Source organism: Acinetobacter sp. 24-47-39, assembly GCF_056783825.1.
This window is the reverse complement of record NZ_JBWYIP010000004.1, coordinates 57,672-115,342: the sequence shown is the minus strand read 5'-3', so window position 1 is coordinate 115,342 and position 57,671 is coordinate 57,672. Positions and strand designations below refer to the sequence as shown.

Annotated in this window: 52 protein-coding genes, 1 tRNA gene, 3 pseudogenes and 1 riboswitch (1 of these 57 only partly in view); of the genes and pseudogenes, 34 read left to right on the top strand and 22 right to left on the bottom strand. The window is 39.7% G+C overall.

Annotated features, from left to right (window positions below):
• Nucleotides 1–220: 220 nt before the first annotated feature.
• The 5 genes from AC1M9C_RS05625 to AC1M9C_RS05605 all read left to right on the top strand — a co-directional run bounded on the left by AC1M9C_RS05625 (nucleotide 221) and on the right by AC1M9C_RS05605 (nucleotide 3,272).
• Nucleotides 221–535, top strand: a complete 315-nt coding sequence (locus AC1M9C_RS05625) for a DUF4179 domain-containing protein (RefSeq protein WP_481953355.1) — start codon at nucleotides 221–223, stop codon at nucleotides 533–535.
• A 127-nt stretch (nucleotides 536–662) separates the two neighbouring features.
• On the top strand, nucleotides 663–2,171 hold the full coding sequence (gene gltX / locus AC1M9C_RS05620) for a glutamate--tRNA ligase (RefSeq protein WP_481586726.1): 1,509 nt from the start codon (nucleotides 663–665) through the stop codon (nucleotides 2,169–2,171).
• Nucleotides 2,172–2,285: 114 nt separating this feature from the next.
• A tRNA-Glu gene (locus tag AC1M9C_RS05615) sits at nucleotides 2,286–2,361 on the top strand.
• A 105-nt stretch (nucleotides 2,362–2,466) separates the two neighbouring features.
• Nucleotides 2,467–2,808: a hypothetical protein gene (locus AC1M9C_RS05610; protein ID WP_481586725.1), complete on the top strand. Its 342-nt coding sequence runs from the start codon at nucleotides 2,467–2,469 to the stop codon at nucleotides 2,806–2,808.
• A gap of 158 nt (nucleotides 2,809–2,966) precedes the next feature.
• Nucleotides 2,967–3,272, top strand: a complete 306-nt coding sequence (locus tag AC1M9C_RS05605; RefSeq protein WP_051586493.1) for an SEL1-like repeat protein — start codon at nucleotides 2,967–2,969, stop codon at nucleotides 3,270–3,272.
• A gap of 52 nt (nucleotides 3,273–3,324) precedes the next feature.
• Here the strand turns inward: AC1M9C_RS05605 and ettA are convergent, their stop codons facing one another.
• Nucleotides 3,325–4,986: an energy-dependent translational throttle protein EttA gene (ettA, locus tag AC1M9C_RS05600; RefSeq protein ID WP_035263944.1), complete on the bottom strand. Its 1,662-nt coding sequence runs from the start codon at nucleotides 4,984–4,986 to the stop codon at nucleotides 3,325–3,327.
• Between the two features lie 298 nt (nucleotides 4,987–5,284).
• On the opposite strand from ettA, the gene AC1M9C_RS05595 reads away from it, so the two are divergent.
• The 4 genes from AC1M9C_RS05595 to AC1M9C_RS05580 all read left to right on the top strand — a co-directional run bounded on the left by AC1M9C_RS05595 (nucleotide 5,285) and on the right by AC1M9C_RS05580 (nucleotide 8,538).
• On the top strand, nucleotides 5,285–6,562 hold the full coding sequence (locus tag AC1M9C_RS05595; RefSeq protein ID WP_035263942.1) for an O-acetylhomoserine aminocarboxypropyltransferase/cysteine synthase family protein: 1,278 nt from the start codon (nucleotides 5,285–5,287) through the stop codon (nucleotides 6,560–6,562).
• Nucleotides 6,563–6,803: 241 nt separating this feature from the next.
• The gene (locus tag AC1M9C_RS05590) at nucleotides 6,804–7,691 is read left to right on the top strand and encodes an SDR family NAD(P)-dependent oxidoreductase (RefSeq protein ID WP_481953354.1); all 888 of its coding nucleotides are present in this window, start codon (nucleotides 6,804–6,806) and stop codon (nucleotides 7,689–7,691) included.
• 116 nt (nucleotides 7,692–7,807) lie between these two features.
• Nucleotides 7,808–8,107: a hypothetical protein gene (locus tag AC1M9C_RS05585; RefSeq protein ID WP_035263939.1), complete on the top strand. Its 300-nt coding sequence runs from the start codon at nucleotides 7,808–7,810 to the stop codon at nucleotides 8,105–8,107.
• A 113-nt stretch (nucleotides 8,108–8,220) separates the two neighbouring features.
• A complete protein-coding gene (locus AC1M9C_RS05580) occupies nucleotides 8,221–8,538 on the top strand; it encodes a hypothetical protein (protein WP_092767300.1) in 318 nt (105 codons plus the stop codon).
• Between the two features lie 58 nt (nucleotides 8,539–8,596).
• Here AC1M9C_RS05580 and AC1M9C_RS05575 read toward each other — a convergent pair whose 3' ends face one another.
• Together AC1M9C_RS05575 and AC1M9C_RS05570 are read right to left on the bottom strand one after the other, a co-directional pair.
• Entirely contained in the window at nucleotides 8,597–10,792 is a 2,196-nt protein-coding gene (locus AC1M9C_RS05575) for a bifunctional SulP family inorganic anion transporter/carbonic anhydrase (protein WP_481586724.1), read from the bottom strand.
• A 198-nt stretch (nucleotides 10,793–10,990) separates the two neighbouring features.
• A complete protein-coding gene (locus tag AC1M9C_RS05570; RefSeq protein WP_481586723.1) occupies nucleotides 10,991–13,357 on the bottom strand; it encodes a Tex family protein in 2,367 nt (788 codons plus the stop codon).
• A 482-nt stretch (nucleotides 13,358–13,839) separates the two neighbouring features.
• On the opposite strand from AC1M9C_RS05570, the gene ompR reads away from it, so the two are divergent.
• The 3 genes from ompR to AC1M9C_RS05555 all read left to right on the top strand — a co-directional run bounded on the left by ompR (nucleotide 13,840) and on the right by AC1M9C_RS05555 (nucleotide 17,897).
• Nucleotides 13,840–14,604 (top strand): osmolarity response regulator transcription factor OmpR, encoded by a 765-nt coding sequence (gene ompR / locus AC1M9C_RS05565; RefSeq protein ID WP_035263934.1) that lies wholly within the window; start codon nucleotides 13,840–13,842, stop codon nucleotides 14,602–14,604.
• A gap of 106 nt (nucleotides 14,605–14,710) precedes the next feature.
• The gene (locus tag AC1M9C_RS05560) at nucleotides 14,711–16,171 is read left to right on the top strand and encodes an ATP-binding protein (protein WP_481586722.1); all 1,461 of its coding nucleotides are present in this window, start codon (nucleotides 14,711–14,713) and stop codon (nucleotides 16,169–16,171) included.
• A 208-nt stretch (nucleotides 16,172–16,379) separates the two neighbouring features.
• Nucleotides 16,380–17,897: an acetyl-CoA hydrolase/transferase family protein gene (locus AC1M9C_RS05555; RefSeq protein ID WP_035263930.1), complete on the top strand. Its 1,518-nt coding sequence runs from the start codon at nucleotides 16,380–16,382 to the stop codon at nucleotides 17,895–17,897.
• Nucleotides 17,898–18,295: 398 nt separating this feature from the next.
• Here the strand turns inward: AC1M9C_RS05555 and phoU are convergent, their stop codons facing one another.
• Both phoU and abuO read right to left on the bottom strand, forming a co-directional pair.
• Nucleotides 18,296–19,021: a phosphate signaling complex protein PhoU gene (gene phoU / locus AC1M9C_RS05550; protein ID WP_035263928.1), complete on the bottom strand. Its 726-nt coding sequence runs from the start codon at nucleotides 19,019–19,021 to the stop codon at nucleotides 18,296–18,298.
• 96 nt (nucleotides 19,022–19,117) lie between these two features.
• Nucleotides 19,118–20,458, bottom strand: coding sequence for a multidrug efflux outer membrane protein AbuO (gene abuO / locus AC1M9C_RS05545; RefSeq protein ID WP_035263926.1), 1,341 nt, complete (start codon nucleotides 20,456–20,458; stop codon nucleotides 19,118–19,120).
• Between the two features lie 279 nt (nucleotides 20,459–20,737).
• Here abuO and AC1M9C_RS05540 point away from each other — a divergent pair, with 279 nt between their 5' ends.
• From AC1M9C_RS05540 to AC1M9C_RS05510, 7 genes are all read left to right on the top strand, one after another.
• On the top strand, nucleotides 20,738–21,790 hold the full coding sequence (locus AC1M9C_RS05540) for a hypothetical protein (protein ID WP_212771588.1): 1,053 nt from the start codon (nucleotides 20,738–20,740) through the stop codon (nucleotides 21,788–21,790).
• Nucleotides 21,791–21,830: 40 nt separating this feature from the next.
• A riboswitch (TPP riboswitch) is annotated at nucleotides 21,831–21,950 on the top strand.
• 87 nt (nucleotides 21,951–22,037) lie between these two features.
• The gene (gene thiC / locus AC1M9C_RS05535) at nucleotides 22,038–23,933 is read left to right on the top strand and encodes a phosphomethylpyrimidine synthase ThiC (protein ID WP_035263924.1); all 1,896 of its coding nucleotides are present in this window, start codon (nucleotides 22,038–22,040) and stop codon (nucleotides 23,931–23,933) included.
• A 73-nt stretch (nucleotides 23,934–24,006) separates the two neighbouring features.
• Entirely contained in the window at nucleotides 24,007–24,633 is a 627-nt protein-coding gene (locus AC1M9C_RS05530; RefSeq protein ID WP_035263922.1) for an NUDIX domain-containing protein, read from the top strand.
• Between the two features lie 3 nt (nucleotides 24,634–24,636).
• The gene (cpdA, locus tag AC1M9C_RS05525; RefSeq protein ID WP_035263920.1) at nucleotides 24,637–25,443 is read left to right on the top strand and encodes a 3',5'-cyclic-AMP phosphodiesterase; all 807 of its coding nucleotides are present in this window, start codon (nucleotides 24,637–24,639) and stop codon (nucleotides 25,441–25,443) included.
• A gap of 206 nt (nucleotides 25,444–25,649) precedes the next feature.
• Nucleotides 25,650–26,171, top strand: a complete 522-nt coding sequence (dksA, locus tag AC1M9C_RS05520) for an RNA polymerase-binding protein DksA (protein ID WP_035263919.1) — start codon at nucleotides 25,650–25,652, stop codon at nucleotides 26,169–26,171.
• Between the two features lie 59 nt (nucleotides 26,172–26,230).
• Nucleotides 26,231–27,094 (top strand): tRNA glutamyl-Q(34) synthetase GluQRS, encoded by an 864-nt coding sequence (gluQRS, locus tag AC1M9C_RS05515; protein WP_035263917.1) that lies wholly within the window; start codon nucleotides 26,231–26,233, stop codon nucleotides 27,092–27,094.
• Nucleotides 27,095–27,173: 79 nt separating this feature from the next.
• Nucleotides 27,174–27,428, top strand: coding sequence for a zinc-ribbon domain-containing protein (locus AC1M9C_RS05510; protein ID WP_035263916.1), 255 nt, complete (start codon nucleotides 27,174–27,176; stop codon nucleotides 27,426–27,428).
• Between the two features lie 16 nt (nucleotides 27,429–27,444).
• Here the strand turns inward: AC1M9C_RS05510 and ftsW are convergent, their stop codons facing one another.
• From ftsW to AC1M9C_RS05485, 5 genes are all read right to left on the bottom strand, one after another.
• Complete coding sequence (ftsW, locus tag AC1M9C_RS05505; protein WP_035263915.1) at nucleotides 27,445–28,641, bottom strand: putative lipid II flippase FtsW; 1,197 nt, start codon at nucleotides 28,639–28,641, stop codon at nucleotides 27,445–27,447.
• A gap of 10 nt (nucleotides 28,642–28,651) precedes the next feature.
• Nucleotides 28,652–30,007, bottom strand: coding sequence for a UDP-N-acetylmuramoyl-L-alanine--D-glutamate ligase (gene murD / locus AC1M9C_RS05500; protein ID WP_481591487.1), 1,356 nt, complete (start codon nucleotides 30,005–30,007; stop codon nucleotides 28,652–28,654).
• A gap of 150 nt (nucleotides 30,008–30,157) precedes the next feature.
• Nucleotides 30,158–30,406 (bottom strand): DUF6587 family protein, encoded by a 249-nt coding sequence (locus AC1M9C_RS05495; protein ID WP_035263913.1) that lies wholly within the window; start codon nucleotides 30,404–30,406, stop codon nucleotides 30,158–30,160.
• A 24-nt stretch (nucleotides 30,407–30,430) separates the two neighbouring features.
• Nucleotides 30,431–32,287 carry a ferrous iron transport protein B gene (gene feoB / locus AC1M9C_RS05490; protein ID WP_035263911.1) on the bottom strand — a complete coding sequence of 619 codons (1,857 nt, stop codon included), beginning with the start codon at nucleotides 32,285–32,287 and terminating at the stop codon, nucleotides 30,431–30,433.
• Nucleotides 32,284–32,535 (bottom strand): FeoA family protein, encoded by a 252-nt coding sequence (locus AC1M9C_RS05485; protein ID WP_092767423.1) that lies wholly within the window; start codon nucleotides 32,533–32,535, stop codon nucleotides 32,284–32,286. The genes feoB and AC1M9C_RS05485 overlap by 4 nt, the downstream gene beginning before the upstream one ends.
• Before the next feature lie 170 nt (nucleotides 32,536–32,705).
• Between AC1M9C_RS05485 and xerD the strand changes: the two genes are divergently transcribed.
• From xerD to thrC, 4 genes are all read left to right on the top strand, one after another.
• On the top strand, nucleotides 32,706–33,623 hold the full coding sequence (gene xerD / locus AC1M9C_RS05480) for a site-specific tyrosine recombinase XerD (protein ID WP_481953353.1): 918 nt from the start codon (nucleotides 32,706–32,708) through the stop codon (nucleotides 33,621–33,623).
• A gap of 109 nt (nucleotides 33,624–33,732) precedes the next feature.
• Nucleotides 33,733–34,548, top strand: a complete 816-nt coding sequence (locus tag AC1M9C_RS05475; RefSeq protein ID WP_035264087.1) for a DsbC family protein — start codon at nucleotides 33,733–33,735, stop codon at nucleotides 34,546–34,548.
• Nucleotides 34,549–34,672: 124 nt separating this feature from the next.
• Complete coding sequence (locus AC1M9C_RS05470; protein ID WP_035263907.1) at nucleotides 34,673–35,977, top strand: homoserine dehydrogenase; 1,305 nt, start codon at nucleotides 34,673–34,675, stop codon at nucleotides 35,975–35,977.
• 60 nt (nucleotides 35,978–36,037) lie between these two features.
• A complete protein-coding gene (gene thrC, locus AC1M9C_RS05465) occupies nucleotides 36,038–37,177 on the top strand; it encodes a threonine synthase (protein ID WP_035263904.1) in 1,140 nt (379 codons plus the stop codon).
• Nucleotides 37,178–37,225: 48 nt separating this feature from the next.
• Here thrC and AC1M9C_RS05460 read toward each other — a convergent pair whose 3' ends face one another.
• The gene (locus tag AC1M9C_RS05460) at nucleotides 37,226–38,287 is read right to left on the bottom strand and encodes a serine hydrolase (RefSeq protein ID WP_155756934.1); all 1,062 of its coding nucleotides are present in this window, start codon (nucleotides 38,285–38,287) and stop codon (nucleotides 37,226–37,228) included.
• Between the two features lie 217 nt (nucleotides 38,288–38,504).
• On the opposite strand from AC1M9C_RS05460, the gene gacA reads away from it, so the two are divergent.
• The 4 genes and pseudogenes from gacA to AC1M9C_RS05440 form a co-directional block, all read left to right on the top strand.
• Nucleotides 38,505–39,140, top strand: coding sequence for a response regulator transcription factor GacA (gacA, locus tag AC1M9C_RS05455; RefSeq protein WP_035263902.1), 636 nt, complete (start codon nucleotides 38,505–38,507; stop codon nucleotides 39,138–39,140).
• An 18-nt stretch (nucleotides 39,141–39,158) separates the two neighbouring features.
• A complete protein-coding gene (locus AC1M9C_RS05450; protein ID WP_481589176.1) occupies nucleotides 39,159–40,730 on the top strand; it encodes a sensor histidine kinase in 1,572 nt (523 codons plus the stop codon).
• Nucleotides 40,731–40,747: 17 nt separating this feature from the next.
• Nucleotides 40,748–41,876: pseudogene (locus AC1M9C_RS05445) on the top strand (sigma-54-dependent transcriptional regulator); the annotation flags it as partial.
• 107 nt (nucleotides 41,877–41,983) lie between these two features.
• Nucleotides 41,984–42,163 (top strand): annotated as a pseudogene (locus AC1M9C_RS05440) (helix-turn-helix domain-containing protein); the annotation flags it as partial.
• Nucleotides 42,164–42,191: 28 nt separating this feature from the next.
• Here the strand turns inward: AC1M9C_RS05440 and AC1M9C_RS05435 are convergent.
• The 4 genes from AC1M9C_RS05435 to lptF all read right to left on the bottom strand — a co-directional run bounded on the left by AC1M9C_RS05435 (nucleotide 42,192) and on the right by lptF (nucleotide 47,226).
• Nucleotides 42,192–43,367: a S41 family peptidase gene (locus AC1M9C_RS05435; RefSeq protein WP_481613087.1), complete on the bottom strand. Its 1,176-nt coding sequence runs from the start codon at nucleotides 43,365–43,367 to the stop codon at nucleotides 42,192–42,194.
• Between the two features lie 20 nt (nucleotides 43,368–43,387).
• On the bottom strand, nucleotides 43,388–44,932 hold the full coding sequence (gpmI, locus tag AC1M9C_RS05430) for a 2,3-bisphosphoglycerate-independent phosphoglycerate mutase (RefSeq protein WP_481953352.1): 1,545 nt from the start codon (nucleotides 44,930–44,932) through the stop codon (nucleotides 43,388–43,390).
• Nucleotides 44,933–45,055: 123 nt separating this feature from the next.
• Entirely contained in the window at nucleotides 45,056–46,126 is a 1,071-nt protein-coding gene (lptG, locus tag AC1M9C_RS05425) for an LPS export ABC transporter permease LptG (protein ID WP_481953351.1), read from the bottom strand.
• A complete protein-coding gene (lptF, locus tag AC1M9C_RS05420; protein ID WP_035263893.1) occupies nucleotides 46,126–47,226 on the bottom strand; it encodes an LPS export ABC transporter permease LptF in 1,101 nt (366 codons plus the stop codon). Before lptF ends, lptG begins: the two co-directional genes overlap by 1 nt.
• A gap of 143 nt (nucleotides 47,227–47,369) precedes the next feature.
• On the opposite strand from lptF, the gene AC1M9C_RS05415 reads away from it, so the two are divergent.
• The 4 genes from AC1M9C_RS05415 (at nucleotide 47,370) to AC1M9C_RS05400 (ending at nucleotide 50,183) form a co-directional block, all read left to right on the top strand.
• Complete coding sequence (locus tag AC1M9C_RS05415) at nucleotides 47,370–48,809, top strand: leucyl aminopeptidase (protein WP_481953350.1); 1,440 nt, start codon at nucleotides 47,370–47,372, stop codon at nucleotides 48,807–48,809.
• Nucleotides 48,809–49,216, top strand: coding sequence for a DNA polymerase III subunit chi (locus AC1M9C_RS05410; protein ID WP_035263890.1), 408 nt, complete (start codon nucleotides 48,809–48,811; stop codon nucleotides 49,214–49,216). The genes AC1M9C_RS05415 and AC1M9C_RS05410 overlap by 1 nt, the downstream gene beginning before the upstream one ends.
• 30 nt (nucleotides 49,217–49,246) lie before the next feature.
• On the top strand, nucleotides 49,247–49,855 hold the full coding sequence (gene blhA, locus AC1M9C_RS05405) for a cell division protein BlhA (protein WP_035263888.1): 609 nt from the start codon (nucleotides 49,247–49,249) through the stop codon (nucleotides 49,853–49,855).
• Between the two features lie 109 nt (nucleotides 49,856–49,964).
• A complete protein-coding gene (locus AC1M9C_RS05400; RefSeq protein ID WP_035263886.1) occupies nucleotides 49,965–50,183 on the top strand; it encodes a hypothetical protein in 219 nt (72 codons plus the stop codon).
• A 45-nt stretch (nucleotides 50,184–50,228) separates the two neighbouring features.
• Here the strand turns inward: AC1M9C_RS05400 and AC1M9C_RS05395 are convergent, their stop codons facing one another.
• The 7 genes from AC1M9C_RS05395 to glnK form a co-directional block, all read right to left on the bottom strand.
• Nucleotides 50,229–50,777: a VTT domain-containing protein gene (locus AC1M9C_RS05395; RefSeq protein WP_035263884.1), complete on the bottom strand. Its 549-nt coding sequence runs from the start codon at nucleotides 50,775–50,777 to the stop codon at nucleotides 50,229–50,231.
• A 111-nt stretch (nucleotides 50,778–50,888) separates the two neighbouring features.
• Nucleotides 50,889–51,548: a riboflavin synthase gene (locus AC1M9C_RS05390; RefSeq protein WP_481953349.1), complete on the bottom strand. Its 660-nt coding sequence runs from the start codon at nucleotides 51,546–51,548 to the stop codon at nucleotides 50,889–50,891.
• 28 nt (nucleotides 51,549–51,576) lie between these two features.
• Nucleotides 51,577–52,869, bottom strand: coding sequence for a DNA adenine methylase (locus AC1M9C_RS05385; protein WP_180028158.1), 1,293 nt, complete (start codon nucleotides 52,867–52,869; stop codon nucleotides 51,577–51,579).
• Complete coding sequence (ribD, locus tag AC1M9C_RS05380; RefSeq protein ID WP_481586712.1) at nucleotides 52,866–53,963, bottom strand: bifunctional diaminohydroxyphosphoribosylaminopyrimidine deaminase/5-amino-6-(5-phosphoribosylamino)uracil reductase RibD; 1,098 nt, start codon at nucleotides 53,961–53,963, stop codon at nucleotides 52,866–52,868. The genes AC1M9C_RS05385 and ribD overlap by 4 nt, the downstream gene beginning before the upstream one ends.
• Nucleotides 53,964–53,994: 31 nt before the next feature.
• On the bottom strand, nucleotides 53,995–54,459 hold the full coding sequence (gene nrdR / locus AC1M9C_RS05375) for a transcriptional regulator NrdR (RefSeq protein WP_035263879.1): 465 nt from the start codon (nucleotides 54,457–54,459) through the stop codon (nucleotides 53,995–53,997).
• Nucleotides 54,460–54,597: 138 nt separating this feature from the next.
• Entirely contained in the window at nucleotides 54,598–55,992 is a 1,395-nt protein-coding gene (locus tag AC1M9C_RS05370; RefSeq protein WP_035263878.1) for an ammonium transporter, read from the bottom strand.
• A 59-nt stretch (nucleotides 55,993–56,051) separates the two neighbouring features.
• A complete protein-coding gene (gene glnK / locus AC1M9C_RS05365) occupies nucleotides 56,052–56,390 on the bottom strand; it encodes a P-II family nitrogen regulator (RefSeq protein ID WP_004650081.1) in 339 nt (112 codons plus the stop codon).
• 272 nt (nucleotides 56,391–56,662) lie between these two features.
• Here glnK and AC1M9C_RS05360 point away from each other — a divergent pair, with 272 nt between their 5' ends.
• From AC1M9C_RS05360 to AC1M9C_RS05350, 3 genes and pseudogenes are all read left to right on the top strand, one after another.
• Nucleotides 56,663–56,890 (top strand): accessory factor UbiK family protein, encoded by a 228-nt coding sequence (locus AC1M9C_RS05360; protein ID WP_035264082.1) that lies wholly within the window; start codon nucleotides 56,663–56,665, stop codon nucleotides 56,888–56,890.
• Between the two features lie 89 nt (nucleotides 56,891–56,979).
• A pseudogene (locus AC1M9C_RS05355) lies at nucleotides 56,980–57,591 on the top strand (magnesium chelatase domain-containing protein); the annotation flags it as partial.
• A gap of 76 nt (nucleotides 57,592–57,667) precedes the next feature.
• Nucleotides 57,668–57,671, top strand: partial view of a hypothetical protein gene (locus AC1M9C_RS05350; RefSeq protein WP_481953348.1) — the beginning only. Its footprint extends 1,844 nt past the window's final position; only the first 4 of its 1,848 coding nucleotides appear in the window; it begins with the start codon at nucleotides 57,668–57,670; its stop codon lies off the right edge, out of view.

Here is a 57,671-nt window from a genome sequence, read left to right as displayed (position 1 = left end):
TCTCTTTAAAATTTACCGCATAACATCATATCTTCACCAAATCTCCATATTTTATTGATAAAAAGAGGCAAAATTTATTTCAGCTACAGGTTGAGTAACTTAAGGATTGTTGAATAACAAATTGTAAGAAAGTGTGATGCATTTGTACTTTTGTGAATTTTATGTTTAAAATGTAAACCTAATTACTCTTACAATAAATTCAAAATAGGGGAAAATTGAAATGAATTTGTTCTATTTACAAGCGTTAAGCTTAACTTTATGTGTTTTTGGTATGAGCCAGACACATGCAGCAGCGTTACAAAATCCTGCTAAATCACTACAAAACTCTAGTGTTGCTGAAAAGTCTTTAACACCTATCGAACGCGCATTGACTCAACAAAAACGTGAACGTGCTGAGAACAAACCTTCTTCAGAGATGGATCAGATTAAAGTGATCACCTCTATTAAGAATGCTCCAACGCAAAACTTCCTAGCATCGCAACACCAACAGTTTTCGCGTTTTTTACAAAGTTTATTTCCTCAGCACACATCTTAAGCACCATTTTTCTCAATCTCCCCAATTGAGCCAAATTTAGCCCAGTCCGATTTAATGAATTAATCATTAAGCCACTGGGCTTTTTGCTATAATAAAACTAATTTTTATTTGATAACTTTTTCTGGCTATGACAGTTCGTACTCGTATTGCACCATCTCCTACAGGTTTCCCCCATGTAGGTACTGCTTATATCGCATTATTTAACCTATGCTTTGCTCAACAGCATGGCGGTGAATTTATCTTACGTATTGAAGATACAGACCAACTCCGTTCAACACCTGAATCAGAAAAAATGATTCTCGATTCATTGCGCTGGTTAGGTTTAAATTGGTCAGAAGGTCCAGATGTGGGTGGTCCTCATGCGCCATATCGTCAATCTGAACGTATGGATATTTATAAAAAATATGCGTTAGAACTGGTTGAAAAAGGTCATGCATTCTATTGTTTTGCCACTGCTGAAGAATTAGATCAAATGCGTGCAGAACAACAAGCACGTGGTGAATCTCCTCGTTATGATGGTCGTGGTCTAAAACATACGCCAGAAGAAGTTGAAAGACGTTTAGCGGCTGGCGAACCACATGTTATTCGCATGAAAGTACCTGAAGAAGGGATTTGTAAATTTAATGACTTACTCCGTGGTGAAGTAGAAATTCCATGGGCACAAGTTGACATGCAAATTCTGTTGAAAACCGATGGCCTACCAACTTACCACTTAGCAAACGTTGTTGATGACCATTTAATGGAAATCACTCACGTGATTCGTGGTGAAGAATGGATTCCATCTGCACCTAAACACCAATTGCTTTACCAATATTTTGGTTGGGAAATGCCTGTGCTTTGCCACATGCCACTTTTACGTAACCCTGATAAGTCAAAACTATCTAAACGTAAAAACCCAACTTCAATCAATTACTACAAAGATATCGGTGTATTACCAGAAGCATTACTCAACTATTTGGGTCGCATGGGTTGGTCAATGCCAGATGAACGCGAAAAGTTCAATTTGGCTGAGATGATCGAGAATTTTGACATCCAACGTGTATCGCTTGGGGGTCCAATTTTCGATGTAGAAAAACTCAATTGGTTAAACGGTCAATGGATCAAATCACTTAGCCCTGCTGAGCTTTTAGATACTTTATTGGCGTGGAAGGCAGATCGTGCCAAGTTAGAAGAGATTGCTGCCGCAATCCAACCACGTATTAACCTATTGTCTGAAGCAGTGAATTGGTCAGCACATTATTTTAATCACTTCCCTACACTGTCTAAAGAACAATTCGAAAGTAAAAAGTTATCTGAAGAGCAAGTTCGTCAAAGCCTACAATTTGCAATTTGGCGCTTAGAAAGCTTATTTACTTGGAATAATGACACTGTTAGCCAAACGCTAATGGATTTAGCTGCACAAATGGAAATTAAATTACGTGACTTTATGCCTGCGTTCTTTATTGCCATTGCGGGTTCTACTGCTTCAACGCCAGTGATGCAAACCATGGTGACCATTGGTCCTGATTTGACTTTTGCTCGTCTGCGTCATGCACTCGAAATCGTTGGCGGTCCAAGTAAAAAAGAGCTTAAAGTATGGGAAAAATTGAATGAAAGCTTAAAATTGCCGAAAAATGATGCAGTTGATGAAGCTTAATTAAATTTTTTATTGACGCATGAGTGTTATATCCCTAATATAGCGCTCACACAGATTGAGCACTTAGCTTGATACCTAGATTGCTTTTATAGCATTGACTGTGTTGCCTCATAAGTCCCTATCGTCTAGAGGCCTAGGACATCGCCCTTTCACGGCGGTAACCGGGGTTCGAATCCCCGTAGGGACGCCAAATTCTAAAAAACCACTGACCTCGATCAGTGGTTTTTTTTCATCTATACATTTTTGATTTTAGTTTCGATGTTATAGAATTAAGCAAAAGAAATACGGAGCGCTCATGCAGTACCAATGCCCTAAATGTCAAAGTCGTAAAATTCTTCCTTTAGCAAGTGCCAATGCACCTGCTGTACGACCAAATGTTCCTAAAAGCTTAATCATCCTCATACCCACTCTATTTTTACTCCTATTATTGGTGATTATTAGCGTTGTACTGATGATTTTTAGTAATGGTGCTGGTGAGACACTTCAAATTGCAACTGTGATCGTATTTTTAATTGCAGTGATAGCGGGTGTGATGTTCTGGAAAGATTTACCAGATTTCAAAATTTCGATGCAAGCCTTCATGCAATCTCAAAAGAAATGGAAATGCCGTGAATGTAATCACGAATGGGAAAATTAATTGTTTATTTTCATCTCTCCTTAGAGCTCATTTGAGCTTTAAGGACTTATAATTAAATAAATTTAAATTTTATATATGAGTAGTAGACAAAACCTTCAAAAGAGCATAATTTAATGAAATAGATCTCATTTTTGCATGGATAAGCAAGGAGAACCATAATGATAATAAAACTATTTCAATCACTATTCTTTGATCTAAAACGTACTCGAACAGCTAATTTATCCAATCTCGAGCCATCCACATCCTTAAACCCTCGAAATCAAATGTGGTTATACCTACGTGATGCATTACGTGGGAATGCTGAAGCACAATATCAATTAGGTCTGAGTTACTTAAATGGTGAACTAGGTTTGGATCGAAATTATCAAATTGCTGAAAAATGGCTGAACCAATCAGCGAATGCTGGAAATGAAAATGCAAAAAGAACTCTACTTCAAGCTTATAGTCTTTTAGCATTTTCATAAAATTAATTCATAAAAAAACCAGCCTGAAGGCTGGTTTTTTTATTAGATGGAATTAACCACCAATTTTGCGATATTTCTGGCGCTTAGCCACTAGATCATCGCCATCGCGTTTACGACGGTATTCTTCGAACTCAGCATAGTTTCCTGTGAAGAATTCTGGTGTTTCACCTTCGAATGACAAGATGTGTGTTGCAATACGGTCTAGGAACCAACGGTCATGCGAGATGACCATTACAGTACCTGGGAATACTAAAATTGCATCCTCAAGCGCACGTAAAGTTTCGATATCCAAGTCGTTCGATGGTTCATCGAGAAGGATAACGTTTGCGCCCATTTGTAGAATTTTCGCAAGCTGTAAACGGTTACGCTCACCACCTGACAATTGACCTACACGCTTCTGCTGATCTTGGCCTTTAAAGTTAAAACGACCAATATACGCACGTGATGCGATTTCATATTCACCAATACGTAAGATATCTAAACCGCCAGAAACTTCTTCCCAAACCGTTTTATTGTTATCTAAGGTGTCACGAATCTGACCCACGTAAGCCACTTTAACTGACTCACCTAGCGTTACCGTACCTGTATCAGGTTGCAATTCGCCTGTCATCATACGGAATAGTGTGGTTTTACCCGCACCGTTCTCACCCACGATACCCACGATCGCACAAGGTGGAACAACAAAAGATAAATCTTTGTAAAGTGTACGATCACCAAACGATTTGCTGATGCCTTCAACTTCTACAACCTTGTTCCCCAGACGTGGACCAGGTGGAATGTAGATTTCAGACGTTTCGTTACGTTGTTGGAATTCACGAGAGTTAAGCTCTTCAAAGCGTTCCATACGTGCTTTATTTTTCTTTTGCTGACCTTTTGCATTAGAACGAACCCATTCAAGTTCTTTTTTCAATGCTTTAGCAAAAGATTCTTCTTGCTTCTGTTCTTGCTCTAAGCGGGCATTTTTCTGCTCTAACCAAGAAGAATAATTACCTTGATAAGGGATACCCATACCACGGTCAAGCTCAAGAATCCACTCAGCAACGTTATCCAAGAAATAACGGTCATGCGTAATCGCAACGATTGTACCAGGGAAGTCTTTTAAGAAACGTTCCAACCATGAAACAGATGATGCATCCAAATGGTTCGTCGGTTCGTCAAGAAGCAACATGTCTGGTTTAGACAAGAGCAAACGGCAAAGTGCCACACGACGGCGCTCACCACCTGACAATTTAGTGACATCAGCATCCCAAGCTGGCAAGTTTAACGCTGCCGCTGCTTGTTCAAGCTGGTTATTTAAGTTATGCGCATCCCAAGTTTGAATAATTGCTTCAAGCTTTTCTTGCTCTTTTGCAAGTGCATCAAAGTCGGCATCTTCAGCTGCATATTCAGCGAAAACTTCATCAAGACGAGCTAACGCATCAAGTGCTTCACGAACGCCATCTTCAACGTTGCCACGAACGTCTTTTGTTTCATCTAATGGCGGCTCTTGCTCAAGGTAGCCGATTTTGATGCCTGGTTGTGCACGAGCTTCACCAGAGAAATCTTTATCTACGCCAGCCATAATACGAAGCAAGGTAGATTTACCTGCACCGTTTAAACCAAGAACACCAATTTTAGCGCCTGGGAAAAATGATAAAGAGATGTCTTTAAGGATTTCGCGCTTAGGCGGAACCATCTTAGACACACGGTTCATCGTGTAAATATATTGGGCCACGTAGGACTCCTCTATAAAAAAAACAAAATCCGCTGTAAATACAAATCGCGGACAAATAATTAGCGAGCATTATACGATGAATACGATAAAAACATAAGCCATACGCCCGAACTTGCAAGGAATGTTACAAGTTTATTTTTTCATCAAATTCACCATTCAAAGTGCACAAGAATATGGCTTTTAAATGAGCAACATATGAGAATTTTAGATAACTTTTTCAATATTTTATAAATTTTATAATATGATTAGGGTGCTATATTCTCATTGAACAATTTTTAAACCACAAGAAGATCTCAAAATGACATATAAGGACGAAACCCTCGCCATCCATGCTGGATACTCACCTGAACCAACGACTAAAGCTGTTGCGGTACCCATTTATCAAACGACGTCTTACTCATTTGATAATACGCAACATGGCGCAGACCTATTCGATTTAAAGGTCTCTGGGAATATTTATACACGGATTATGAACCCAACGACTGCTGTGCTTGAACAACGTATTGCAGCACTCGAAGGTGGGATCGGCGCATTAGCACTTGCATCAGGTATGGCAGCCATTACCTATGCCATTCAAACCATTGCTGAAGCTGGAGACAATATCGCTTCTGTATCTACACTTTATGGTGGTACATATAATTTATTTGCACATACGCTACCAAAACAAGGGATCGAAGTGCGCTTCTTCGATTATCAAAATCCAGAAAGTTTGCGGGCACTTGTTGATGAAAAAACTAAATTAGTCTTCGTTGAGTCTATTGGTAATCCACTCGGCAATATTATTGATTTAGAGGCGATTTCCAAGCTTGCACATGAACTTGGTATTCCTGTGATTGTGGACAATACGGTTGCTACACCAGTGCTTCAAAAATCTTTTGAATTTGGTGCAGATATTGTTGTTCACTCTCTAACCAAGTACATCGGCGGACATGGTAATTCGATCGGCGGTATCATTGTTGACAGCGGTAAATTCCCTTGGGGTAAATATCCAGATCGTTTTAAAGCATTAAATACTCCCGATCCAAGCTATCACGGCGTGAACTATGTCGAAGCGCTTGGTGAAGCAGCTTATATTGCACGTGCTCGTGTCGTGCCATTACGCAACACAGGTGCAGCGATTAGCCCACAAAATGTTTTCTTAATCCTACAAGGTTTAGAAACATTAAGTCTACGTATGGAACGTCATACTGAAAATGCTTTAAAAGTTGCTCAATATTTACAAGCTCATCCAAAAGTAAAATGGGTAAATTACGCAGGATTACCTGATCACCCGCAGCATGCTTTAGCTCAGAAATACGTTAAGGGCAAACCTTCAGCAATTCTTTCATTTGGTGTACAGGATGGTTTAGCGGGCGGAACTCGCTTTATTGATGCCCTACAATTATTCACACGATTGGTGAATATCGGTGATGCAAAAAGCTTAGCATGCCACCCAGCAACCACAACGCATCGCCAACTGAATGAAGAAGAGTTAAAAGCTGCTGGCGTTTCTACGGATATGGTTCGCTTATCTATTGGAATCGAACATGCTGACGATTTAATCGCCGACCTAGAACAAGCGCTCGCTCAAGTTTAATCTTGGTAATACATTAGAAATAAAGCCTCATGACTGGGGCTTTATCCTCATTTACCATATCGTCTTTTTCAATTATTTTATTCGTATTACCACAATAAAAAATTAGAGCATTTACTCTAATTTTTACAATAAATTCATAAACTTATGCCATGGTTTATTTTCATTTTTCCACTATGCTGATTTGTATGACACGTTTAAAAATACGTGTTCCACAATTCATTGCATTTACAGGGAGAATGAAGTGAATAAAAAATTAGAACAACGTTTTAAAAAACGTGTCCATGGAAAAAATATTCTGATTACAGGCGCGTCCAGTGGTATCGGTTTAACTGTTGCACATCAATTGGCTGCGGCAGGTGCGCATGTATTATTGGTGGCACGAACTGAGGAAACTTTACAACAAGTAAAATATGAGATTGAGCAAAAAGGGGGAAAAGCTGACATTTTTCCTTGTGATTTGAATGATATGAGTTCAATCGATGCTGTAACGCAACAAATCTTCAATAGCGTCACACATATTGATATTTTAATTAATAATGCAGGTCGTTCGATTCGCCGTGCAGTCCATGAGTCCATCGACCGTTTTCACGATTTTGAACGCACGATGCAACTCAACTATTTTGGTGCTGTTCGCCTCATTTTAAATATCCTTCCACATATGATAGACCGTGAACGTGGACATATTATTAATATTAGTTCAATTGGTGTATTAGCCAATGCTACACGCTTCTCTGCATATGTCGCTTCAAAAGCTGCATTGGATGCATTTAGCCGTTGCCTATCAGCTGAAGTACATGCGCATAATATCGCTATCACCTCGGTCTACATGCCTTTGGTCAGAACGCCGATGATCGCTCCAACTAAAATATATAAATACGTGCCAGCACTTTCACCGAATCAAGCTGCAGATTTAATCGCTGGTGCTATTGTGAACCGTCCAAAAAAGGTAGCGACTGGTCTTGGAAAACTTGCATCAATTACTTATGCAATTGCACCTGATATTAATAATAAATTGATGTCGATTGGATTTAATTTATTTCCAAGCTCTACTGCTTCTGTCGGTCGCCAAGAGAAATTAAAAATTGTACAGCGTGCATATGCCCGACTATTTCCTGGCGAACATTGGTGATCGAACAAGTTAATTTAAGTACTTTGTGAGATGATCTTGTTACATTTTCACTGTGTGATTTTAATTATTCTTTAAGAATTAAATGCCATGATCAAAACATAAAATAGGAGTTTGTCATGGCTCAAATTTATTTTTTTAGATTATTTTTTCTAGCAGTTGCCGTTTTGATTTTTACTCAAATCATGAGCATGATTATTCAGCAACATTACTCATTCGACACCTTATTACAGCTAGGTTTATTTTTAATTTTGCTTGAGCTGGGATTCAACATAAAACCAGCCGATGCTCAAAATAAAACTGAATTGGATCAACAGCAGATGAATCATGCCAAAGCACCAAAGTCTTATGCATATCATTTGTCAAAAATAGGTTTAGGCACGATCGCATTCAGCTTGATCTTACCGAATCTTATTTAGTGCTAATCATGATTGGGTTCAAATATAGGCGTAAAAAAAAAATCGAGATCATTCGTTAGGCGGCAGAGTTATGTTATAAACCTTGCATCTTATTGATTTTATGCTTTGTACTTATGCGTGGTTTAGCTTTAGTGCTGCAATGTGCAGCCATCGCATTTGCGATATTCCTCATTTATCAAGTTACTCTCGGTTTTTATACTCAAGAATTTAAAGTTTTAGACGTTGTTGCTGATGTGGGCACTATTCTCATCTGTATCGATCTTGCCGTATTCTTGTGGCATAGCCGCCAAACTAAAGCTGCCAACCTACAAGACTATGCACAAAAGATCGAACAATCAGTTCCAAAATTCGTAAAAATTTCACGAAAATTAGGTCATCTCGGGATTTTATTGATCTTAACCAGCTGGATTGTCCCCATGATTAATGGATAAATTAAAAACCTCCCATTTGGGAGGTTTTTAATATCACTTACTGATGAAATGAGACCATTTAAGATAAAAAGTTGACTTGACCAGATTTCACATCATAGATTGCGCCAACAATCCCAATCTCTTTACGCTCAATCATGTCTCTTAGCGTGTCACTATTTTTAATAATATAATTAATATTATTTCGCACATTTAACACGGTTACAGCATCAATAAAATTGGTTGTAAGTTGATAATTACTCATATCATTTTTGACTGTTTCTGCCGCCTGCATAATCGGCTTCAAGAAATGCTGAACGTTCGGTGTATCTTTCAGTTGACTCAAATCCACCTTTTGCTCAAATAAATTACAAGCAGATCCTACCGCTCCACAGTCCGTATGCCCCAATACCACGATCAGTTTTGAACCCTTGGTTTTACATGCGAACTCTAAAGACCCTACGACTTTTTGACCAGCAATATTTCCAGCAATACGCAAACTGAATAAATCACCGATTCCTACATCAAAAATGCGCTCTGTCGGTGCTCTAGAATCCATACAACCCAACACTGCAGCAATAGGGTGTTGCCCTGCATTTGACGTAACTTGAATTTGGCGAGCAATATTATGGTGTAAACGCTGATGATTAATAAAACGCAAGTTCCCGTCTTTTAACATCTGTAAAACTTGATCAGGACTGAGCTGTTTTTGGAGTTCTTGCGTACTCACATCAAGATCGAGCTCGTCCTCTTTTATTTCAGGATAATGTGCTTTAAAACCCTGTAAATTAACTTTTACCCCCTGCTTTACCGCCACTTCACTTTGAAAGTCCTTAATAATTTGATAGATATCTGGATCAATATAATAGGTATTGGATGCATCGATTAGCACCGTTTCATGCGGTTTAATTTTTTCTAAAGCGGTGACGAGTGCGGCACGATTTAAAAAACTTAAATTCGGTGCTAATTCAATACGGGTAAGTGAGCCATGCAAATGTTTTTCATGGATCACACGTACACCACGGTGTAGATGACTCTGTAAGATAATCAATAAACTGATCACTAAACCAATCATGATGCCTTTCAGTAAATCAGTTGCAATGATTGCAACTACCGTGACAATAAAAGGTAAAAATTGTTTCCAACCCTGCGCATAAATCCGTTTAAATAGGCTTGGTGTTGCCAATTTAAATCCAGTCAAGATTAAGATTGCTGCCAATGAAGATAGCGGTATCGCATTGATCAATGGGGTGAGCGCCGCCACTGCAACAATCAGTAAAAAACCATGAAAGATTGCAGAAAATTTAGTTTTAGCTCCACTGGTTGCATTCACTGAACTACGAACAATGACTGATGTAATCGGCATACCACCGATCAATCCTGACATAGAGTTTCCTACCCCCTGTGCAAATAATTCACGATTCGGTGGTGATGAGCGCTTTTGTGGATCCATCTTATCGGCAGCTTCTAAATTTAACAGTGTTTCAAGAGAAGCCACCACCGCTAAAGTAATTGCACCCGTATAAATTAAACTATTATTCCAATACGAAAAATCTGGAAACTGGAAAATCGCTTCTGAACCAGAAAAGATATTCGGAAGATTAATCAATTGTTGAGGGTTTACTGCATATGGAGAGCCGATTTTCAACATGATAAAGTTGAGAAGTCCAGCAAATATCACCGCAATCAAGGCTGAAGGCAGCGGCAGTTTTTTTAATTTACTACTATCCCACAGTAGAATTAACGCAATACAACTCAGACCAATTAATCCTGAGCCGATATCAATATGACTCAGCACAGATTGAATTGACCATTGATCAATCAAAACAAAGCCTTTGACGTCCAAACCAATCAATTTGGGTAATTGACTGATAATCAGTAACAGACCAATCGCGGCAAGTAATCCCAAAATCACATTGGTGGGTACGAAATTTGAGAAAACACCTAACCTAAAAATACCAAATAATATTTGTAAAATTCCAGCTAAAAACAATGTGAACAAAAAGGCTTGATAATTACCTTGAAGTAATTCAATTTGGGTCAATACGATCGCCACTAAGCCTGCAGCGGGACCAGATACACTGATATGTGAGCCACTAAAAAAACCAACAACGATTCCACCAATCACGCCAGCAATGATGCCTGAAATGAGTGGTGCACCTGATGCATGAGCTATGCCCAAACAAAGCGGAAGTGCAACAAGGAAAACAACCAGACCTGAGAGCAAATCACGACTATAAAATCGAGGTTTCAGCTCTTCATTTTGAGATATACTCATGTTTAATTTCTCTTAATTATATGACTTATAAAGTTAAAAATAATTTTGAAGTGATGAATTGATTATTAAGTTTTTCTTATTGTTTTATACCATCTTAAAGTTTATATTTAAAATAAATCACCTTGATGTTCTTCATTTATTTAAAAACATAAGCATAAAAAAACCTCCCATATGGGAGGTTTTTTACCTGATTAAAGATTACTTCGAACCTTTAACCCCTGCTTGTAATAATAATGCACCTAAACCACCAATCTTCTGTTCTTGTGGTTTCTGCTGCTGAGGTTTTTTCGCATGTTGTGGGCGATCACCGTGTGGACGTGCTTGCTGAGGACGCTTAGCATGTGGTTTACGCTCACCACGTTGCTCTTGCTGACCATGAGTTTCACGACGTGGCTGGCGCGGTGCCTTCGCAGGTACTTCAGATCCTGCAGGACGCATCGATAAATTCACGCGATTACGTTCCACATCAACTTGTAACACACGCACTTGAACAATTTGCCCTGGTTTCACAAACTTATGTGGATCAGAAATAAATTCATTCGCTAGTTCTGAAATATGAACTAAACCATCTTGATGAACACCAACATCAACAAATGCACCAAAGTTCGTTACATTAGTCACTACACCTTCAAGCTCTAAGCCTTCAGTCAGCTGTGAAACCTCAGTAATGTCATCACGGAACTTCGCTGTACGGAACTCTGGACGGGGATCACGACCTGGTTTTTCAAGCTCCGCCAAAACATCTTGGATCGTTGGTAAACCAAATTTGTCATCAACAAACTCTTCAGGTTTAACCTGACGAATGATTTCAGTATTGCCAATAATATCTTTTACAGTGGTCGCTTTCGCTTCAACAATCTTGTTGACTAAACCATAAGACTCAGGATGAACTGCTGAAGCATCCAATGGCTCTGAACCGTCTTGAATACGTAAGAAACCTGCAGCTTGCTCAAAAGTACGCTCACCTAAGCGTGGTACTTTTTTCAAATCTTGACGATTATCAAAACGACCATTCTCTTTACGGTAGTCTACAATTTGCTGTGCTATAGATTTGTTTAATCCTGCGATGTAACCCAAAATCGCTGAAGATGCTGTATTCACATCTACACCAACTGAGTTCACACAGTCTTCCACTACAGCTTCAAGCGTTTTTGCCAAGCCTGTTTGATTCACATCGTGTTGATATTGACCTACACCAATTGATTTAGGATCAATCTTCACAAGTTCAGCCAATGGATCTTGTAAACGACGCGCAATAGATACTGCACCACGAATCGATACGTCTAAATCTGGTAATTCTTGTGAAGCCAATTCAGATGCTGAATATACTGAAGCACCTGCTTCAGATACAGACACGCGCGTTAAGTTAAGATCAGCATGAGCAGCCATCATTTCCGCAACAACAGCTTCTGTTTCACGACTCGCGGTACCGTTACCAATAGCAATTAGCTCAACATTGAATTCACGACATAAACGTGCCAATTCATTGATCGACCCTTCTTTATCTTCTTTAGGTGCGAATGGATAAATCGTGCTGTGTGCCAATACATCTCCAGATGCATTCACGACAGCCAATTTCACACCTGTACGGATACCAGGATCCACACCTAAAGTAGTACGTGAACCTGCTGGTGCAGATAAAAGTAAATGACGTAAATTTTCTGCAAATACTTGCATTGCTTCTGCTTCAGCAGCCAAACGCTTTTCTGTCAGAAGTGAATGCTCAATTGTAGGGCGGACTTTGCCGAGCCAGAATAATTTTGCAGTTTGCTTCAGAAAATCTTGACGGGCTTGAGGTTGAACTTGATCAAGATTGTATTCAGTTTCAATGCGCGCCAAAGGAGCATCATTTTCACCATCAACTTTTAGACCGAGTACATTCTCTTGACGTCCACGTAACATTGCCAATAAGCGATGTGATGGAACTTTGTTTAAATTTTCAGAAAAATCGAAGTAGTCACGGAATTTTTTACCAACTTCTTTTTTCTCTTCACTAGCAACTAAGCTTTTTAACACTGCTGTTTTTGCAAACATCGCTTTAAGCTCTGTCGTAAGTGCAATATTTTGTGCCCAGTCATCAATGAGAATATGTTGAACAGCGTCTAATTGACTTTCTAAATCAGGATAATCTTCATGATTAAATCCTGCTAAAGCTTCTGCAGGTTCAACATTTTCATTATAGATTTTTTCAGCGATTGGGCCTAAACCAGCCTCTTTTGCTTTAAATGATTTACTGGTACGTTTTGGACGATACGGTGCGTAAATTTCTTCTAATGCATTTTTTGTTTCAACGGCATTGACGCGAGCTAACAAATCATCCGTGAGTTTATTTTGTTCTTTCAGTGATTCAATGACCTTTTCACGGCGTTCAAATAAATCACGAAGGTAAGTTAATCGGGTATCCAGTTGACGTAACTGCGTATCGTCTAAGCCTTGAGTTACTTCTTTACGGTAACGTGCAATAAATGGAACACTAGAACCTTCATCAATCAGCTTAATGGCAGCTTCTACTTGGTTTGGACGTACGGCAAGTTCACTTGCCAACTGCTGAACTAAGTCAGTCATCGTGTTAAATTCCACAAGGATAAGGACTAAAAGTTAGTGATTATAAAGACCGAGACTATAAAATCCACAATTGTTTTGAATATTTGCAATGAAATTTTAAATAAAAGTCTAAATTTTTCTGGTTTTATCTCCCAAAGAAAAAGCTTCAGGTGAAGTCTCTGATCAATTATGTGAGTGTAATGCCTCATTGTGTCATCACTTTGACAATCAACTAAAACATTTAACTCTTTAAAATCACTTTATTTTTCTAATTTTGATGTAAATTTCTTGCTTTCAATACCACTTCAAATTAGCTTCATATTGAATAGCGATTTTATTTTAAATTATTTGCCTAAAAACAGGTCAACACTTGTTGTGATTTGGTTTCAAAACACGCTTAAAATTGTAATTTTGAGCAATTTGATACATAGTCTTAACAAGAACTTAGGCATTATACTGAGACAAATGAATATTTATAAATACAACTTTTAAGGGAGTGCATCATGAGTTTAGTTGTACCTGCTGAAAATACTGATGTAGTACACAATGACACTGACAGAGTTGAGCGCATTCTGGTCGTCGACGATGATGTGCGTCTTCGTACCCTTTTACAACGGTTTTTAGAAGATAAAGGTTTTGTGGTTAAAACCGCACATGATGCCACGCAAATGGATCGGTTATTACAACGTGAACTTTTCTCGCTCATCGTTTTAGATTTTATGCTTCCTGTAGAAGATGGTTTAAGCATTTGTCGTCGTTTAAGGCAGTCTAACATCGACACGCCTATTATTATGCTCACTGCACGTGGTAGCGACTCTGATCGTATTGCAGGGCTTGAAGCAGGTGCTGATGACTATCTACCAAAACCATTCAACCCAAATGAATTGTTAGCTCGTATCCGAGCTGTACTACGTCGACAAGTGCGTGAGGTTCCTGGGGCACCAAGCCAGAATGTTGAAGTGGTTTCATTTGGTCCTTGGTCACTCGATCTATCGACTCGAACATTGACTCGTGAGGGTCAAGTGGTGACCTTAACTACTGGTGAGTTCGCAGTACTCAAAGCATTGGTGCAACATCCTCGTGAACCGTTGACACGTGATAAATTAATGAATTTGGCACGTGGTCGTGAATGGGGAGCAATGGAACGCTCTATTGATGTTCAAGTCTCTCGTTTACGTCGTTTAATCGAGGAAAATCCGGCTCGTGCACGCTATATTCAAACGGTGTGGGGTGTGGGATACGTATTCGTACCAGATGGTGCAGAATAATTTTTAAACAATGGACTCCGCCATCAATGATGTCGGGGTCTTTATTTTATGTATTGAACAATTACATGCACTTATTCTTTTTAAGCCCAAATTCTCAGGTTAGACCGTGAAACTTGATCCTATTGACCCACAAAAATTTAATGAGTTTGTTGCGTATTCAGAGCGAAAACGAACCAAATGGGAACGCTTTCTTGACAAAATCAAGCCGCGCTCCGCTGCAATGAGAACAACAGTTTTAGTTGTTTTTGTGGTGTTCTTTAGTCTGTTTATGTCACTTTGGTTTTTTTGGAAAACCCTCTATTTGCCAGAGATTCAACAGCATGCACGCTACCTTGCAGTTGAACTCGAAATTATCAACAACCCTGACCTTCGAATTTTTCATGGTGACACTGAACTTGATGTTGATACATGGTTAAAACAGCGTGTTGGAATTGAATACGTTACAGACCCTGCTGCATTCCCCAACCAGCGTGACAAAGTCATCGCTGAATTCTTTACGAATCAAGTTGAAAAACGATTAGCCAAAGAACTCGACGTACCTGAAGTCACTGTCTATTTCCAATTTAAACCCAGTCCACGTATTTGGATTCAAACTCCAGAAATGAACGGGAATTGGGTTCAAGAGCCGTTAAAAACTTATGCGAATTATAGCCCCGAATTGATTTTGGCATGGTTTCTTGGCGTACCGCTGATTTCAGCCATGATTATCTTAACTTTAGTGAGACAGCTCAATCGCCCACTACGCCGACTTCAAAATGCAGCAAATAGCTATAGTAAAACTGGAAAAGCCCCCTATCTTGAGACGAACCACGGACCTTTGGAAATCCGCCAAGTCAACCAAGCCTTTAATCATATGATTTATACATTGGAGCTCACTGAACGTGATCGTCAAATTATGTTGGCTGGTATTTCACATGATTTAAGAACCCCGCTCACTCGAATTCGACTGAGTGCCGAAATGATGTCAGATGATGACTTCTTGAAAGAAGGCTTAATCTTTGATGTGGATGATATGGATGCCATTCTTAATCAGTTTATTTCTTACATGCGTGATGGTTCAGATGAAGACCTGAAAGAAACCAATATCAATACCCTTTTGCAAGAATTAGTTATTCAGTTTAAACCCCTGGATATTCGCTTTGAACCAGAAGAACTCCCACTAATTACTGCTCGTTCGCTTTCCCTCAAGCGCTTAATTGGTAACTTAATTAATAATTCTAAGCGTTATGGTGCTGAACCCATTGAGCTAAGTGCGAAAGTCGAGGGAGATCATCTAAAAATTTGTGTTGCTGATCACGGTGCTGGAATCCCAGAAGATCAAATTGAAGACCTTATGCAACCTTTTGTACGTGGTAATGAAGCACGAACAATCCAAGGGAGTGGTCTTGGTTTAGCTATTGTGAAACGAATTGTCGATATTCATGAAGGTGAATTAAAAATTCATAATCGTCCTGAAGGAGGTCTTGAAGCGGTCATTCTACTGCCCCTTTCAACACCTCAAGTTGCTGATATTTCAACCAATAGCACCTTAGATAAAATCAGGCAAACCATCACCGAACGATTTTGATGAATGGTGAATAGTTGAACGGTTGAATTGGTTTAATTATTCACCACAATGAAAATTAAATATAAAAAACAATATCTTATAAACCATAATATATCTTTATATCCGCATTTTTTGAAAAAATTAGACCTTAGCCTAACAGGTATGCAAAATGGCTCGCTTGATCGGTACAATCGGTGCCAGATCCAGAATATCAAGAGAAGAGTAAACCATGTCTTTAGATCGCATTCGTTTAGAGTCACTTCATGAAAAAGTCATTTCAGCTGAACAAGCTTCAACGTTTATTGAAGATGGCATGACCGTAGGTATGAGTGGTTTCACGCGTGCTGGTGAAGCTAAAGCAGTTCCATTGGCATTGGTAAAACGCGCTCATACAAACCCTTTAAAGATCACTTTAATCACAGGTGCGTCTTTGGGTAATGACTTAGATAAACAGTTAACTGAAGCTGGCGTATTGGCTCGTCGTCTACCTTTCCAAGTCGACAATACTTTGCGTAAGGCGATCAATAAAGGCGAAGTAATGTTTATTGATCAGCATTTGTCAGAAACTGTTGAACAAATGCGTAATAAACAATTGAAAAAGCCTGATATTGCAGTCATCGAAGCTGTAGCAATTACTGAAGATGGTGGCATCATTCCAACTACTTCAGTAGGTAACTCAGCAAGCTTTGCAATCTTTGCAGAAAAAGTAATTGTTGAAATTAACACAAATTTAAGCCTAGCATTCGAAGGCTTGCACGATATTTATATCCCATCTTATCGTCCGACACGTCAGCCGATCCCACTCACTCAAGTCGATGAGCGTATTGGTACACATGCAATTAATATCGATCCTGCTAAAATTGTTGGCATCGTATTTAACAGCGAATTCCATGATTCTCCATCAACAGTGACTGCACCAGATGATGAGACTCAAGCAATTGCAAACCACTTAATCGAATTCTTTGAAAAAGAAGTCGCTGATGAACGTCTTCCTAAAAATTTAGGTCCATTACAAGCAGGTATTGGTTCAATTGCCAATGCGGTATTAACGGGTCTTAAGGAATCGAATTTTGAAGATCTCATCATGTACTCAGAAGTACTTCAAGACTGTACTTTTGAATTAATTGATGCTGGTAAAATGAAATTCGCTTCTGGCTCATCAATTACACTTTCTGCCCGTTATGGTGAAAAAGTATTCAATAATCTTGAGCAATACAAAGACAAACTTGTATTACGCCCTCAAGAAATTTCAAACCACCCAGAATTGGTACGCCGTTTAGGGATTATCGGGATCAATACTGCGCTTGAATTTGACATCTACGGCAATGTGAACTCTACGCACGTATGTGGTTCAAAAATGATGAATGGTATTGGTGGTTCAGGTGACTTCGCACGTAATGCGCATATCGCAATCTTCGTGACAAAATCAATCGCTAAAGGTGGTGACATTTCATCTGTAGTGCCAATGGCATCTCACGTAGATCATACAGGTCATGATGTAGACGTTCTTGTGACTGAACAAGGTCTTGCTGATTTACGTGGTCTTGCACCGCGCGAACGTGCACGTGCAATCATTGATAACTGTGTTCACCCATTGTATAAAGATGCATTAAACGACTATTTTGATCGTGCATGTGCTAAAGGTGGACAAACCCCTCACCTACTTACAGAAGCGCTCTCTTGGCATTCTAATTTTGAAGAAACAGGTCATATGTTATCTGCACCTGCTGAAGCAAAATCTGCATAAGTATGAATTTGAAAAAAGCCCTGATATTCAGGGCTTTTTTTATTTCAACGATTCTAAAATACTTTTAAATCATCATGATAATTGACATAAACCAATAAAATAGGCAGGATTGAATAAGATACTTAAATGTGAACCAGTTTACATTTTATTAATATTAAATTACACAAAATCACACTTTTATAGCTGAACTTTACACATAATTTAAATATTATTATTTCATAGCAAGATTATGAGTGAACAAATAATAATAACAGCGTACTGTTTCATCAGTTTTCCTTCCTAGATTTCCCCCAAAATCTAGGAATTTTTTTGTCTATATGTTTTACAGAACTCAAGTTTAGTGTACGCATAAAAAAACCTCGATGTTCGAGGTTTTTGTGTTTGAGACGAATTCTATTTTAATGATTACCTTGAACTTTTTCCTCAATCTCTTCCACACTGGTGTGACGAACATCGTAGCCTTTAGCCATATAAATCACTTGTTCAGAAATATTACGCGCATGGTCACCAATACGCTCTAGAGATCTCAGCACCCACATAACATTCAGAACACGAGAAATATGACGAGGATCCTCAATCATGTAAGTCATTAATGTACGTGTAGCAGATTGGTATTCACGATCGATATCTGCATCAGCCAACAATACTTTTAGTGCTTGCTCTGCATCAACGCGTGCAAATGCATCCAATGCATCATGAATCATTACTCGAACTTGGTTACCGATATGACGTGTTTCCATATAACCACGAGGTGACTCACCTTCTTCACATAGATTTTGGGCTATACGTGCAATTTTAGCTGCTTCATCACCTATACGTTCTAAATCGGTATTGGCCTTGCTCATTGCAATCACCATACGGAGATCACTTGCAGCAGGATGACGGCGTACTAAAATCAAAGTCAAGCCTTCATCAATTTCACGCTCATAGCGATTTACCGTATTATCCTGAAATTGGACATCTACAGCCAAATTCACATTGGTGTCTAAAAGAGCATGAATGGCATTAGCAACTTGTTGCTCAACCAAACCACCCATCGCCATAAATTTGGTATGGACATCTTGCAAATCTTCGTTAAATTGAGAAGAAATATGGTGGCTAAGTACAGGATTATTAGAGCTCAAAGTCTTATTACTCCACACAGCGTGAATAGATTGAAATTTTTGCCATATTAAAGCATATCAATTGTGAATATTTGATGACAAAACAATCAATTTATTCTATTTTTCAACTAACCATGCATTCATTTGACGAAGCTCATTTTCATTCAATTGCCCCACAGAAGCCTTCAACCTCAACACATTCAACACATAATCATATTGAGCATTCACAAAATCTAATCGCGTTGCAAAAGCATTTCTTTGCGCAAGCAACACATCAACCATACTTTTAAGCCCTTCATCATACTGAGCTTGGGATGCTTTCGCGACTAATGCTGAAGAATCCATGGCAGCTTTGCGCGCTTGCAATGTAGCACTATCCATATCAATTTGTAGGTAAGATTTTTTAGCATCTGTGGTTGCTTTACGTATCGCAGCTTCTAATTGGCGTTCCGACTTTTCAACATTTTTTTTCGCTTTATCAATATTAATTTTAGTTCTTCCACCGGTGTAGGCATTCCAGTTCATTTCTACACCCACCTGATCAAATTTCCCATCACTTGATATAGCTGTTTGTGGTGACTGTTCACTATAACCATAAGTGACTACTGCTTCGACTTGAGGATAAAGCGCCGCTTGCTCTACACGTCGCTGATCATTGGCATATTGACGTTGCAAACGCGCTTGTAGAATTTCAAGATTCTGTTCTTGAGCTAATTTAGTCCATTCACTCATGATATTCGGTACAGGCTTTTGATACTCGAAATCATCACTTAAAACAGCGAGCTTTTCTTGGTAAGGTCCAATCAACTGAGCAAGTTGCTCTTGTGCCAAGATTAATTGAACACCTGTCGCAATTCGATTTGCTCGCGCATTTTGATATTGTGCATTCGCTTCGCTCACATCGCTTTCAGCAACTAAACCTTCTTTGAGTTTGGCATTCATCATATTGAGCTGCTCGAATAATGCTTTTTCTTCTTGAGCGTTAGTGAGCGTTAAAGCCTGTTGACGTAGTACATTAAAATAAGCTTCAGAGACATTTAATATATGTTGTTGCTGTTGCTGTTTTAAAGTGACTTCACTCAGTTGAACTGAGGTTTTTACCTGTTTATATCCCTGCCAAGCATCCATTCTGAAAATGGGTTGTCGTGCAGTAATCGCAATTTGACGAGTGGTCGATGTCGATGCCAACAGGTTAGAACTATTAAAAAAAGGATTCGATTCTGTACTTGAACGATTTACATCTTGGTTTTTACGCGTCACATTTCCTGAAACGGTTACTGTCGGCAGCAAATTACCTTTTGCTAAACCTATATTTAACTGATCAGCCTCATACTGCAACACGTTGGCTTGCCAATTTGGATCGGTTTGCTTTGCTCGCTCATAGGCTTCAACGAGGTTCAATGCAAAGCTCATCGGGCTAAGCGCAATTAAACTGACTGCAAGTAGAGTTTTTTTCATGATAATGACTTCACAGTACCTTAAGCATTTGAATAACAAGTAATTAGAATAGGATGTTGCAAATATAATCTTTAATCGAGCTTTTTACGTATCAATTTTATTATTTTTTCATTTAATCCGGAGAATTATTTTGAATTATGCGCATTGGTGTATGTTTTTTATACATTACTTTAACGCTTGATTGCGAAGCAACTACAATAAATTTCACTGTACGGTTTTAAAATAAGTGAAAATCTATTTGCGCCTCATTTCACACTTTAACTGTATTTTGATATCTCAATGAAGTCATTTTTGCACACGTTTAAGCCCATTCGTCAATTATTGACTCTTATGGTCGTAAGTCTTGGCTTAACTGCGTGTCAAAAGCCGATTTCCGAAGAAATTCCTACTGAATCTCCAAACCCAACCCAAAACCAGAACACCACACCTGATCTCAACCTCATTTGTCAAAAACTCAAAAAAGAAATGCTCGGGATAACTGCTCAACGGACTACATTCGCCATTGAGCAAATCAATCAAGATATTCGACTTTGTCTTCCCTTAATGCCATTTCAGGAACAGAAAGAATTGATCGGTTTGGCAGACATCATGTATAGAAATTTCTTAAGTATAGATCGATCAGCTGATCAGCAAAAAGCTTTTGATTTATATGCTCATGACCAGTCGCAATTTCCGACGATTCAACAATCACAAATTGAAAAATTACATCCACGAGATCAATATTTACTTCGGCACAAGGGTCAAGCATATATTGATCTCGTCGATATTAACCACCAAGCAACTTATCAAAGAAACCCATACTATTTAGCACGAGTATTTGCCCCCTATTTCCCTGAGGCAGAACAAGCATTTATGCAGGAACTTGCTGAACAAAATCAGCAAGCACAATTTGAAGATCCTCATTTTCATCTTGAAGCACAAGAGATTTCTAGACGTGCCCAGTATTGGGAAAATTATCTAAAAAAATATCCTCAAAGCAGTTTCCGTTTAGATGCAGAGTACCTTTACCATTTTTATTCAAATCTATTATTTAAAGGTCTCAAACATGATCCTGTTTCTCATGATTTTGAAGGACGTGTTGAAATTACTCCCGATGCTTTAGCTGAAATCGAACAACTCGCAAATATGAAAAATAGTCGTTTAGCAGATCAAGCGAGACTTTTCTTAAAATTTATCGAACTGGATTCACAACAAAAAAGTAAATTAACTTCAAATCAGACTGATGAAAATCCGCAAGTTCTTATACAGCTAAGTCGCTATTTAAACTTAAAAACTGTTGATCTTGAAAATCGTCGTAATTGCTTTAAAGACGCAATTTGTTATGCATCCTAGTCTGATGACTTTAATCTGACTTTATATGTTAATATTTTGGCATCGCTTGACGGAGCGCGAGTAATAACTCGCTGAGATCACCTAAAACATTGTTTTGATGGTGAGTACCGTTGAACCTGATCAGGTTAATACCTGCGTAGGAATCAAGCCATCTAAAAACTTTGTTCTCGGTTATTCATTCAGGATAATTCCGCCACCGTTTTTGGTCGTGCTTGATTCGTTGATGTCATTCATAAGGATCATTGCAATGAACCAATTAACGAATCTTTCAAATACAGATCTCTCTGCTCAACATGAGCAAGATGCTCAAGATCTCACCCGCATTTTACCGGCGTCAAAAAAAGTCTATGTTCAAGGTTCTCGTCCAGATATTCGCGTACCCATGCGTGAAATTGCACTCTCTGATACACCAACGGGCTTAGGCGGTGAGTATAATCCTGCCATCATGGTGTATGACACTTCAGGTGTTTATACCGACCCTGAGATTCAAATTGATTTAAATCGAGGCCTACCAAACCTCAGAGATACATGGATTGAAGAGCGCGCAGATACAGAACAACTCGCGACATTAAGCTCAAAATTTGGGCGAGAACGTCTTCAAGATATTCGTACAGCTGGCATTCGTTTCGCACATATCCAGAAACCTCGTCGAGCTAAACCAGGACATAACGTTACGCAAATGCATTATGCTAAGCAGGGTATTATCACGCCTGAAATGGAATACATTGCGATTCGAGAAAACCAAAAGCAACGCGAAGGTGTGGATACTCGCCAACATGTTGGTCAAAACTTTGGTGCAAAAAATTTATTAGAAATTACACCTGAATTTGTACGCCAAGAAGTCGCTGCAGGTCGTGCCATTATTCCTGCCAATATCAATCATCCTGAACTCGAACCGATGATTATCGGACGAAATTTCCTAGTGAAAATCAATGCCAATATTGGCAACTCAGCACTGGGTTCATCCATTGATGAAGAAGTAGCAAAAATGACATGGGCAACACGTTGGGGTGCTGACACCATCATGGATTTGTCTACAGGTAAAAATATTCATGAAACACGCGAGTGGATTATTCGAAATTCTCCTGTACCTATTGGAACTGTTCCGATTTATCAAGCATTAGAAAAGGTGGATGGAATCGCAGAAGATCTTACATGGGAAATTTTTAAAGACACTTTAATCGAACAAGCTGAGCAAGGGGTTGATTACTTCACGATTCATGCTGGTGTTTTATTGCGCTATGTTCCTCTCACAGCCAATCGCTTAACGGGCATCGTTTCACGCGGTGGTTCAATCATGGCACAGTGGTGTCTTGCACATCATAAAGAAAATTTCTTATACACCCATTTTGATGAAATCTGCGAGATCATGAAAGCCTATGATGTCTCATTCAGCTTAGGTGATGGTTTACGCCCTGGGTGCATTCAAGATGCCAATGACGAAGCCCAATTTTCCGAACTACGTACATTAGGAGAATTAACCCATCGAGCTTGGGAACACGATGTACAAGTCATGATCGAAGGTCCTGGTCATGTTCCTATGCATATGATTAAAGAAAATATGGATTTACAACTTGAGGTTTGCAAAGAAGCACCTTTTTATACATTAGGACCATTAACAACAGATATTGCACCTGGTTATGATCATATTACTTCAGCAATTGGTGCAGCCATGATCGGTTGGTATGGAACAGCGATGCTTTGTTACGTAACACCTAAAGAGCATTTAGGTCTACCCAATAAAAAGGACGTCAAAGATGGCATTATTACCTATAAAATTGCAGCACATGCTGCAGACCTCGCCAAAGGACACCCAGGTGCTCAAGTCCGTGATAATGCGCTTTCAAAAGCACGTTTTGAGTTTCGTTGGGAAGATCAATTTAACTTAAGTTTAGATCCTGATACAGCACGTAGTATGCATGATGAAACCATGCCTAAAGAGGCACATAAATCAGCGCATTTCTGTTCGATGTGTGGACCTAAATTTTGCTCAATGAAGATTACCCAAAATGTGCGTGAATACGCTCAAAATCAGCAGTCTGATAATCTAGATCTCAAGTTAAATCAAGAGATTGAATCAGGTCTCAACGCGATGAAAAATGAGTATCATAAGCAAGGACAAAAGTTGTATCAGAAGCTGTAAAAATTAAAAAACCTGTTTTTCTTTAATGCAATCTCAGTTAGGATGAAATAAATTTTTGTCCTAACGTATACGAATGAAAATTCTAGAAAAAGCCACCTACAATAATAAAGATTTTAAGGTCCATTCTCGCGAATCCCTTTATCAAGGATTCATTCGTATAGAGAAAGTGAGCATCACACATCGTTTATTTGGTGAGAATACTTATACCCCAACAATTCATCGTGAATTAGTGCATCGTAAAGAAGCTGCTGGTGTACTCATCTACAATGATGCGCTCAAGCGCTTTGCACTGATTGAACAATTTCGAATTGGTGCAATCGATGATCCTATCTCCCCATGGCAACTAGAAATCATTGCAGGCGTATTAGATGGCGATGAATCACCTGAAACATGTATTCAGCGTGAGAGTTTAGAAGAATCTGGTTGTGAAATTCGTAATCTGGAACATTTATTTACCTTCTACCCTTCTGCTGGTGCGTGCGATGAAGTTTTTCATTTGTATGTTGCAGAAGCAGATCTTCCTGAGCAAGGCGGTATTCATGGTATGCCAGATGAAGGTGAGAATATCCAACTGCATATCTTAGCTTATTCAGATCTTGAACCATTATTGGCATCCAAACGATTGTGTAATGCACCTGTCATCATGGCTCTGCAATGGCTCAAACAGCACATTGCTACTACCTCTATAGCGCTGAGGTAATTTATGACGCCTTTAATCAAACAGAATAAAAATGATCAGCTCATTATCCAAATTACCGATACCCATCTCATGGATCATCCTGACACGCCGTTTGTTCAGATAAATCCTGAACAAAGTTTTCATGCAGTGATCAATGATATTTTAAATCGCTATCAAGACATTGATGCGATTATTCATACAGGTGACTTGGCACAGGTACCACATGAGGCAACTTATCAGCGATATTTGAGTTTCATGAAAAATTTGAATATTCCGTTTTATCAAATTCCAGGCAATCATGATGATGCCGAATATTTTCCTTTTGCAGCGCCTGATCCTATACCGGCCGTGTTAACTTTCGGAACGTGGAAAATCGTCCTATTAAATAGTGCTGTGCCCCACAAAGTAGATGGTTGGATTAAAGCAGAACAATTGAATCATTTATCAATGATTCTTCAGGAAACACAGCAGCACCCAGTCATTTTGGCGTGTCATCATCACCCACTTGAAATGAATTCCAAGTGGATTGATCGACACATCTTAAAAAATTCAGATCAATTGACACAGATCATGGCAGAATATCAACACATTCAAGCAGTGATCTTTGGACATGTGCACCAAGATTCGTTGAATGTCTGGAAAAATATTCAATTTTTATCAACGCCTTCTACCTCTGTTCAGTTTAAACCAAAGACTGAAGATTTTGCCTTTGATGACCTTGCACCAGGCTATCGCAGCCTGCTATTGAAAGCTGATGGTAGCTTTGAAACACGTGTTCATCGCCTACAAAATTTTGCGCAAAATATTAATAAAGAAATTTCAGGTTATTAGCTTTTCTTTTAAAGTGTTTTGGATTAAGTTATCTGTCCGAATGGAATCTGAACAGTCCAAAACAGATATTCATAGCTTTCATCTTTGATAAAAAATCTATATGATGACGCCCCCGATAGCAACAATCTATCGGAAGCGATAAAAACACTTGCATATCACCATATTTTTTGCGTACGCAAACACGCATATGATGAGGAATGCCCTTTATGGCGAATGACAACCAAAATCAAGTCTTGGAAGAAAACAACGTAGTTGCTGAAAAAGTAAAACGCGTGCGTAAGACCAAGCCAAAGACTTCCGAAGGCGGTACTACAGCGAGTCTATTTGGCATCGAGCCTTATCAGCCGAAAAAAAATGAAGAATACATGTCTGAAGGTCAACTTGAGCATTTCCGTCAAATTTTATTGGCATGGAAAGACGAGTTAATGTCAGAAGTGGATCGAACATTAAATACAATGCAAGATGAAAATACTGCATTGCCTGATGTAAATGACCGTGCAACGCAAGAAGAAGAGTTTGCGATTGAGCTTCGTACTCGTGACCGTGAACGCAAGTTAATTCGCAAAATTGAACAATCTATCGAAGCAATCAAAAATGATGACTATGGTTTCTGTGAAACCTGTGGGATCGAAATTGGCTTACGTCGTTTAGAGGCTCGTCCAACAGCGACGCTTTGCATTGATTGCAAAACTTTAGCTGAAATTAAAGAGAAACAAAATAACGGTTAATCATGTTATTTAATAATCCTTCCCTAACCCCTCCTTTGATAAAGGAGGGGGACAACAGGATGGCTTATGTAGGTCGGTTTGCGCCATCGCCAACCGGCCCTCTTCATTTTGGATCACTCATTACAGCTGTTGCAAGCTATTGTGAAGCAAGATCTCATGCAGGCAAATGGGTTGTACGAATTGAAGATACAGACATCCCTCGCATATATCCTGGTAGTGAAGAACATATCTTGTCATGTATTGAAGCTTTCGGTTTCGAGTTTGATGACGAAATTATCTTTCAAAAAGACCGTTTAAACATCTATGAATCTGTCTTAAATGATCTTCAGCAACGTGACCTCACCTATGCCTGCCAATGTACACGCAAAATCTTAGGCTCTAATCATATCTATAGCGCTACTTGCCGCGATTTAAAACTACCACACGATCAACAAGCCATTCGGGTTAAAACATCAGACGAGTTGATTTGTTTTGAGGATCTTTTACAAGGTCAGCATTGCTCTAATTTGACCAATGAATTAGGAGATTTTATTCTTAAACGTCGCGACGGTATTATTAATTATCAGCTCGCCGTGGTTGTGGATGATTATCTACAAGGAATGACTCATGTTGTGCGTGGTGCTGATTTGCTAGATAACACTGAACGACAAATTTGGTTAGGGCGATTATTGGGCTACCCTGAACTTCAGTATATGCATTTGCCCCTAGCAATGAATAAAGATGGTACAAAGCTTTCTAAGCAAAATTTAGCTGTAGCACTTGATCTCACCCAAGCCCCCCAACTCTTGAACAAAGCTATTCACGCATTAGGACAAGATCCAGTTGATCTAGATCAACCAAATCGCATGCTTCTACAGGCAATTCAACAATGGGATCGTAAGAAAATTCCAGTTGGCACCACCATACAAGGTGTTTTTGAATAGTGTCCATACAGAATCATGCTTGTTATTCAGCTGAAAATGTTTTTGAATTCCATTTAGATAGATTAATCAGGAGTTCATTATGTTTTTTATTTTTGGGGTAGGACCTAAAACCATCAAAACGGAAAAAGGGCAATTTCTATGCCCAGTCTGTCGTACATATAGCAATTATGAAATTAAACAACAACGCAATTATTTTTCTTTATTTTTTATTCCATTGATTCCACTATCAAAACCCAAATCTGGTCAAGTCACCTGTTTAAACTGTGGCACACATATGCCAACGATGGTGTTGCAGCAAAATAGTACTCCACCATCATCAGATTTGAATGCTTAAGATACAATCGTGTATTTTAAAAACTAGATACTTCCTTGGCCTGATTCTTTTCTTGGGTTGTTGCTTCAATTTTCAGCATTAAACTGACCATGACAGCACACATAATCAGAGATGAACCACCATAACTAATAAATGGTAAAGTTAAACCTTTAGTTGGGAGCAGCCCCATATTCATGCCAGCATTTACCATAATTTGCAGAACAAAAATAATGCTAATCCCGTAAGCCAAATAACCCGCTCTCAAAAATTGATGCTGAATGGCACGATGCCCTATTCGAATACACGCACCCACCATAAGAAATGACAGTGCGAGAACAACCGTAATGCCCATGAAACCGAACTCTTCTGCCAAAATAGCCAACATAAAGTCCGTATGCGCCTCAGGTAGATAAGACATTTTTTGAATACTATGGCCTAAGCCTACCCCTAACCATTCACCACGTCCAAAGGCCATAAGCGCATTTGAAAGCTGATAACCAGAACCTAAAGGATCTGCCCATGGATTGGTAAAAGACATTAAACGCTCGAAACGATAAGGCTCGAACACAACCAGCACTACAAATGCCATGATAATGGCACCCAATGCAATACCAAACTGGATTAGTGGCGCACCTGCAAGAAAGAACACCCCTAACATCGTTAAGGCAACCACTACCGTTGCACCTAAGTCAGGTTCAGCAATAATCAAACCAACTGTACATAGCATTACTGTTGCTAATCGTGCCAGCCCTTTCACATTATTCCGCACTTCTTCTGCCCGACGGACAACATAATCTGCAGTAAAAATAGCCATCATCACTTTCGCAGCTTCAGTAGGCTGGAAGGTAAATCCTGCGATTCGAATCCAACGCGTCGAACCGTTCACTTCCGAACCGACTAATAACACCGCGACAAGCAATGCCATAGTCATCATCCATAACGGAAATGTGTTATTAAACCAGGTATTTAACGAAACACGATAAACCAAAATTGCTGCGACAAACGCAACCACGATGGATATGGCATGGCGGATGACATAGTGGAATGGATTTTCATGCAATCTTTCTGCGTAAGGCATAGAAGCTGAACCAACCATCACCGTTCCAATACAGAGCAGTGCAATCACACAAAAAATTAGAACATTCCTTGATGTAATTTCACTTGGAATACGTGGTAACCAACGTTGGTAAATTTTATTCACTTTATCAATCGTTGTCTGAGCTGACTCAGCCATATCTTCGTCCTTATTGTTCTTCGTGCAGCGCATTCACACAAGCAACAAATTGATGTCCGCGTTGTGGATAGCCAGTAAACATATCAAAACTTGCACATGCCGGCGAAAGCAATACCACATCATGTTGCTGTGTATTTGCTTGGCATAATTTTACTGCTTCTTCTAATGATGTAGCGTGAAGAATTGTGGTTGTGCCTTGAATTGCTTGTTCAATCACTGGCGCATCTTCACCAATGAGTACCGCGAGTTTTGCAAATTCCGTTAATGATTTTCTTAAAGCAGTAAAATCTTGCCCTTTACCTTGACCACCTAAAATGATGGCAACTTTAGCTTTCTGTACTGCGATCGCCGCACCTAAGCCGTCTAATGCTGCTAAGGTTGCCCCAATATTTGTACCTTTTGAGTCGTTATAATAACGAACACCTTGCACTTCTTTGACAAATTCGCAGCGATGTTCCAACCCCTTAAAGGTTTTCAAAGTTTCCAGCATGACCTCTAATGGTAGACCTATCGCTTCACCTAAAGCTAAACACGCAAGTGCATTTGCGACATTGTGTGTCCCTTGAATATACATCTCAGAACTTTTCAATAAACGTTCACGCCCCCTTGCTAACCACATCGTACCATCAGTATCTCTGAGTACACCATACTGATTCATATCTGGTGCATTGAGCCCAAAACTCTGCATTGGCGTTGCATCAGGTACTAAAGGACGTGTCAAAGAGTCATCCCGATTGAAGACCACTTTCTTGACACCTTGAAAAATACGATGTTTGGCAGTGTGATATCCCATCATATCGCCATGACGATCGAGATGGTCTTCGCTCATATTTAAGACGACAGCAACTTCAGCATTTAAGTTCGATGTAGTTTCTAATTGGAAACTGGATAGTTCTAAGATATATAGCTCTGGATCATCTTTGGTTAAATCTAAGGCTGGACGTCCTAAATTCCCCCCTACAGCGACTTTTTTGCCTGCATATTTCGCCATTAAGCCGATCAAGGTGGTCACTGTACTTTTTGCATTAGAACCTGTTATTGCAACAATAGGCTTTTCAGTCGCACGTCGTAAAATTTGAATTTCACTGACAACAGGAATGCCTTGTGCAAGTGCTGTTTGAATCACTGGCAGTTTAGGATCAAGCCCTGGACTGATAATAATTTCCTCAGCAGACAACAACATTTCTTCGTCAAATTTCCCAAAGCTAGTTTGGACTTCAGGTGGAATTTGATCATGTCCAGGTGGAGAGGTCCTCGAATCTGTTACTGCAACGTGATAGCCTTTTTCATGTAGAAAATTTACCGCAGCAACACCCGAAATTCCGAGTCCTGCGACAACTTTTAATCCACCACGCTGTATTAACATTTCTGCCCCATATTTTAGTCTAATTAGAAACTGCCGAAATGTTAGCACTTTGCTGCTTTGAATGCTTTTTTTGATTTCATAATCTTGACATTATTTTGTGTCCATGCGTAAAAAAACCGCCAATTTAGGCGGTTTTTTTATTGAAGTAAACTACTTCCATTTCACAGCTTGAGGGTTTAACTTGGGTGTTTCCTTGTCTGAAACAGGACAAGCGCAATTTCCGCCACATCCAGCAGTCATTTTGGGTTTAAGCCACTTTGATAGTGCCTTCCACCCTTTTCTTTCCGTGGCATCTGACAATTTCATAAAGACTGAATTTGACGTCTGTGGAAAAACCTTTTTGAATACGACCAATGCACTCCAAAGGACCAATGCCGTAATAATTAGAATTTCAATCATCTCAGTCTCCTCAACTCTTCAGATTTAAGCTAACACGCTGGTCGCGACTTGATAGGTCAAGAACGACATAAAGTACGCTAAACCAAATAAATAGACGGTCATCAAGCCAACTGTCTTCCAAGAACCTGTTTCGCGTTTCACTGTCGCTAATGTCGCCAAACAATGTGGTGCATAAATGAACCAGACCAAAAGTGATAATCCTGTTGCTAAAGACCAGCCCAAATCCCCACCACTACTAATCAGTGATGCCAAGCCTTCCGACATCGCATCCTCATCAACAGCAGACAAAGCATACACCGTGCCTAAAGCAGCAACGACAACTTCACGCGCAGCCATGGCTGGAATTAAGGCAATACAGATCTGCCAATTAAAGCCTAATGGCGCAAAGATTGGTTGCATCAAATGACCTAACATCCCCGCAAATGAATAATCAATCGCAGGTAAGGTTGCACCTTCTGGTGGTTGTGGGAATGTGCACAAGAACCACAACAAAATAGAAAGCGCAAAGATGATTCCACCGACTCGCTTCAAAAAGATTTTTGCTCGATCAAGCAAGCCAATCCACACGTTTTTCAAATCTGGAAAACGATAGCTTGGAAGTTCCATCAATAACATATGTTGAGATTTATCTTTTTGGAAAAACTTCAACACAAACGATACGATCAGTGCACTCACAATCCCTGCCATATATAGACCGAACAGCACTAAACCTTGAAGGTTAAATAGTCCCCAAACCGTTTGAGAAGGCACAAAAGCTGCAATCAACAACGCATAGACGGGTAAACGAGCTGAACAAGTCATCAATGGCGCAACAAAGATCGTGGTCAAACGGTCTCTTGGATCACTAATAGTCCGTGATGCCATGATTCCAGGAATTGCACACGCAAAACTCGACAGTAATGGAATAAATGCACGTCCCGAAAGACCTGCTTTATACATCAACTTATCAAGTAAGAATGCCGCTCGGGGTAAATAACCTGATTCTTCAAGCACCAAGATAAAGAAGAATAAGATGAGAATCTGAGGCAAAAAGACAACTACACCACCTGCACCCGCGATAATTCCATCAACCACTAAACTATTGAGTAATGGATGTGCAATATTCTCACCAACGACTTCACCCAACCAGCCAAAGAACGTCTCAATACCATCCATGAAGGGTGCCGCCCAAGCAAAAACTGCTTGGAAAATGATGAACATCATCACCGCTAAACTGAATAGACCAAGTACTGGGTGCAGAAAGATTTTATCGAGAAAAACTGAACGTTTATCATCAAATTCAACAAATTGAACGGCATCTTTGACAATCGCTTCAACTTTGTCGTGATCAGATCCTTTCAAACCTGTCAGCTCAGTTTGAGGAACAGCATATTTGCCATGATCTAGCGCATTCATCAGGTTTTCAATACCTGAGCGACGCACAGCAACCGTTTCTACAACTGGAATGCCTAAGCGCTCAGAAAGCTTTTGGGTATTTATTTGCATTCCACGACGACGAGCTTCATCCATCATGTTAAGTACGAGTAGCATTGGACGACCCAATTGGATCAACTCCAAAACTAAACCAAGGTGCAACTTCAGATTGGTTGCATCAACAACGCATAAAAATGCATCTTGATGACCTTCTTCCGCAATTTTCCCATAAACAACATCACGGGTGATTTCTTCATCTGGACTAGTTGCGTCTAAACTATACGTTCCTGGCAAGTCTAAAACACGAACCGCTTTACCTGAGTTTAGCGTGAAGTGACCAATTTTTCGCTCAACGGTTACACCTGCATAGTTACCTACTTTTTGGCGTGTTCCAGTCAAATGATTGAATAATGAAGTTTTACCACAGTTAGGATTACCAACAAGGGCAACACGCAACGCATCGCTCATGCCGACACTCCTTCTATTTCAATTTTTTGTGCTTCATTTTTTCTTAAGGCAAAGCGAGTAAAACCCACTTGAATGAGAATTGGATCGCCGCCAAACAGTCCTTTCGTAATGACTTGTACTTTAGTTCCGGAAACAAATCCTAGCGTTTCTAAACGACTTGCCACCATATCTGTAGAAGTACCATCTACAGTGCGATGCACTTGCGTAATGATGGCAGATTGTTTGACTTTCAAATCAGATAAACGCACCGTACCTAACCCTAAAAAATTTTGAACAGTATACATACAAATGAGAATTATTACCGCACTCTCATCAAGAATGATTCGCATCTTCTTATAACACATCGACATGCATAGAAAATTACACTACATTAGATAATCTCAATTAAATCAATCGAATTTCCCAATCGAATATCCCTATGATTAATAAGAAACCTCGAGTTCCTGCACCCATTCAAATTCCAGAACAACTTTCGTTCTTACACGGATTTCGAGATTATTTAATCGCTCAGTCTGTTAGTCCGCACACCCGAAATGCCTATCTCACAGATTTAGTCCAATGCAGTACTCTGTTAACCAGCCCCATGAACTTATGGTCACATGATGATATTTCAGATGTACTGATTGAGCTCACCAAACAAGGAAAAAGTCCTCGATCAATTGCTCGCACTTTATCGGCACTTCGGTCTTTCTATAAATTTTTAAGAGAGCAAAATTTAAGAACAGATAATCCTATAGCCGCACACAAAACACCCAAGTTAGGACGAGCGTTACCTAAAGATTTATCTGAGCAAGATGTTGAATCACTCATTCAAGCACCAGATACAAACACAGCGTTAGGCTTGCGTGATCGCACGATGCTTGAAGTCCTTTATGCTTGTGGTTTACGCGTGAGCGAACTGATTAATTTAAGAATAGATCACATCAATCTCAATCAGGGTTTTTTGCGAATCTTGGGCAAGGGAAATAAAGAACGTTTAGTTCCTTTGGGGCAAATTGCTGTGGAATGGATTGAAAAATATTTAGCAGAAGCTCGTCCACAACTCTATAAAAGTGCTACAGATTACTTATTTCTGACCCAACATGGCGGGATTATGAGCCGTCAAAACTTTTGGTATGCCATCAAACGTTATGCCCTCCAAGCAGGTATAGCGACAGAGCTATCCCCCCATACATTAAGACATGCTTTTGCAACTCACCTGCTCAATCACGGTGCAGATCTCCGAGTGGTACAAATGCTCCTCGGGCATAGTGATTTATCGACAACACAAATTTATACGCATGTTGCACAAATTCGCATGCAACAACTTCATGCTCAGCATCATCCCCGTGGCTAAGTCATCGATCTGACTTTTGTAGCACTGAGCTATAATTTACGATTTGAGAATATTTTTTGTTATGCTTAGCGCAGTAAAAATAATGCTGAAAACTTTAAAAGGGTTGTTTATGTTATTTACCCGTTCGAAAATTTTATTCGCTTCTACCCTTGCAACGACGCTTTTTATGAGTGCATGCTCCAAATCTGAAGACACACAAAAATCAGATGGTACTTTAACGGCAACTGCTCCAGCAACCGGCCAAGCATCAAATTTAACTGAGCGAAATGCGCAACAACGCTTGATTCAAAAGTTAGAGAAAAATTTTAAAACCGCAAATATCAATGCCAAAATTATCGACATTAAACCAACCGAAGTACCAAATCTTTACTGGGTCAATTTAGAGGGTATGACTGCGGTATACACTACTGCAGATGGTCAATATATTTTCCAAGGTGATTTACTACGTTTAGGTAATAAAAAAGTTGAAGATATTGGACAATCCTTCCAGTCGGCATTGAGTAAAGGGTTACTAAGCCAGTTAAAAGCTGAAGATCTCATTATTTATCCAGCTAAATCTAAAACCAAACATATCGTTTACGTTTTTACAGATATCAGCTGCCCTTACTGCCATAAATTGCATGAACATATGGATGAAATCAATTCTAAAGGAATTGAAGTTCGTTATATCGCGTGGCCACGTGGAGAACAGTATTTCCCAGCAATGGAAAGTGTCTGGTGTAGTAAAGATCGTAAAACTGCATTTGATCAAGCTATTGCAGGTCAACAATTAAACAATACCAACTGTGAAAATCCTGTTAAAGATCAGTACCAAATGGGTTTAAAAATGGGTGTAAATGGAACGCCTGCAATTTACAGCTCAGAAGGTGTTTATCTTGGTGGATACATGACAGCAGATGAAATACTACGTAGCTTAAATAACTAATATTTATGAGATAAATTACTGCTTTTTATACATCAATATTTAACTCGATTGACCCTAGAGTCTGCCTCTTTTTTTAGCTATGATCTAGGTTCAATAAAATTTTACATATTTTTTGGAGTGTGACGTGAAACCAGTTCGTCTGGCAATACTCGGTCTAGGAACCGTAGGTGGTGGTGCCCTTAAACTATTACAAGAAAACGCTGCTGAAATTAGACGTCGCACCGGTCGTGAAATTCAAATTACTTATGTGGGTACTCGTCGCCCTCGCCCAGATTTAAATCTTCCAGACTCAGTTAAACAAAGTGCCGACCTTCTTGATATCGTTCGTCAACCTGATGTTGATGTTGTTGTTGAAGTCATGGGTGGTATTCACCCTGCTTATGAAGTCATCAAAGAAGCAATTGTTCATGGCAAACAAGTTGTCACTGCAAATAAGGCGCTTTTAGCTGAACATGGTAACGAATTATTTAAACTTGCTGAAGACAATGCTGTGCAGATCGCCTATGAAGCAGCTGTTGCTGGCGGTATTCCAATTATCAAAGTAATTCGTGAAGGCTTAGCTGCCAATAAAATCGAATGGCTTGCAGGCATCATTAATGGCACAGGCAACTTTATCCTAAGTGAAATGCGTGAAAAAGGGCGTGCTTTTGCGGACGTTCTGAAAGAAGCGCAAGAACTAGGCTATGCTGAAGCAGATCCAACCTTTGATGTAGAAGGGATTGATGCTGCTCACAAGTTAACCATTCTTGCTTCTTGTGCATTTGGTATTCCACTTCAATTTGATAAAGTTTTTACTGAAGGAATTGGTAAAGTTACTGCACAAGATGTGAAGTATGCTGAAGATCTTGGCTTCCGTATTAAGCATTTAGGTATTGCACGTCGTGCAGAAAAAGGCATTGAATTACGTGTTCACCCAACGCTCATTCCAGATGATCAGTTGATCGCAAATGTAAACGGCGTTAAAAATGCTGTTCTCGTACAAGCGAACGCAGTCGGCCCAACTTTATATTATGGTGCTGGTGCTGGTGCTGGTCCAACTGCTTCTGCCGTAGTCGCTGACGTTGTCGATATCGTTCGTGACATTTCTTATACTGAAGACGGTGCTGGAACTATTCCACAATTAGCCTTTGAAGCACTCACAGACTTACCAATTCTAAGTCGTGAAGAAATGACAACGGGTTACTACATCCGCATTAATGCTGAAGATCAAACAGGTGTACTTGCTGAAGTTACTACGATCTTGAGTCGTGCAGGAATCAGTATTGATGCCATTATGCAGCAACCTCGCTTAAAAGACCTTATTCCTATCGTGATTCTGACAGATCCTATTGTTGAATCAAAAATGGATGAAGCGCTTTCACAAATTCAAGCATTACCCGTCATCCATGGCGAAATTGTACGAATTCGTTTAGAATCGCTTGATAATTAATCATCTCGGGTAGAGGGTACTGCTGCCCTCTCCAGCTCTACACACAATTGGAACATCATCATGTCTAATGCCAATCGTTACACTGGTTTAGTTGACCGTTATCGCGACCGTTTACCAGTGTCTGCAACTACTCGTGCAATCTCCCTAGGCGAAGGTAATACACCACTGATTAAGCTTGCGAATATTCCACGTTTAATTGGCAAAAATGTTGAAATTTATGTGAAGTACGAAGGCTTAAACCCGACTGGTTCATTTAAAGACCGTGGTATGACCATGGCAGTCACTAAAGCGGTTGAAGAAGGCTCTAAAGCGATTATCTGTGCATCTACAGGTAATACCTCTGCTGCCGCTGCCGCTTATGCTGCTCGCGCTGGTATTAAAGCATTCGTTTTAATTCCAGAAGGCAAAATTGCAATGGGTAAAATGGCTCAAGCAATGATGTATGGTGCGATCACAATGCAAATTCGTGGTAACTTCGATGACGGTATGCGCCTTGTTAAAGAAGTTGCTGACCAAGCCCCTGTAACTATCGTAAACTCAATCAACCCTTACCGTTTGCAAGGCCAAAAAACGATTGCATACGAAATCGTTGATGAATTAGGTCGTGCACCTGACTATCACTGCTTACCAGTAGGCAACGCAGGTAACATCACTGCACACTGGATGGGTTATACAGAAGCTGTTGCAAACCAACCTGCGGATCAATTTGAGCAAGTAATTTATGATGCTGAAACTGATCAATTCACTGGTCCTAAACCTGAAGATTTACCGACGATGGTTGGCTATCAAGCTTCTGGCGCAGCACCATTCTTACGTGGTGCACCTGTTCAAAACCCTGAAACTGTTGCAACAGCAATCCGTATTGGTAACCCACAAAGCTGGAACCATGCGAAAGCGGTAGTACGTGACTCTCAAGGTTGGTTTGATGAATTAACAGATGCTGAAATCTTAGAAGCTCAACGTTTGCTTTCTATGTATGAAGGTGTATTTGTTGAGCCAGCTTCTGCAGCTTCGATTGGTGGTGCAATCCGCGATATTAAAGCGGGCAAAATTGCTGAAGGTTCAGTCATTGTTTGTACTGTAACAGGTAATGGTCTTAAAGATCCTGATACTGCTATCAAACAGTGTTCTGATGCAGTCATGCTTTCAATTGATGCAACGATGGATCAAGTACGCGATTCAATTTTGTCTAATATGTAAGATTGCATGATAAAAAACCCTGCAGATGCAGGGTTTTTTATTTATGGTCTAGATCGCACGTGGTAACTGACTGGTCCAACGCATTAAGCGAACAGCATCATCATTACGAGCTTGAGTATTGCTTGCTCCTAAAAGCACAACTACAGCTGGACGATTATTCAAAGTCGTATGCATCACCACACAACGCCCAGCCTCATTAATAAATCCCGTCTTTGAAATGTTAATATTCCAGCCACCGTTACGAACGAGAGAGTTCGTGTTGTTCGATTTCAACACACGATAACCGAGGTTAAAGTCATAGGTTGGCGTCGTAGAAAATTGACGAATAAGACCGTACTGTGATGCGGTACTCACCAAGATGCCCAAGTCCCGCGCAGAAGCAACATTGCGAGGATCTAGACCTGTAGACTCAGTAAATTTAGATGAATACATCCCTAAGGCACGTGCTTTATTATTCATAGCAGAGACGAAAGCCGCACGACCTCCTGGATATGTTCGAGCCAAAGCCGCAGCTGCAGGATTTTCAGATTTCATTAAAGCGAATAATAAGGCTTCAGCACGATTCATTGTGTCACCTACACGCAATGTCGAGCTTGAGTTTTTACCACCCGCACCTGCAAAATCAATGCTTTGCAGGGTAATATTTTCGGACATATTTAATTGTGCATCTGCAATCACTACAGCTGTCATTAACTTTGTAACAGACGCAATCGGTAGAGCAGTATTCGTGTTCTTACTAAATAAGACCTCACCTGTATTTGCATCCATGACCAATGCTGCACGCGCGTTCACTGAAGGTTGATTACTATAGCGACTATTATCAAGAACCTGTGTGGTTGGTGATGTTGAGGTCGCAGGACCTGTAGATTTACGAATTGTTGTTGTAATTGTGGTCGTTGCTTGAGGTGTATACTCTTCTGATGAGGAAGTAGAGGCTTTGACACTATCATTATTTAAGAATTGGCTCGCATCTTCAGATGACCAACTGATACTCGCCTGCCCCGGTACAGAATTAGCATGATTAATTAATTCTGCAAAGCTCAATGAGCTCATAGAGAGTAGTACTGATGTAGTCAGCACATGCATTAGCGTTAATTTCTGTTTTTTCACGATAACTTACTCATCTTACGGAGGCATTTTGCATCATTGCTAATCACCTCAAATATGACTTACATTTAGGTACAAACGTGATTAATATTAAACCACGTGATTATGCACAGTATTTTAGTAAAGATTAGGAATAGCATTGCTATTTTTGTTAGTCCAATGCAAGCAGTTTTTGCATCATGTAACAAAAAAGTAAGAATAGATTTCAGAGGAGGTGTTTGTGATCACGGTATTAGTGGTAGATGACCATGAGTTAGTTCGTACAGGTATTTGTCGTATGCTTGAAGATCAAGCAGATATTCAAGTCATTGGTCAAGCAGAGTCCGGTGAAGAAGCCATTAGTCTTGTTCGTCAACACCACCCTAATGTCGTCTTGCTCGATGTGAATATGCCTGGTATCGGTGGCGTAGAAACCACTCGACGTTTATTACAAACAGCGCCTGACACCAGAGTTCTCGCCGTCAGTGGTCTAGCGGAAGAACCCTATCCATCACTACTGTTAAAAGCGGGGGCTCGTGGTTACATCACGAAGGGAGCTCCGATCACAGAAATGGTGCGTGCAATTAATAAAGTCATGCAAGGTGGTAAATACTTCAGTGCAGATATTGCTGAACAGCTTGCGAGTTCTTATTTATCTGATACACAAACCTCTCCTTTTGATGCACTTTCTGAACGTGAAATGCAAGTCGCGATGATGGTTGTGAATTGTATTAGTGCCCAAGAAATTTCAGACAAACTTTTTGTTAGCGTAAAAACAGTGAATACTTATCGCTATCGTATATTTGAAAAATTAGGAATCGATAGTGATGTCAAACTGACTCATTTGGCAATTCGTTATGGTTTGATTAAGCCTTAATTTGATCTGAGTATTCCAATGACGTCTGCTGCTTCAATTTCTATTTATCAAACGATCTACCGTCTTGGAACACTATATTCAAGTTATCGTGTCATTATCGCCTTAAGCTTAACACTCATATTCCTACTGACGATTGATTCTGAACGTTATTTTTATCAATATGAATCAATCTATTTTTACGCTTTACTCCTTTATGTTGCAAGTAGCATCGTACAAACGATCGTTTTAAAATACTTACCACAAGCTATTTCTAAACAAATTATCACCTTATTTGCAGTTGACCTGCTCTTTCTAAATACCCTTACTTTTGCACTCGGTGGTCCCAATATCGCAATTGGGTTATTGTTTGTCATTTCCGTCTTTGCAGCAAACTTTTTACTCAGTAAAAACCAAGCCTTATTCATCACATTAGTCGCGGTGATTGGGGTCGTATATCAGCAGTTTTTTGGCAGTTTATTCTCCATTGAAAGTCTAAATAATATTGGTGACAGTGCCTTTCTTGCTTTTTTATTTTTTGTGGTTCATGGCATTGGTCAAGTATCAATACAACGGTTTCAAGTACTCGAATCCGTCAATACACATCAAGCCAATGAACTCTTTAAACTACAAAATATTAATCGCTATATTCTTGAGCAAATCGAAGTCGGTTATCTGGTCTTAGATGATCACTGTAAAATTATCGTCTGCAATCCTGCTGCATATTCCTTACTTGGTATTTCGCCCCTGTACGCTCATGAACAATATAATCTTGCCAACTTCCAACCAGATCTCTATGAAATTCTAAAAAACACATTGGTTGCTCATGGAGAGCGCTTTCAGTTTGAATCTCATCAATCATCCTATACAGTTGATATTCGTGTTCAAAAACTGGTTACGCCTCAACAAGCGCTCACGCTATTAATTTTGGAAGATGCGCAAAAACTTAATCAGAAAGTTCAACAAATGAAATTAGCTTCTCTTGGTCAATTATCAGCCAGTATTGCACATGAAATACGTAATCCTTTAGCAGCAATCGTACAAGCCAATGAACTTAATGATGATTCGGATGAAGAACAAAAACGTATGCTCAATCAAATGATTGCTAAGCAAGCAAAACGTATTGATAAAATCATCAAAGACACATTGGATATGGCAAAGAATAAAAAAACTGCCGGTGTACTGATTCATTTTGAGCAGTTTATGCATGATCTTATTCAACAAGATTTAGCAGATATCAGTTCTCATATCCAATTACAGCTTGAAGCCAATATTGAAGTTTATTTTGATGAAATCCAACTGCGACAAGTTCTGATTAATTTAATTCGCAATGCTATTCGTCATAATGATCCGACCGCAGAGTACATTTTTGTCAGAAGCAGTTGTTCAGAAAATCAAATTTTTATTGATGTTATCGATTTTGGCAAAGGCATCCAACAACATGATTTATCTCAATTATTTCAACCATTTTTTAGTACTGAAACCAATGGAACTGGTTTAGGATTATATTTATCACAAAGTATTTGTGAAGCTAACCAAGCAAAATTGAGTTATATCGAGCAAGAACAGCAAGGTGCATGTTTTCGTATTACATGCCATAAGACAGACGTTTAGATGGATAAGATCAGGTTATGGTAAAACAACAACCTTTAGTACTTTTAGTCGATGATGAACCTGATTTATGCATGTTGATGCAAATGACCCTTTCTCGGATGGGCATTAAAACGCATATGGCACATCATTTGAAACAAGCGCTACATTTTCTAAGCGAATATAAATACGATGCGTGTATCACCGATTTCAATTTACCGGATGGCAATGGCATCGATTTAGTTAAATACGTCACCCAGCACTATCCGAAGACGCCCATCGCGGTACTGACCGCCTATGCCAATATGGAGTTGGCAATCTCTGCTTTAAAAGCAGGCGCTTTCGATTTCGTTAGTAAGCCTATTAATCAACAGCATTTGCATCAATTGCTTAAGAAAGCATTACACACCCCTGCAGTGGATGATGATCTCAATCAGCTTCCACTTGAGGAACAACTGCTGATTGGTGTCTCAGAACAAACTCAACAGCTTCGTACAGCAATCAAAAAAATAGCTCGATCACAAGCACCTGTCTTTATTACAGGTGAATCAGGGACTGGTAAAGAAATCGTTGCGAATCTTATTCATCAACTCAGTAATCGTCATGATCATGCCTTTGTCGCGATCAATTGTGGTGCAATGAATGAAGACCTGATGGAAAGTGAATTATTTGGTCATATCAAAGGCAGTTTTGCAGGTGCTGACCAAGACAAACAAGGGTTAATTCAAACAGCTGACGGTGGAACATTATTTTTAGACGAAATTGCAGAGCTTTCACTCGCCATGCAAGCTAAATTGCTGAGAGCAGTTCAAGAAAAGAAAATCCGTCCGATTGGCAGTGATAAAGAGCTTGATGTTGATTTTAGGATTGTCAGTGCAAGCCATCAAAATCTTGAGCAATTGGTTCAACAAGGCAAATTTAGACAAGATCTATTTTTTAGAATTCATGTGATGGATTTACGTCTTACCCCACTCCGCGATAGACCCAAAGATATTCCTGTTCTAGCTCAACATTTTATTGATAAAATCAGTAGTGAATGGCGTATTGAAGCCCCTCAACTGTCTCAAGAGGCGATACAATTCCTTAAACAACAACCATTTACAGGGAATGTACGCGAACTTAAAAATATCATCGAGCGTGCACTTACACTTTGCGATGATAAGCTCATAGCCGTCGAGCATGTTAAAAGCCCTTCATTAGGCTTAACATCCCTACCTTTAGCACAACAACCAAATAGTCAAATTGAAGCAACTACTGATTTACTTTCTCAGACACCCAAAGGTTTGCCCGAAGAGGGATTAGAACAATACCTTGAGAAAGTAGAAAAAGAAGTTTTAATCAACGCGTTAAACTCAACGCATTGGAACAGAACCCTAGCCGCCAAAAAATTGGGAATGACATTCCGCTCATTACGATATCGTTTAAAAAAATTTGGTTTAGATACTGAAGATGAATAACTTAGCATCACCCCGATATTGATGATATTTAACGGCTTCTTAACAACAAATCGGCTGCGTGTTGGAGGTAAACCTCCTCCTTCATATCCTGCGGCCAAGGATATTCGATATTAGGGGCTATACCTTGCCCATCAATCTCGACACCATTGGGTGTTAAGTAATGAGATACTGTCATTTGTAGTGCAGCACCATTTTCAAGTGGAAAGAGTTTTTGCACAACACCTTTACCATAACTCTTTTCACCAATGATTACGGCGCGTTGATGATCTTTCATTGCCGCAGTAAATACTTCTGCAGCAGAAGCTGAACGTTGATTAATCAATACTCCGACTTTAAGCCCTGTAAATTCATGTCCAGGTAAAGCTTGGAATTGTTGATCGCCTTCTGAACGACTACGCGTAGATACAATCAAACCCTGATTTAAAAATAAATCTGCCGTTTCCACAGCAGAAGATAATAATCCACCCGGATTATTTCTTAGATCTATTAAAACAGCTTTGAGTTGTTGACTATGATGCTCATCGATATAACGTTTAATTTCATTCGCAGTATCCTGCTGAAAAACTTTCACCTTTAACAGTAAAACTTGATTACTCAGCATATGTGCTTGTATATCGGCAACATCTAGTTTTTGATTTCTCACTAAAATAATTGGAGACGAGTTCGGTGATCTTTGTAAACTGATGGTTGATCCAATCGAGCCACTGAGCAAGTCTTTGACTTGATCTTGGTTTAGCAATCTAAGCTCTTGTCCATCAATTTTGTAAAGTGTAACGCCGTTGGCCAATCCTAATTTTGCCGAGTCACTATCGGGATCTAAATTTTCGATCTGCCATAAACCTCGTGAGGTATCAAAGCTAAGATCAAAATCGATACTCGCTAAATCCTCCTCGGTATATTTGAGGAGCTGGCGATAATCGTCTGGAGATAAATAGCGAGAATAACGATCTAGCCCACTCACCAAACCTTGGATCGCTTGTAAAAATAACTGATCGTCAGTGACTTCAGTGACATAGTTTTCTTTTACCGTACCGTAAATCTGAACAAACTGCTGTATAGATTCAATCGGAACTTCTGAACTGTTTGATGACCAGTCTTCTTCTAAAGGATCAACTGCTGGACCCTTAGATCCAGCAGCGAAAGCATGAACCCCATTCAAACTTAAAGCTAGACCTAACATGAGTTTGAATAACAATGGATTCATACTGAATTCCTTCTTATTTTTTAAACTAAAGTCACTAAATTGCGACCTTTCATTTCAGCAGGAACAGGCAACTGCATTAAATGTAATAATGTCGGTGCAACGTCTGCAAGCACACCACCCTCTGCAATTTTTGCTTGAGTTGGACCTACATAAATAAATGGCACATGCTCTGTTGTATGCTGAGTGTGGACTTGACCACTTTCATAGTCCTGCATTTGTTCAACATTACCGTGATCCGCAGTGATCAACATATGGCCTTTCTTCGCCATCACTGCATCATAGACGCGACCTAAGCTGACATCCACTGCTTCTACTGCTTTAACAGCAGCATCGAATACCCCTGTATGTCCAACCATATCGCCATTTGCATAGTTCACAACGAGTAAGTCAAATTCACCTGAATTAATTGCATTCACTAACTCATCAGTGACTTCATAAGCACTCATTTCAGGTTTTAAATCATAGGTTGCAACATTTGGTGATGGAATCAAAATACGTTTTTCACCTGGATATTCATCTTCACGACCACCACTGAAGAAGAAAGTCACATGGGCATATTTCTCAGTTTCCGCGATACGTAATTGAGTTTTGCCTAAATTAGACAGGTATTCACCAATTGAATTGACCAACGGTTCTGGCATATATGCTACTGGCGCATTAATTGTCGCTTGATAGCGCGTTAACATCACGAATTTCGCAAGCTGAGGAACAACTTTACGCTCGAAACCATCGAAGCCTTGTTCAACAAATGCTTTTGTCAATTCGCGAGCACGATCTGCACGGAAATTCATAAAAACAACAGCATCACCATCTTGTACTGCGGCTACATCCCCAATACGTGTTGCTTTCACAAACTCATCTGACTCTTCAGCAGCATACGCTTGGTCGAGACCTTCCACAGCAGACTCAACTACGCGAACAGCCTCACCTTCTGTTAATAAACGATATGCTTGTTCGACACGATCCCAACGATTGTCACGATCCATTGCGAAATAACGACCGATCATGGTTGCGATTCGACCCTGACCTGGGTATTGGGCAAATAATGCATCTAATTTCTCTAAAGATGGCTGTGCACTTTTTGGGGGAGTATCACGACCATCTAAGAAAGCATGCAAATAGACTTGAGCACCTCTTTTTAGTGCCAACTCTGCCATAGCAACAATATGGTCTTCATGAGAGTGAACACCACCTTCAGACAACAATCCAAAAATATGTACTGCTTTTTGATTTTCTTTTGCTTTTTCTACAGCATCAACCAATACTTCATGTTTATAGAAATCACCAGTACGGATATCTTTGGTAATACGAGTGAAATCTTGATACAACACGCGTCCAGCACCAAGATTCATATGACCAACTTCTGAATTCCCCATTTGGCCATCTGGAAGACCAACATCTTCACCTGAACCTGAAATCAGACCATGTGGATGATTCTGTTTAATTGCAGTTAAATTAGGTGTTTTCGCTGCAAGAAAAGCATTATCTTCGACCGCTTCACGATGACCCACACCATCCATAATAACTAAAACGTGAGGGATTTTGCCAGCAGTTGCATCCGTCATGATATACACTCTTTTCTGTTTACAAATTAATCAACGTATCTTAACGAATTTTTCATTAAGACTCTATCTGAACACGATGGCTTTGATTGATCTAGACCATCTATTTTTCAATTTAAAAATTCTCTAGCGTGCTCGATATAGCAAATAGCTACCTACCGCAAACATAAGCACAATTGGCAGAAAAACAAACCAAGCTGGAGATGGTGAATACACCAAACTCGCGTACCCTAAGAAGTCTTGCAGGTAGTAAAAACCAAGCCCTACAAATAACGCAATTACTAAACGAAATCCCATGGATTGTTGACGTAAAGGACCAAAAATAAATGAGCAAGCAATCAGTACAAGTGCCAACAATGCAAATGGCGAAGCCACTTTTTGCCAGAATGCAAGTAAATACGTTTTAGGAACTTGACTATATTCATCCATATAGCGCATAAAACTGATCAATTGACTTGGAGCTAAATCTTCAGGATCAATCGTCACCATATGAACATATTTAGGTTGAAGCGCTAAAGCAACATCCTGCTGAGGAGTTTGAATCAGTCTCGAATAGCCTTCAGGAAAAATATCCATCTGACTGGCTTCAATTAAAGACCATTGTCCATTTTGTACAAATTGACCTTGATCCGCAGTCAAGACTGACTTCAGACGATAATCTTGATCAAAGTCCATCATCTCAACTTGACGTAACTGCCCTTGCGCATTTGCATAGTCAATATAAATAAAACGTTGACCTTCTCTAGTCCAATACCCTTTGACTTCGCCAAGCTCAGCAACAGAACGACGGTCTTTAATACTTTCCGCCCTCTCGTTGGTGTAAGGAATAACATATTCACTGAGTAAAAATGAAAGCAATACCAAGAGCATTGCTGAGCGCATGACCCAACCCACAATACGCCACAGGCTAATCCCAGAAGCGCGCATGACAATCAGCTCACTATTTGAAGCCATTGAACCCAAACCGAGCACTGCACCAATCAATGCTGAAATAGGTAAAATTTCATATAAATATTGCGGTGAAGCCCATAGAACATGAATAAGCGCTTGCCAAGCTCCATATCCTTCTTTCAGGCTGCCTAATTCACCCATATAGGTAAAAAGAATTTGAAGGGCTGATAAAATCGCTGTAGCACCCAACATCGCCAGCGCTGTGGTTTTCGTCACATGTTTTGCGACAATTCGACGTGCCAACATTATGATTTCACCTGCTCAATTCGTTTTTTTAACTTAGGCGCTAGTTTTTGTTTACGCGAGAAAATCGCCGCACCCACTGCATAAACAATCAAGATAGCGGGATAAGCCCAAATACCAATCTCATCTTTACTAATTCTGGTTTTAATCGCCATTAATGCCACAATCAAACTGGCAAAAATTAAGAGTGCAGGAAATAATTTTAAATATCGTCCTTGGCGTGGAGTAACCTCAGACAATGCCGTTGCTAACATCAATGCCACAATCAATGTAAATGGCACAAATATTCTCCAGCCCAATTCACTGGCTACTACAGGGTCTTCACGAGTTTCAATCAACTTCGAAATTGGTAACGCTTCTACATCACCACTTTCGAATTTCGCCTCTTTATCACTTTCAAGACGCAAACGATATGAAGCAAATTCAGTATGACTATATTTCGGACTATCTTGATAAATTTCGTAACGACGACCTTGAGTTAAATCAACAACACTCGCTGTTTCACCGACCATTTCAACACGTGTCGCTTCTTTCGCTAAAATCATGATGTCAGGTTTTTCAGGCTTATCTGCACGCTGATAGAAGAAGATTTCTTTTAAGTTTTTACGATCTTCCGAAAGTGCACCAGCATAAATGGTATAAGGACCTGAGGAAATAAACTCTTTTGGACGTACCAAATCAAAGCCTGATCTAACCGCTTGGGTCGTCGTAAGCTTTTCAAATTCACGTATCCCCCATGGAGACATCCATACCATTAATACCGTTTGAATGGCCAAATAAATGGCTGTGAGAGGTAACAATAAACGAGCCAATTGATTACGACTAACACCACTGCCATTGAGAACCGCCATTTCATGATCTACATACAGTCGGCCAAACACCAACATGAGACCAATGAAAAAACCTAAAGGTAAGATCAATGTCAAAAACTCTGGAAGACGGTAGCCAATGATGCTAAATAAAATACTTGCATCCATTCGACCCTGAGCTGCCACGCCAAAATACTTGATCAAACGTCCACCCAACATGATGAGTGTAAGCAATGAAATCACAACCACAGAGGTAGATACCACTTGTTTGACGAGGTAACGTCTTATAATCAAAGTAATCTTCCAAAATTAGGTTAAATCGGCTAGCGCTAGTTTACCCGAATGTTAAAAATATAAAACCTCATTGAAATTCTATCATTGGTAGTGTTTCAATGGTTTAATGATTTAAACGGTCTCTATAGGCACACAACAAGCATATGAAACTTTCAATTAATACATCATTGGCACAAACTTCAGAAAGCCAACATTTGGTTATTTTAGTCGACTCTGAAAACACCCATGCAGTTAAAAGCAACTATCAAATCAACAATTTAGACAGCCTAACTGAAGCAGCTCAATTCAAAGCAGGTTTCAATGAGTCTTTATCGTTATTGGGTCAAATTGAAAATCAACCGAATAGCATTCTACTTGGCTTAGGTAATGCACAAGAAGTTAAAGCTGCAAAATTAGCAAAAATTGCACAAACTATTATCAAAGCTTCACAAAACAAATTCAAACAAATCAGTGTTGATATTTCAGCTTTGCCGAATGAATTACACTACTTATTTGCACTTAAACTCACTCAATCTGCTTATGCTTTTGACGAGTTTAAGTCGAAAAAAAATGACTTTATACTCGAACAAGTTCATTTAATTGCATCAAACTCTACGCTAACGTCAAATCAACTCAACTTAATTCAAGCAATTGAAAGCGGTCAAAACGTTGCACGTGATTTAGCAAATCGTCCAGGAAATATTTGTTTTCCTGAATATTTAGCGGATCATGCAGTTGCATTGGCAGCAGAATTCCCAGATTTATTGAAAGTAACCGTACTAGATGAACAGCAAATTGCTGATCTTGGCATGAATGCATTCCTTGCAGTCAGCAAAGGTTCAGATCGCCCTGGACGTATCATTACTCTAGAATATCAAGGTCAACTTGAACAAGCTCCTATCGTCCTCGTGGGTAAAGGGATCACTTTCGATACGGGCGGTATTTCATTAAAACCAGGTTTAGGCATGGATGAAATGAAGTACGATATGGGTGGTGCAGCTTCAGTTTTAGGAACTATGCGTTCACTCTGTGAAGCTCGCCTTCCGATTCATGTTGTAGGTGCAATTGCGGCGGCTGAGAACATGCCATCAGGTCATGCAACTCGACCAGGTGATATCGTCACCACGATGAGTGGTCAAACTGTTGAAATTCTAAATACAGATGCCGAAGGTCGCTTAGTCCTCTGTGACACGCTGACCTATGTCAAACGCTTTAACCCAGAACTTGTGATTGATATCGCAACATTAACAGGCGCTTGTGTTGTTGCGTTAGGCTCTGTTTTAACAGGTATGTTCACACCAGATGATGAACTGGCATATGAACTTTCTCAAGCTGGTGAACAATCATTTGACCGTGTATGGCGTATGCCTGTCTATGATGACTACCAAGAGCAGCTTGACTCTCCATTTGCTGATATTGCCAATATTGGTGGTCCAAAAGCTGGTGCTGTTACAGCTGCTTGCTTCTTGCAACGCTTTACACGTGAATATCGTTGGGCACATTTAGATGTTGCTGGTACAGCTTGGACATCTGGCGCAGCAAAAGGTGCAACTGGTCGCCCAGTTCCATTATTGGTTCAATTTCTCGCAAATCGCGTAAATTAATGTCTAAAATCAGCTTCTACTTATTTGAAAAGAGTCCAGAACGACAGGTCCAAAGTGCCTGTCGTTTATGTCGAAAAATTCTGCGTAACCCTGCAAAAATATGGATTCATTGTCCAGAATTGAGCATTCAAAACGAACTCGATGATTTACTTTGGAGTTTCGATCCGCAGAGTTTTTTGACACATGGCATTGATGATCAATCAGCAGCTATTTGTATTTCGTCTAAGCTCCCTGAAACTCAGGAATGGATCGTGTTTAATTTTCACATTCATGCACTTGAAGATCCTTCACGTTTCAGTCACATTATCGAAATTATTGAAAACAACGAAGCCGCCAAAGAAATTGGACGAGAGAAATATAAAACCTATCGAAAATTAGGTATCTCACCTCAAACACATAAACTTTAGCGCGTTGTCATTGGAAAAAGGAGAATCACGGTGGCCATTAATGTCGGTCAAGATTTTAAAAAACGTTGGTTGAAAGCGCCAGAAGCGGTTCGCCAAGCTTTTATCGACGACCTTAATCGCATCAGTGATTTACTCGAACCTCAAACTCAACCAGAGCAATGGCTAGACCATGATAATCGTGCCCAGCAAGTGGCTCAATTAAAGGTTGAACAGGCTTATGCGGATGAAAAAGCACGATTAATTGAAGAAGCTCGTATTCGTAAGCAATTGGCTTTAGAAAAATCATTAGCAGAAAAACGTGCACTGCAAGAGGCTTATAATCAAAAGCTTCTACAAGACGAATTTCTTAAATTTCAACAACAAACCGATTCGCTCGTACAGTTACGACAAGTGATTGATGCAGAAATCGATGAATATACTGAAAAATACCAAAAAGTGACTACACCTCATCGGGACTTTTCAGGAAACTCTTCTGCGCATTTATCAATTCATCAAGATTTAGATACGATTCGTTTACGTCTCGAGCTTGAAGCTGAAACCATGATTGAAGATGCCGTACAAATTTTTAAATCAAAACTCCAAGCAGCAGCAAAAGAAGAGATCGAACTTATTCTAAAAAATACATCTCTACCCTCTTAGAAGCTCAAAGGGTGGCTGCTTAGTGTCATCAAAATGAAACATATTTGTCACACCATGAATGTGATTTAAATGCTCTCTGCGATTTGACGGACATGAGGAAAGTATCACCATGGATCTTTTAAACAACATCTCTGAACGAATCACTCATTTGAAATCTGGCGAACATGTCACGATCAGTGCTCAAGAACTATTGATTAGTCGAGCAGATTTTCAATCGGTTTTAGTGTATTTAAAACATGAGTCGAAAAAAGGCGACTTTTTAATTCAAGATGAAGCTTTGGTAGAGAATTGGTTTGATCGCACATCACTCACCATTAATAAAATTTAAAAGAGCCCACTGAGGGCTTTTTTTTAACAGGTTTGAAGTATCAATTTAAGCAAAAAAATCTAAAACGGCTGAGAATATATTTCCCATGCCATACCCCATACCTAGTAAAAGTGCGATCCAAATCCAAGCACCAATAATATTGTAAAACATGAAACTGCTATAGCTCATATATCCAGAGCCCGCAGCGAATGGAGCAAAAGAACGTACAAAAGGGATAAAGCGCGCAATTAAAATGGTCTTACCACCATGTTTCTCGAAATAAGCATTGGTTTTGGCAATATACTCAGGTTTTAACCAACGTGAGTGCTCGCTAAAATATTTAACACCAAGCCATCGCCCTGTATAGAAATTGAGAATATAACCAAGGACTGAGGCGATAAATAATAACAATCCCATATAGTGCAAATGAATCAACTCAGTGGTCGAACATAAAGCACCGATGGCGATGAGCAAACTGTCCCCAGGTAAAAAAAACATGAAAACGGAACCATTTTCCGCAAATATCACTAAAAATAAAATTGCGTAAATCCATACGCCATATTGCTCTAATAAACTAGGTAAAAGCTGCTCTAAATGCAGTAAAAAATCAATCATTCTGAAGTTCTCTGAGCACGTTGCTTTCTCCTTTAGATAGATTGTATACCTAATTTATTTAAACAAAAAAACAGCCTAAAAATTTAGGCTGTTTTCTATTTTAATCATTTTTTAACGTAAAAAACCATTCTGTGCTAAAAATTCCATGCTTAATTTAGACTCAGGTTTATGCTCAGCAGCCTTATCCCCAAGCAATAAACGTTCAATATATCGTGCAAGTACATCGACTTCTAAGTTTACTCTAGTCCCGACTTTCCACGTACTAATATTGGTCCGCTCTGCAGTATGAGGAATAAGATTTAAACTCAACACATTGCCACGTAGATGATTGATTGTAAGACTAATTCCATCAACTGTGATAGAACCTTTCTCCGCTAAATATTTTGCAATTTCAGGCGGGGCCGTTACCTCAAAATAGAGTGAACGTGCATCTTGACGTTGCACTGTAATTTCACCAACAACATCCACATGTCCACTGACAATATGACCACCAAAGCGAGTTGTCGGCAACATCGCTTTTTCTACATTGACGGTTTGCCCAACCTTCCAACTCGATAAAGTTGTACGATGAATACTTTCAAGTGACACGTCTGCTTCGTACCATTGATTACCCCATGCAATAACAGTTAAGCAGATGCCATTGGTCGCAATTGAATCACCCAAGTGAACATCAGACATATCAAGATCAGTCTGTATACGCAAGCGGATATCACCACCTACATTTTGTAAACTTTCGACTTTTCCTAAACTTTCAACAATGCCTGTAAACATAATGGGTACTCTTAAATTTGTTCTATTTTTACCATAAATCCAATTGTTCAGCGACGCCTGTAGTGTCAACACCACCCAATTCAGCATAGTGGTGTAACTGACCAAGTAACTGTCGAATTGGCGGTCCTGATTTTGCGTGCGTGTCTGTAATCACGATAAACTCAAGAACGCGCGCACGCTCAGACTGACGCTGCTTACTCACACGATATCTTGGAACATCTTGAGTCAAAATTGTGACTCGTCCACGCTCTAAATTCGCTTTAAGTAAATCACCAGCCTCAATATTTCCATCTGTTGAATAGCTGGTCAAAATATAGCGTGCATTAATGGTTTGCAAAAGCTTTTCATACGCTTCTTTGGCATGTTTAGAAGAATTGTATGGGCTTGGTCGTTCTTTACGCCAAGCACGGTCGATTCCGCTCTTGAAACCCTTAGTATCTGGACTTGGTAAATCTACCTGATCCCATAAAGTCAAAGCATTCAATACATGATAGTTGCTACTATACGCATGCTGATTATAGGGTGGATCCAAATATGCCACATCGACTTCGAAACCGCTCATTTGATTTGCTAAATGTTGAGCATCCACACACCACATTTCAGCCGCTGGGCCTGTCAGATTTGAATTTTCACAAAAACGACTTGGGGTCAGCCATAGTAATGATTCAATTCGCTCTAAAGCCGTCTGAGTTTTACCGCCCCAGCCGTGATGGAAACTCTTAAATACGCCTGACGTATTACTCACAAAACTTGCTGAATACAATAAAGGTGCAAGTAAAGCGCTCATTTCCACATCATCAATTGCACCTTGAGCTTGCCAAGTTGCAATTTGTTGGCGAATTGCATCAATGCGCATGCCATTTCGGCGTTTGAAGAATAAACGGTCTCTTGAAGGATCATAGATTTCATCATTACGAGGGCAGAGATTGTGTGTCACCCATCCTTTGACCTCAGGCAAGCGATTAAGATAATCAATTGCTTTCTGATATCCGCCTAATTCTTTAAAAGCAGGAGCTTCAGTACATGACAATATGGCATGATTAAGTGCGTGGCTGTAAGGCTCCCAATCGTTCGCTATTACTCGGTAGCCATTTTGACGAGCCAAACGAGAAACCACACCGCTTCCAGCAAAAAAATCCGCAAAGATAGGCGCTCGACCTGAACTCGTATTCAAAGTTCCAGTGCTTTCTAATGCCTCAAGAATCAAATGTAATAAACGACGCTTGTTGCCTAAATAAGGCACAAGTTGATTAAACAAATACTCATCTGTCGTACGTGCTGCATGGCGACGTTTATGATAAACCGTTGACTCTGTACTCATAGCGACTCTTGATCAGGGATTAATTTTAAACGGATGTCATCACCTAACTGAGTTACATCTTGAAGTTTAAAACGGAGTTGTTCTGTCATTTGTTTAAATTCAGCATTAAACATTGGACGAGCTGATTGACCTAATAGTGTAGGTGCAATATAACTAATCAATTCATCTACCAAATTTTCCTGCAAAAATGCAGTAGATAGGGTTGCACCAGCTTCCACCATCACATCATAGATTTGAAAATCTTTTAAGACTTTTAGCAATTCAACTAAGGGCTGCACTTCGAGTTGAATCACGCCAAGTTGTGCAAGCTCTGCTCGAAATGGCCCCATGACCATGACAGTATCAGGATTCTCTAACACTTTAGCATCTAAAGGTAAGCGACCTTGACGATCTAAAATCACACGTTTAGGCTGCACAACTCGCTCTAATTCAATATTCGGTAAAGCTCGAACATTCAACTGACAATCATCAGCCAACACTGTTTCAATACCCGTGATCACTGCACCAGAAATTGCACGCCAATGTTGAACATCCTGACGTGCCAATTCACCTGTAATCCACTTCGACTCCCCTGAAGCCATTGCTGTACGACCATCGAGACTCGACGCGACCTTTAAACGTACATAAGGTAATCCCTTAGACATAGCTTTAAAGAAGCCTAAGTTCAAAGGACGCGCTTCCAACTCACAGATCCCGACTTCAACGTCTATACCTGCTTGTTGTAGGATAGCCACACCTTTACCAGCAACCAATGGATTAGGGTCTGAACAAGCCACTATCACTTTTGCAATGCCCGCTTCTACTAAGCCTTTCGCGCAAGGAGGAGTTCGACCATAATGCGCACAAGGCTCTAGTGTGACATATGCCGTTGCACCCTGTGCTAGCTCCCCTGCTTGACGAAGTGCAAACACTTCGGCATGTGGTTGCCCAGCTTGGGGGTGAAAACCTTCACCAATGATCTGTCCGTCTTTGACAATGACACAACCTACATTAGGATTTGGTTTTGTCGAATATTGACCTTGCTTCGCCAATGCTATTGCACGACGCATCCACATTTGATCTTGATCGATCTGTTGTTGCGAGAACTCAGACATTCATAACCTTGAAGTTGAATTTGGGGCGAGATTAATGTTCTTGATCTCGGTGTTGCATTTGTTCGATTTGACGGCGAAATGCTTCTACATCTTGGAAATCTTGATATACAGAGGCAAAACGTACGTATGCGACATGATCAAGGGCAAATAAAGCCTTCATTACAATTTCGCCTATTGTACGAGAACGAACATCACGTTCACCTAGTCGACGAATTTGAAGTTGAATATCACTGACCACCGTTTCAATTTGTTCTTGTGTCACGGGACGTTTTTGTAAAGCATGCATGAGTGAACGACGAAGTTTCGCTTCATCATAAGGTTCATTTTTACCATCAGACTTGGTGACACGAGGCATCACCACTTCAAAACTTTCAAAAGTTGTAAAACGCTCATTACAACTAATACATTCACGACGACGGCGAATTTGGCAGCCTTCAGCAGCTAAACGTGAATCAATCACCTTACTATCAGCGGCGTTGCAAAATGGACAATGCATAGCGGTTTAATTGAACAAATTCTATTTGCACCAAGTGTATCAAAAAATTCTGCTCATGTTGAGCTTTCATCAATATATAGAAAAAAAACAGCCCCAAAGGGCTGTTTCACACTATATATTGATTATTGTGTTTAATCGTTATTCAACACGCTCACCATGTTGACTTAAATCCAGACCCATACGCTCATCGTCTGACTCAACACGAATACCGATGATTAAATCAATGACTTTTAAGATGATGAATGTCAGGATTGCTGAATAAGCGATTGTTGCAAGAACACCTTCAACTTGTACCCATAATTGGCTTAATACGTTTGTAGGTGCTGCATCGCCCATGATGAACTCACTTGCAAAGAATGCGGTTAGAATTGCGCCAACGATACCACCAACACCGTGAAGTCCAAAGGCATCTAATGAGTCATCCGCTTTCAATGCACGTTTTAATGCTGTAATACCCCAGAAGCACACGACACCACCAATTAAGCCCATCGCTAAAGCACCACCTACTGTCACGAATCCAGCAGCTGGCGTAATCACAACCAGACCAGCTACCGCACCTGATGCCGCACCCAACACTGAAGCTTTGCCACGAACGACTTTTTCAGTGATTAACCATGAAATGGCAGCAGCGGCAGCAGCAACTTGAGTAACAACCAATGCATAACCTGCTGAACCATTTGCACCTAATGCAGAACCACCATTGAAACCAAACCAGCCGACCCAAATTAAGCTCGCACCAATGACAGTCAATGTGAGGTTATGTGGCGCCATTGATTCTTTGCCTAGCCCCATACGCTTACCAAGCATATACGCCGCAACTAAACCAGCAACACCTGAGTTAATATGAACAACTGTACCACCTGCAAAATCAAGTGCACCATCGTTACCTAACCAACCACCACCCCATACCCAGTGTGTAATAGGAGCATAGACAACCACCACCCAAATTGCGATAAACGCAACAAAAGCACTAAATTTCATACGCTCTGCAATAGAACCACTGATAATGGCAACGGTAATGATTGCAAATGTCATTTGGAAGATGACAAATAAAATTTCTGGAATTGTTCCACTCAATGCTTCTGTAGTGATACCAGACAACATAAATTTATCTAGACTTCCAATAAAGGCATTACCTTCACCAAAAGCAAGTGTGTAGCCAACCACCACCCAAGCGATACTGACCACTGCAGCAGCGACAAAGCTGTGTGCCATGGTACTTAAGACATTTTTTTTACGTACCATACCGCCGTAGAACAGCGCTAAACCAGGAATGGTCATGAGTAAAACGAGTGCAGTTGAAACTAAAATCCAGGCAGTGTCACCCGTATCAAGAACTGCCGCTTCTTCAGCAGGAGCTTCTTCTGGAGCTGCTGGTAATGTTTCAACCAAATTAGAATCTGTAGATGAAGCCTCAGTTTCAACAACTGCAACTTCAGTAGAAGTTGGTTCTGACACTGCTTCTTCAGCCCATGCGACAGAACCACCTAAGAGTGCGCCAGACAAGCTCAGCGCCATTAGCATTTTTTTCATTCGTATCCCCCAACCTAGTTTTTGTGAGTTATTCGCTACTCAGCAAACTTCATGCCAAATTAAACTGCGTCAGCACCAGTCTCACCAGTACGGATACGGATAACTTGTTCTAGATTCGTCACGAAAATTTTTCCGTCACCAATTTTGCCAGTACTAGCTACACGTGTAATTGATTCAATCACTGAATCAACCATTTCGTCACTGATTGCGATTTCAATTTTTACTTTAGGTAAAAAATCAACCACATATTCAGCACCACGATAAAGTTCAGTATGACCTTTTTGACGACCAAAACCTTTTACTTCAGTTACGGTGATCCCTTGAACGCCAATTTCAGAGAGTGCTTCACGCACGTCATCTAATTTGAATGGTTTTACAATTGCTGTTACGAGTTTCATGTTGTTTTCCTTCGGCTTTTTTCACCAGTAAGGTTTTATGTTCAAATTTCATGCCAAACTTCATAATGGTTGGGGATATTAATCAGCCAGCATGAACTTATTTATAACCTATTTTATACGCCTACACGGTCTTATGTTCTAAAAATATTGGGAATTTTGATGGATTTTTTTTATGTTCTTATTGGTTTAACCTATGAAATGTAGTTAACACTAGGGTCAATCCAAAACGGATGTTAAACTTCAATGTTGATGACTTATTATTCGGAAGAACTATGATTGAAACTTTATTACAGGCAATCTTAGAACAGGTTGACCAACCCAAAAAAGATTTAGAAAAAAATGTGAGAGCGTTGTTAAACGAAGCGATTAGTAAAATGGATTTGGTTTCTAAAGAAGAAATCGAACGTCAGAAAACTGCACTAAACAATGCCAATTCCCGTTTAACAGAACTTCAAACGCAATTAAAATCACTAGAAAGCTTAATTTCCGATCAAAAATAAGCAACATTGCACCAATACAGTGCTTAAACACAAAGTCAGTGATTAAAAATAAAGCAATTCTAAAAATAATATAATAATGGTTCAGTTTTATGTCATTTGCAAAAATTTATACCCGAGGTCTTCTTGGTTTACATGCACCACTGATTGAAGTCGAGGTTCATGTCAGCCAAGGATTACCTTCACTCACCATTGTAGGTCTTCCAGAAGCTGCTGTTCGAGAAAGTAAGGATCGTGTCCGTTCTGCAATCATTAATAGCGGTTTTCAATTTCCAACCAAACGGCTGACGATCAATCTAGCCCCTGCTGATTTACCCAAAGATAGTTCAAGGCTTGATTTACCTATTGCTTTGGGGATTTTAATCGCTTCAGGGCAACTACATGATCAAAGTATTGACCGTTTTGAATTTATAGGTGAATTGGCACTCGATGGTCTGTTAAGACCTGTAACTGGAACTTTGACGATCGCAATGGCATGTCAAACCGCAGGTCATGAGTTAATGATTCCTGTGAGTAATTTGGATGATGCAGCACTTCTTCCCAATTTTGAGGTGTATACAGCCAAATCTTTAAAAGATGTTTGCCAGCACTTTGATCAGTCGAGTCCAATTCAACCCATATTAGCGAATAAAACGATCCAACCTCAAAAAAATCGATTTGATCTCGCTGATGTCAAAGGTCAATTACGTCCAAGACGTGCTGTAAATAACAAAAATATTTGCGAATATACATAAATAAATGCGAATATAAGTTAATAATTGCAAATAAACTAATAATAATATGG

Bases quoted from the DNA above. Each gene is read 5' to 3' on its own strand.
- xerD (WP_481953353.1), top strand. From the start codon at position 32,706: ATGATTAATAAGAAACCTCGAGTTCCTGCACCCATTCAAATTCCAGAA.
- AC1M9C_RS05385 (WP_180028158.1), bottom strand. From the start codon at position 52,869: ATGAGTACAGAGTCAACGGTTTATCATAAACGTCGCCATGCAGCACGT.
- gpmI (WP_481953352.1), bottom strand. From the start codon at position 44,932: ATGACGGATGCAACTGCTGGCAAAATCCCTCACGTTTTAGTTATTATG.
- AC1M9C_RS05575 (WP_481586724.1), bottom strand. From the start codon at position 10,792: ATGAGTATATCTCAAAATGAAGAGCTGAAACCTCGATTTTATAGTCGT.
- ribD (WP_481586712.1), bottom strand. From the start codon at position 53,963: ATGTCTGAGTTCTCGCAACAACAGATCGATCAAGATCAAATGTGGATG.
- abuO (WP_035263926.1), bottom strand. From the start codon at position 20,458: ATGAAAAAAACTCTACTTGCAGTCAGTTTAATTGCGCTTAGCCCGATG.
- AC1M9C_RS05395 (WP_035263884.1), bottom strand. From the start codon at position 50,777: ATGATTGATTTTTTACTGCATTTAGAGCAGCTTTTACCTAGTTTATTA.
- thiC (WP_035263924.1), top strand. From the start codon at position 22,038: ATGAACCAATTAACGAATCTTTCAAATACAGATCTCTCTGCTCAACAT.
- AC1M9C_RS05415 (WP_481953350.1), top strand. From the start codon at position 47,370: ATGAAACTTTCAATTAATACATCATTGGCACAAACTTCAGAAAGCCAA.
- AC1M9C_RS05400 (WP_035263886.1), top strand. From the start codon at position 49,965: ATGGATCTTTTAAACAACATCTCTGAACGAATCACTCATTTGAAATCT.
- AC1M9C_RS05410 (WP_035263890.1), top strand. From the start codon at position 48,809: ATGTCTAAAATCAGCTTCTACTTATTTGAAAAGAGTCCAGAACGACAG.
- AC1M9C_RS05555 (WP_035263930.1), top strand. From the start codon at position 16,380: ATGTCTTTAGATCGCATTCGTTTAGAGTCACTTCATGAAAAAGTCATT.
- AC1M9C_RS05475 (WP_035264087.1), top strand. From the start codon at position 33,733: ATGTTATTTACCCGTTCGAAAATTTTATTCGCTTCTACCCTTGCAACG.
- AC1M9C_RS05495 (WP_035263913.1), bottom strand. From the start codon at position 30,406: ATGATTGAAATTCTAATTATTACGGCATTGGTCCTTTGGAGTGCATTG.
- AC1M9C_RS05435 (WP_481613087.1), bottom strand. From the start codon at position 43,367: ATGAATCCATTGTTATTCAAACTCATGTTAGGTCTAGCTTTAAGTTTG.
- AC1M9C_RS05390 (WP_481953349.1), bottom strand. From the start codon at position 51,548: ATGTTTACAGGCATTGTTGAAAGTTTAGGAAAAGTCGAAAGTTTACAA.
- thrC (WP_035263904.1), top strand. From the start codon at position 36,038: ATGTCTAATGCCAATCGTTACACTGGTTTAGTTGACCGTTATCGCGAC.
- AC1M9C_RS05570 (WP_481586723.1), bottom strand. From the start codon at position 13,357: ATGACTGACTTAGTTCAGCAGTTGGCAAGTGAACTTGCCGTACGTCCA.
- AC1M9C_RS05360 (WP_035264082.1), top strand. From the start codon at position 56,663: ATGATTGAAACTTTATTACAGGCAATCTTAGAACAGGTTGACCAACCC.
- feoB (WP_035263911.1), bottom strand. From the start codon at position 32,287: ATGAGCGATGCGTTGCGTGTTGCCCTTGTTGGTAATCCTAACTGTGGT.
- gluQRS (WP_035263917.1), top strand. From the start codon at position 26,231: ATGGCTTATGTAGGTCGGTTTGCGCCATCGCCAACCGGCCCTCTTCAT.
- dksA (WP_035263919.1), top strand. From the start codon at position 25,650: ATGGCGAATGACAACCAAAATCAAGTCTTGGAAGAAAACAACGTAGTT.
- AC1M9C_RS05595 (WP_035263942.1), top strand. From the start codon at position 5,285: ATGACATATAAGGACGAAACCCTCGCCATCCATGCTGGATACTCACCT.
- ftsW (WP_035263915.1), bottom strand. From the start codon at position 28,641: ATGGCTGAGTCAGCTCAGACAACGATTGATAAAGTGAATAAAATTTAC.
- ompR (WP_035263934.1), top strand. From the start codon at position 13,840: ATGAGTTTAGTTGTACCTGCTGAAAATACTGATGTAGTACACAATGAC.
- AC1M9C_RS05580 (WP_092767300.1), top strand. From the start codon at position 8,221: ATGCGTGGTTTAGCTTTAGTGCTGCAATGTGCAGCCATCGCATTTGCG.
- AC1M9C_RS05540 (WP_212771588.1), top strand. From the start codon at position 20,738: ATGAAGTCATTTTTGCACACGTTTAAGCCCATTCGTCAATTATTGACT.
- AC1M9C_RS05605 (WP_051586493.1), top strand. From the start codon at position 2,967: ATGATAATAAAACTATTTCAATCACTATTCTTTGATCTAAAACGTACT.
- lptG (WP_481953351.1), bottom strand. From the start codon at position 46,126: ATGTTGGCACGTCGAATTGTCGCAAAACATGTGACGAAAACCACAGCG.
- murD (WP_481591487.1), bottom strand. From the start codon at position 30,007: ATGTTAATACAGCGTGGTGGATTAAAAGTTGTCGCAGGACTCGGAATT.
- AC1M9C_RS05530 (WP_035263922.1), top strand. From the start codon at position 24,007: ATGAAAATTCTAGAAAAAGCCACCTACAATAATAAAGATTTTAAGGTC.
- AC1M9C_RS05370 (WP_035263878.1), bottom strand. From the start codon at position 55,992: ATGAAAAAAATGCTAATGGCGCTGAGCTTGTCTGGCGCACTCTTAGGT.
- nrdR (WP_035263879.1), bottom strand. From the start codon at position 54,459: ATGCATTGTCCATTTTGCAACGCCGCTGATAGTAAGGTGATTGATTCA.
- AC1M9C_RS05450 (WP_481589176.1), top strand. From the start codon at position 39,159: ATGACGTCTGCTGCTTCAATTTCTATTTATCAAACGATCTACCGTCTT.
- glnK (WP_004650081.1), bottom strand. From the start codon at position 56,390: ATGAAACTCGTAACAGCAATTGTAAAACCATTCAAATTAGATGACGTG.
- AC1M9C_RS05610 (WP_481586725.1), top strand. From the start codon at position 2,467: ATGCAGTACCAATGCCCTAAATGTCAAAGTCGTAAAATTCTTCCTTTA.
- AC1M9C_RS05585 (WP_035263939.1), top strand. From the start codon at position 7,808: ATGGCTCAAATTTATTTTTTTAGATTATTTTTTCTAGCAGTTGCCGTT.
- cpdA (WP_035263920.1), top strand. From the start codon at position 24,637: ATGACGCCTTTAATCAAACAGAATAAAAATGATCAGCTCATTATCCAA.
- AC1M9C_RS05625 (WP_481953355.1), top strand. From the start codon at position 221: ATGAATTTGTTCTATTTACAAGCGTTAAGCTTAACTTTATGTGTTTTT.
- gltX (WP_481586726.1), top strand. From the start codon at position 663: ATGACAGTTCGTACTCGTATTGCACCATCTCCTACAGGTTTCCCCCAT.
- AC1M9C_RS05510 (WP_035263916.1), top strand. From the start codon at position 27,174: ATGTTTTTTATTTTTGGGGTAGGACCTAAAACCATCAAAACGGAAAAA.